This window comes from Exiguobacterium sp. s57, assembly GCF_018617685.1.
In the GTDB taxonomy this organism is placed as follows: domain Bacteria; phylum Bacillota; class Bacilli; order Exiguobacteriales; family Exiguobacteriaceae; genus Exiguobacterium; species Exiguobacterium marinum.
This window is the reverse complement of sequence record NZ_JACSKR010000003.1, coordinates 1-57,313: the sequence shown is the minus strand read 5'-3', so window position 1 is coordinate 57,313 and position 57,313 is coordinate 1. Positions and strand designations below refer to the sequence as shown.

Sequence of the window (57,313 nt, the reverse complement as noted above, 5' to 3'; positions counted from 1 at the left end):
CTCTGCACTCGCTTTGACGACGTCAAATGCATGATCCATCAACTGTTCGAGTTGAGGCGTCGTGACAATCTTCTTCAGCGTATTGGCATCAGGTGTGCCATCTTTTTTATATTTGACTGGGATAACGATTGATTTTTTCGACGATCCCTTCGCAGAGTGGTCCATCACCTCTAAGATTTGTGGATCGTCTATGAGCAATCCTTGCATCTGATATGACTCTAATACCTTTTGACGTGTCTCTTCTTCGGAACTCGCGGGCGGTACGAGTGGTCGATGAACATGGAAATAGAGGGCGGCAGCAGGTGCTACATTCTCTTTCGTCCATGCCTCTGCCTGTTCAATCAATACCTTCAAATAGATGAGCATCTGCATCGCCAGACCGTAGTATATTTCAGCGAAATCAATTTCATGTTTACTCGACTTATAGTCGACGATTCGAACGTAAAGCTGGTCATGGATCATCGCTGTATCGACACGATCGATGCGACCGACTAGTTCACATGTCGCCCCATTTGACAATGTAAATGATACGGGTGGGAACTGACCGCTCCCGAATGCAAGTTCAAACGCTTGTGGGTCAAAGCCATCTCGTTTCGACTGTTCAATTAACACTTCTGCCGTCTTACTGACGACGTCTGTCAATTTTTTCTTCAAATACGCGTATCGGTTCGAACTCATTAAAATGGCGTGCTGAATCTCAGGTGTCACGAGTTCCACCGCCTGCTCGGCTAGGTTCATACACTCATCTGGTGAGACATCCCGCCACTGTTTTCCATCCATTTTCACCGTCTGCGACATATGTTCGATCGTCCGATGATAGAGGTTTCCGATATCCGGTGCTTCGAGTCGATACAATCGCCGCTCTTTCAAACGTAACCCATAACTCGCGAAATGTTTGAACGGACAAGCTTGGAATGTCTCCAGTCGCGAAACACTCGCTCGAATCGATGGCGTGTACAATGATTGTGCGACGTGGTCGTCTAGCGATTTTGGTATATTTTGATAGAACAAGGCGCTCGTCAAAAGTTGCAAGCGTTCACGTCCATCCGGGTGCTTCAACAGCTCGTTATAGACGCCAAACCACATATCTTGAATCGGATAATGACGACTTAAACGCTGAAGCTCCAGTGCCGTGACGGCTGCCGTCTGATTCACGTTCGTCAAGAAAGCGAATTGGTCCTGTGGCCGATGTTCTCCAGCTTCAGCGAAATGTGTTTTAATGACGTTTTGTTGCAGACGCGTTTTCAAATCTGCTATGAAGCGGGCCGGTTGAACGGCCTTACCCGTTCTGTCAACTAGAGCATAGCTAATATAGAGACGTTCACTTGGTACCGTCACCGCTTTATATAAGTAATACGTTTCATCATCGAATAAGTGCTCCGTCGCCTTCCCGGCACGTAGTCCATTCTCATGCATGAAATCTAAGTCATGGTCGGTCAACAGCTTGGACTGTGTCGTGACGAGAGGGATTTGATCTTCATTCGCTCCGAGTAGGAACACAACTTTTTTATCAATCAATCGCCCACGAACATAGTCCGTCACAGTCAATTGGTCAAGCGAAGGTGGGATGAGAGCATAGCGGAGACTATCCAGACCTGTATCCATCATTTGAAGAAACAGGTCTGTAGACAACGTTTCTTCTGGAGCTGCTGCTTCTAACTGTTCAAGTAAATGTAACACCGCGTCCCAAACTTGAGTATGTTCACGTGCCTCGATTAATTGTGCTTCTTCAATCGCCTCATCGCGCCAATGGGTCAGACAGTCCGATACGCCGACACGTTCTAAAAAGGCAAACATGGCGTGCGTATAAGCTTGCATTGTCTTCGCTTGCTTTAATTCTGAAAGCAATGGATCAAATGTATCGATGACTCGTGCTCGGTAACGGTTCAAGTCTGCTTCGACGTCTAGCTCTTCGCTCGTGAGTCGTGCCTCTTCGCCCATACGACGACGCAATTGCCATTCGTCATGCCAGTGATAGTGCTTGATTCCTCGCTCAATCACGAACGCTTCGAGACGATCGACGGACGTACGGCGATGTGTCGGGTCAAGGACGACGAGTTCCGTCTTCAGCGCCCGAAAGACGGGTTCCTCCCGATAGCCGCGTAAAGCAATGTCGATTGCCGCCTTTAACAGCTCGACGAGAGGATGGTCAAGCATCGGTTGCCGTTCATCAAGGAAGTACGGCAGCCCCATCTTTTGTAACGCTTGTGCTGCCAAATCTCCGTATTCCTCGAGAGAACGTGAGACAAGAGCGATGTCTCGGTAACGATATCCTTCTTCACGAGTGAGTCGAATGACTTCCCGAACGGCCGCCTCCACCTCGACGGTCCGGTCGACTGCGGCATGTAGATCAATCCGATTCTCTGAACCAGTGTAAGGTTCTGCAGTCAATTGATCGAATGTAGCCTCCAGATAACGGAGACTCGGATGCGTGTAACGATAGACGGTATCATACAGCTCGTCTCGAGAAGGGATCTGTCGTTCTGTCAACAGTTCTTTGAAACGCATGAGCGTCCGTTGTGTCGGGCCAAACAATGGATCGAGACGATACATCGAAACAGGATCAAGTGTAAGCAACACATCGACATTCACTTTTTCCGCAAGTGCGACAAGGACTGCCAATTCCTGCTCCGAAAATTCATTGAACCCGTCCACATAGACACGTACACCCGTCAAATCCGTTTCCGGCAGGATCTGCAACATGACGTTGAAATAATCTTCCGCATGGAGTGCCTTGCCTTCCGTCATCTTTAAAAATCCTTCGTAAATGATGGAAAGGTCCTGTAACTTCAAAGCACGGTGCTGCGCCTGTTCACTTAACCGCAACAAGTGCTCCGGTTCCACAAGCCCACGCTTCAACATGGAAATCAATTGATTCAATTCTTCGTAAAAGCCGAACTGATTCATCGTACGCCGGAACAAGGTCAATCGTTCCTCGCTCATCTCGACGACCCTCCGCAACAACAAATGAGTTCCGGTTTGATCTAAAAATTGATCTGTCGCGACGCCGGCATCCCGCATCATTAAGAAAGCGAGACGACGCATCGAAAGAACTTGAATACGAGTCGAACCACGAAGATCGTCTACCATTGCCATCTTCTTTTCCATTTCAAACGACATTTGATCCGGCACGATCATATAAATCGTCGGTCCGCTCGGGTTTTGCTTCAGTTCCTGAATGACCTCATCGATCATCTGCTCACTTTTTCCCGTTCCCGATCGACCAACGTGAAAGGTTACTGTCATTTTAGCGAACACTCCTTCCCTTTTTTCTTCATTATGAACCATCTCTCCTCATTTGTAGAGGGAAACCTCCCTTGAACCTTAGTCAAAAAAGTCATAACCTTCATCATTCCCATTTTTTCCCGAAATCGATTAGACTGAACGTATGAGGGGGAATATATGTGAGTGCCTATGAACAATTTGGAGGCGAACGCGGTGTTCAACAACTTGTCGACGCGTTTTATGACCTCGTCTATGCCGACCCGATTTTACTGCCGCTCTTTCCTGAAGACAAAGCCCGGGTCAAACAACATCAATTTGAATTTTTAACACAGCTGCTCGGTGGTCCAAAATTATATTCAGAACGCCGTGGCGGTGGGAATTTAGCTATGATTCATCATGAACATCCGATTTCTGAGACGCACGCCGGTCATTGGCTTGGTTGCATGGAGCAAGCACTCAAGACCGTAGATGCCCCGGAATCGATCAAGCGCCAGCTGTTTCAACGATTGATCATGTCATCTTCGAATGTTGTTCGAGTTTGCTCGCATCATTTTGAGTAGTCACAACTATAAAAAGTGGGTATGATAGGAAAGTAAGTAAAGGAGGTCGTTTCATATGACAGAAGAAGAAAAAAAAGAAGTCGTTTCATCTGAAGAAGAGGAAACGGAAGAAAAAGAAGAAACGGTAGTCCTCGCCGATGCACTAGAAGGAGCAGCCGAAGCAGCAGATGCTGAAGAGGATGAGGACGATGATGAGAAACAGCCGGAAGAGAAGAACATGGACCACATCAAAGGCGTCTTCAACTACGACCACGAAAATGGCCGTGAATATCGTGTCGTCTTTTACAACGATCGCAAAAACTTAGTGTTCCGTGAACTTGGAAACGGCAAAGTTGAATTTGTCGGCCGCTTCTCTGACGATGCATACGATGAAGAGAACGAAGAAGAAATGCGTGAACTCGGGCAACGTGAACTCGAGCGCATCCTCGCTGAACGCTTTAAATAAAAAAATCGCCGAATTTTCGGCGATTTTTTTATTTCTTCTTATTTCGTTTCTTTTTACGAAGCGCATATGCGACACCGGCGATTCCACCGACGACCGCGAGTCCAGCAACGACCGGAACGAGCACACGTTTCGTAGGAATCATCTCTTTCACACGTTCGTATGGCGTCGGTGTGGAGAACTCTAACTGTACGGCAGTGTCTCCGTGTCCGTTCGCTCGAGCGTTACGAGACGCATCCGTCACGACCACGCGTCCCGTCGTCCAACGCCGATTGCCGTATTCGTCCACGTACGGACGACGTACTCGCTTTACATCGCGTACCATTTTTCCACGTGCACGATCGGGTCTAACGACACGCTCACTTGACCATGAGCGGCTCCCAGTCACACTGTACGCTGGTCGTACTTTGCGGCGATTGAGCCAAGTATATGAATCGTTCATCTTCAATTCCCTCCCATACTGTTCAAAACCTCTCTTCTAATTATACCCATACAACATCTCACAAAACATGTGACAAATGGTTCAAAAAAAGATGTGACACCATACGGCATCACATCTTCAAGCTAAATCATTCTGTAAATGGTTTGTCCTTATGACGACGTTTCGCCAAAATCAGGTAGTACGCCGGGACAAGCACCAAGGTTAACACAGTCGAGAATAGAATCCCTGACACGATTCCGATCGCAAGCGGTTTGAAGAGCGGATCGTCACCTAATGCGACAGGTAAAAGGGCGACGACTGCGGTGAGCGCTGTCAAGAGAATCGGACGAATCCGAGCACGTCCTGCTTCGTATACAGCGGTCGTGACCGGTAAGCCTTCACGAATACGCTGTTCGATAAACTCGAACAAGACGACCGCGTTTCGTACAACGATTCCCGCAAGTGATACCATCCCCATCGATGCCATGAAACTGAATGGCGTCTGTGTCACGAACAATCCGACGACCGCTCCAGCAATCGCGAGATAGATGGTGAACAAGACGAGTAATGGTAGTGAGAGTGAGTTGAACTGGAATGCGATAATCAAGTAAATCAAGAACAGGACGACAACAAACAATGTCGCAAGCTCTAAGAAGAACTCATTTTGCGTATCACTCGCTCCGGTCTGGTCAAATGTGATTCCTTCATCGTCTAACCCAGACTTCGCATCTTCCAACACTTGCTCGACATCTTGCTTGAACGCATCCTCGTCCATACCCTCACTCGCATAAATTTGGAGTGTGACCGAACGTTCCCCGTTCTCGCGAGGGATCTGTTGAATTTGTTCCGTTGTCGTCTCCGTCACAAACGTGCTGAGTGGAGCAACAGGTGGACCTGCTTCTGTTTCAACAGGAACTAAAATCTCGTCAAGGGCGAGTGCTTCGCGGTTCGCCTCAGCATCGATGACGATTTTCACGTCACGTTGTTCCACCCCGTCATCGAATGTACCAATCGGAACCCCGTCTGTGACGAGACGAATTTGGTCACTGATTGTTTTGGCCGTCACGCCGGCCTGTGCCATTTCCTCACGATTCAATTCGTATGTGAGTGTTTGGAACGGTTCTTTAATATTATCGAGGACAATCGCCCCATCAATTTCTTCCAAGTCGGCCTTCACTTGGTCACGTGCAGCCACGAGCTGATCAATCGTTTCACTTCGCATCGTGAATTCGACAGGTGCCGACGCAGGAGGTCCTTGCTGTTGCGTGTCTAAGAAGATTTCGGCATCAGGATATTCTTCACGCAACTCGTTCGTATATTGATCAATCAATTCGATAGCATCGATTGAATCATTATCGACACGTACGATGACTTGTCCTGAGTTTTCACCGGACTGATCGAGTCCTCCCGTGAATAGACCAGGAAGTCCACCTCCCGCAAAGATGGATGTCTCGACGACACCTTCCTCCTCTTGGAACCTCGCTTCAATTTCTTCAAGACGTGCTTCTGTTTCTTCTAAAGTCGTTTGTACCGGGAACGTCACACTCGTCACGACTTCTGGACGGTTTGCTGCCGGGAAGAACTCGAACGGCGTGAGTAAAATCAATCCATATAAAGCTGTCGTAATGACAAATCCTACAATCCCAAACGTCCATGGACGTTTCGCTACACTCGGTAAGAGGCGGTCGGCATAGAAATTACTGAGTCGGTTGAGCGGTCCACCGAGCCAACCCGGTTCACGTTTCGACACTTTCACTTCTTTACGGTTCAAGCGATACTGTGCAATCGGCACGAGCGTCAAACTGATGACCATCGATGCTAGAACAGAGAGCGCAAGGACAGTCGGTAAGGCACGAATGAAGTTTCCGTTCGCTCCAGACAGCAAAGTGAGCGGGAGGAATGCGAAAACAACTGCAAGTGTTGACGTGACAATCGAACCCCATACTTCTTTCGTTCCACGGACCGCCCCGACCATCGCAGAATCTCCGCTTCGATATCTCCTTAAAATATTGTCGTTGACGACAATCGCATCATCGACCAAGATCCCCAAGGCGATGATTGCCCCGATAATCGAGATTTGGTTTAAATCAACCCCAGTAAACTGTAATGGAATCAAGGCGATCAAAAATGACAACGGAATTGCCAGACTGACGATAATTGAGCCAGAGAACGTGAGACCAATCGTCGTCACGGCAATGACGGCGATGATGGCGATAATGAATTCACGTGTCAATGAAGAGAAGATTGCATCGACCGCTTTCGCCTGCTCATAATATGGAACGAGATCAAACCCGTCTAAATCACCGAGTCCATCCTCGACCACATCGTTGACACGATCTTGCATCGTCGGAATATCCAACCCTGATTCAATCGGAACTGTAATCGAAACAGCCGGCTTTCCGTCTACAGAAACGAGATCGGTTACACCTTCTGCTGTCTCTTCGACCGTTCCGACATCTTCTAGTAAGACCGCTTCTCCGTTGAATGACCCAACGATCACTTGCTCCATGTCGTTTACATTCGTCAAGTTGTCAATCGCTAGTTGGTAGATGCCTTCATCGGTCGATTGACGACCGAGCGGTGTCGTTTTGTATTCTTCGTTGATGGCCGTCAAGACATCCGGGAAGGCAAGCTGACGTGAACTCAGCTCTTCAGAGTCGAGTGACACAACGTATTCCTGCTCTGGTAACCCCTTGATGGTGACTCCTGTCACGCCATCTGTTCGAAGAAGTTTCGATTCTAATTGTTCGATGTCTGATCGTACATCCTCGAATGATGAACGATCATCTGCTGTCAATAAGTACGATGCGACCGGCAACTGACCGAGCGAGTCATTGACCGTTGGCGCGAGCGCGTTCTCCGGAAGTTTAGGTGTCGCATCCGACAAGGCTTGTCGGACGTTCGCCTGAAACTCTGCTTGGTCGGTCCCGTCCGCATATTCGACCGTGATGTTTGAGAACTCTGAAGCCGAGATCGACGTCACATTCTCTACACCCTCTAGACTACGCAGTTCTTCCTCTAATACACCGGTAACATTTCGTTCAACTGCTTCTGCTGTCGCACCAGGATATGGCGTTTGAACGAGCACGATATTGATTCCCGTTTCTGGGATCTCTCGCTTAGGCAGCTGGAAGAACGTCAGCACACCTACAACGATTGCGACGAGAAGAAACACGATGACCAGTTTCCCTCGCTCAATCATTTTTTCAAAAAACATAAAAACCCCTCGCTTTCGGAAGATGTGCAAATACACATATGATATCTCTTCTTCATCATAGAGGGGTTCTTCATTGAATTCAATCCTTAAGCGTGCTGCAATGTGCTGTCATGGAAACGTTTTTGAAACGCGTACGATAATTCGATTGACCGTTGTTTCTGTCTCGACACCGTATGGTCGGAAACTTGAACTTTAACCGACTCACCCGTCAGAAATTGAATGAGCGTCTGTTTTCCGTCTTTCTTAATTGCCGTCACGTGCTGAAAATTGATCCATGCACAGTCTGGACTTTCCTTTGCAATCGTCGGAAAGAAAACCGCGTCCGCGTGCCAATCCATCACGACAGGTGTCTTTCGATGCGGTCCGAGCACATGTCGAGCTGCTTCAATCCGACCTTGAATGCTCGATCCGTAGTACAAACACGCATGTTCAAGATTGTCGATTGGTGACCCTTTCACTCGCATCACACCTTCAGGTTGATACACAAGTGTCTCCGCTTCTCCAAACTCGTTAAATACAGGAATTAAAGCTCTCGTTTCATTGGTCAATCTACTCATCTTTTCATCCCCCATAACGTATGTAATAACTTACATGTCATTCATACCAGGGTTTTGTCCGTCCCGCAAATCGGCTTTCGTCTATTTCCCATGAAAAAACCAGCCGTTTCTTGGCTGGTTTTGAAAATCAAACGTCAGATTTTAAAAGATGGTTCGGTTTGAGTCTTGGAAAGTAAAATCGTACTGCTGTTCCGTCTCCTGTATTTCGTAGGGAGACCTCCCCTGTGTGAAGTGTCACAATTCGTTGCACGATGAACAAACCTAGCCCGAACTTCCCTTGTTTCCCACGAGAAAATTGATGGAACAAATCCAAGCTCTCATCAACCGGTGGTCCGTCGTTAAAGATGGTGATTTCCACACCGACATCATCTTGATGTAGGTCAATCCGGATGCATGATTCCGCATAGCGGAGTGCATTGTCGAGCACGTTCTCGAACGCAACCCGAATCTGTTCCCCATCGCCAAGCATCTCGCCACCTTCACCATTGATTTCCCAGTCGAGCTGACCTCTTAGCTTAAAGCGCGCGACTAGTAGTTCCAGCAACTTATCGAGATTGATTGGTTCGAGTTTTGTTTCCTGCCCTTTGAAATATTCAAGCTTCGTGACGTATAACAAGTCGACGACTTTCTTTTCGAGTCGAGATGCTTCCTCATCTATAACCTCGGCAGAGCCTTTCAAGTCCCCCGTCGGATAGATGCCGTCCCCAATTGACTGGGCATAACCACGAATGACCATAATTGGCGTTTTTAAATCATGTGATATGTTTTGAAGCAACGCCTGTTGTGCCAGGTCTTGCTCTTTCAATTCTTTCCGCATGGCATCAATCGAATGGGCCAATTGGCCAAGCTCATCTTGACGATCTAACGGGAGAGCCGTCTCCCACTGTCGATTTGAAATCTTCTCAACGGCTCGTTCCATCTCCACAATCGGTTTCGTCAATTGACGTGACATCCATAATGCCGGAATAAGTGATAACAGGCTGATGATGCCAATCAGAATCGATATTCGCCAATATAACGTCGACACCAGCTCCCGACGATAGGCATCCCAGGCGTAGGAGGCCTGATACACAATCGTTCCATCATATTCATTTTGACGAATGATGTAATAGACGTCTTCCCCATCAATCGTCGTCTGATACCGCTCGACTTGTCCACTTTGATTCAACGCTTCCTGGTACATGCGGTTCGTCAATTCAAGCGGCGCCGACCCATAGATGATTCGTCCGTTCGGGAGAAAAATCAATTGGTTGACCGAACGGGATTCCTGTTGCCGTCGGTCGTACTCGATCGGGTTTTGGGGATAGTTCTCTAACTCGTTCGTATTGCCTAAATAGTAGTCCACATCTCGTAACGTCTCATATACCTGTTCATCGATAAACTGAGTGATAGATGAGCGGATCGTAATCAAAATCATGAGCGCAAGCGTCACGATAATGAGTAAGATGAGCACCCAAATCTTCCACATGAGTCGCTTCGGCTTGAGCGCGTCCATCATGGTCTAACGAGACGGTAACCGATACCGTAAAGTGTTTCGAGCTCGAGACGATGTAATTTCTTCCGGACACGGCGCACCAAGTCATCGACGACGCGGTCTGAACCAAAATAGTCATTCCCCCAAACCCCTTCTAAAATCTGTTCCCGTGACAAGGCCGAACCGGGATATTCTAAGAATAAAAGAAGTAAGTCAAACTCTTTTGACGTCAAATCAATCTCCTCGTCTCCGTGCTTGATAAGGCGTTTATCCGGATAGATTGTATATTCTCCGTATTCGATATGCTCGTTCGATTTCGAACCGTAGACACGGTCAATCAATTTTTTGACACGAATGACGAGTTCCCTCGGGAGGAACGGTTTGGCGATGTAGTCATCCGAACCCATCTCGAGTCCGATGATTTTGTCGATATCCTCGTCGCGTGCCGAGATGAAAATCGTCGGCGTATTCGCATTGACAGCTTTGATTTGTTTCAACAATTGGAACCCGTCCAAGTCCGGCAACATGATATCGAGCACCCACAAATCCGGTTGGTCCGGAATCGCTTCTTGTGCAGATATCCCGTCCGCAAACGAGCGCACGTTGTATCCTTCCTGTTCTAAATACGTGACGAGCATTTTATTTAAGTTTGCTTCATCGTCGACTAAGTAGATTGTATACATTCAAGTCACCTCAACACGTTTTTTCTCATCATATCAAACAATTGTCGTGAAATGATGGGAAAGAAATGAAGTCAAAGAAAAAAGAAGGCAACGGAATCGCACCTTCTTCACCGTACTGAATTCGTTCGTAACTGTTGCGTCAAAAATGCTGCGCCCCCACTAATCAACGCCAATACTCCACTGATCATGATCATTTCCATGATATCCGCCTCCCGTTGATACCGATTCTCATTATCAACTTAAATATAGCATACATCTTATCCGTTGAATACCACAAAAAAAGTCCCGATTTCACTCGGGACTTACCATGATTATGCTTTTACGTCATATCCTTGTTCTTCGACTGCTTCCACCATCGCTTCAAGTGAAACAGAGTCTTGGTGAATCACATCGACCCGATGCTCTTGGAGCGATACCGTCGCTGATTCGACACCGTTCAATTCATTCAATGCTCCCTCCACTGCCGCTTTGCAGTGATTACATGTCATTCCTTCTACTGTTAAAGTTGTTTCTTTCATGATGATCCTCCTTGAGTTTTTAATCTTAATGCGTTCAAGACGACAGATACCGAACTGAACGCCATCGCTGCACCGGCAATCCATGGGGCAAGTAATCCAGCTGCCGCAACCGGTATGCCAAGACTATTATAGGCGAGGGCCCAAAACAGATTTTGACGAATGTTTTTCATCGTCAAGCGGCTCATATTCATCGCCCGACTCACGCCTTCAATGTCTTGCCCTACAATTGTAACATCCGCCGCCTCGAGAGCGACATCTGTGCCACTTCCGAATGCGATGCCGACGTCTGCCACCGCAAGGGCAGGGGCATCGTTCATGCCATCCCCTACCATAGCCACACGACCGGATTGCTTCAATTGTTCGATCTGATCTGCCTTCTCGACAGGAAGTACTTCGGCGATGACTTGACGATTCGGTATGCCGAGTTCGTCGGCAATCGCATATGCGACTTCTTTCCGGTCTCCGGTCAAAACATACACCTTGCGGGTTTGACTGAGTGCCTGCACAACATCACGACTTTTCGGCTTCAATTGATCTTGTAGTCCGAACGCCGCGACAATTCCGCTCTCATCCGCGACATAGACCGGGGTCATCGCCCGCATCGACCAATCCGGCAATTTGTATCCGAGTTCCTCCATCATTCGGACAGACCCGATGGTGAGTTCTATCCCATCAACGACCGCTTTGACACCTCGTCCGGCTAACTCTTCCACTTTCGTCACGACACCATCGCCTGCTTCACGACCAATCGCAGCTGCCAAAGGATGCGTCGATTGCCGTTCTGCCATCACTGCCCGTTTGAGGACCGCTTCGTCTCCGAATGTTTCGACCACTTCCGGCGTTCCGTTCGTCAATGTCCCAGTCTTATCAAATACAACGATATTCGCTTCATTTAGCGATTCAAGTTGCCCTCCACCTTTAAACAAGACACCTTGTTCCGCCGCTCGTCCCGTCCCGACCATGATGGATGTCGGCGTCGCCAAACCGAGCGCACACGGACACGCAATGACGAGTACAGCAATCGACGCCCGAATCGCCGTATCGATATCGTTCAAGAGAAACGCCCATACTACGAACGTGACGACACTGATTGCTACAACGACTGGCACAAACACACCGGAGATGCGGTCGGCCTGCCGTTGAATCGGTGCCTTGTCGGTTTGCGCCTGCTCGACGACGCGTACAATTTGAGCGAGCATCGTTTCTTTACCGACACGTTCCGCCCGCATGAGAATGCGATGGGACTGATTAATCGTCCCGCCGACGACTTCGGCGTCGACCGTCTTCTCCGCTGGAATCGATTCTCCTGTCAACATCGATTCATCAATAACTGTCTCTCCATCAATGATTCGTCCATCGACCGGAATTTTCTCTCCCGGACGCACGACGAGAACGTCTCCTACTTTGACGAGTTCAACGGCAACAGACCGTTCTTCACCATCGACAAAGAGGATCGCCTCTTTCGCCTGAAGCGATAAGAGTGATTTCAACGCATCGGTCGTCTTCTCTTTCGCCCGTCCTTCTAACCACTTCCCAAGTAAGACAAGCGTGATGAGGACTGCACTTGTTTCAAAATAAAGATGTGGATTCATCGGGTGTACAATCATTTCAAAGATGGAATAAAAGTATGCGGCAGACGTCCCCGTCGCGACGAGCACGTCCATGTTCGCCGATCCGCTCTTCAAACTCTTATACGCACCTTGATAAAACTGTGCGCCAATCCAAAACTGGACAGGTGTCGCAAGGGCGAATTGCCACCAGGGACTCATCAACCAGTCGGCTTGGAACCCGAGACCCGGGATATGAGTCAACATCACCAATAGAAGTGGTGCCGACAACAGCGCAGAGATGATGACCTTACGTTGTAAAGGACGTAAATCATGCGGGGGCGCCATCTCGACTTTCGGTTCAGCACCGTATCCAATCTTCTCGATTCGAGCAATCAGCTCTTCTTCCGTAATCCCTTCATCGACACGAATCGTGGCTGTTTCAAGCGGAAGGTTGACCGTCGCTTCGACTCCGTCCATCTTATTCAACACTTTTTCAATTCGAGCCGAACACGCCGCACAAGTCATACCTTGTATGGATAGCTCAACGGTTTTCATGAAATCCCTCCTTATTTTTTGATGCGGCTGACAATCGTCATCAATTCATCAATGTAAGGTTCCATGTTTTCCGTCTCGCTTGCGTGAACCAAACACTTGCGCATGTGACGCTCTAACAGTTGCATCTCGACTTGCTTGAGAGCGGCTTGAATAGCGGATGTCTGTGTCAAAATGTCGACACAGTAACGATCGCTCTCCACCATTTTTTGAATTCCCCGGACTTGTCCTTCAATTCGTTTTAGACGTTTCCCGAGTGCCTCACGTTCAGCGTCATCACGCGGAACGAGTGGTTGGTCATGCAAAAATTCATCCATGTTGATCACCTCACCACCAATATACCCCTACCCCGTAATAGTGTCAAATGAGAAGATAAGAAAAGAGCGAACTAGGTCGCTCTTCTCTACTCAACTATTTTGAAACGCTTCGCTCTTTAAGACGGTACGTAAAATCTTGCCGGTCGTATTTCGCGGAAGTTCTTCAATGATTTCGAGGTAAGTCGGTTGTTTGTATTTCGCCAATTTTGTTTGGGTGTAAGCACGAATATCTTCTTTCGTCACTCCTTCATGTTTCGTGACGACAAACGCCTTCACCGCTTCCCCTTGCTCGGCATCCGGCACACCAATCACTGCCGCTTCAACGATATCAGGATGTTGATACAACACTTCTTCTACCTCTCGAGGGTATACGTTATAGCCTCCGACGATGACCATATCCTTTTTACGGTCGACGATATAGAAGTAACCATCCTCATCACGTCGCGCTAAGTCTCCCGTATAGAGCCAACCATCTCGGAGCGTCATCATCGTCTCTTCCGGCAGTTTATAATATCCTTTCATGACGTTTGGTCCTCGTACAACCAATTCTCCGACTTCACCGACGCCGACTTCTTCCCCAAGCTCGTCGACGACTTTGTTTTCCACATGAACGATGGAAGGTCCAATCGATCCAGCTTTTCGTTCACCGTGGAGCGGATTGAAGCATGTGACCGGTGACGCCTCTGACAGACCATACCCTTCTAGAATCTTACACTCGAACATCTGCTCAAATGATTCGAGCAATTGAACCGGTAAACTCGCTCCACCTGAAACGAAAACGCGGACATGTTTTAGAGCAGAGGTGTAAGCTGGTACCTTCATTGCTGTCTGCAGCAAGAAATTATACATTGTTGGTACGCCAGCAAATAATGTCACACGGTGCTTTGGTACTAAGTCGAATACGTCTTGTGGCGAGAACTTCGGTAAGATGACAATCGTCGCACCACGAAGAAGCGGCGCGTTGACGATAACTGTCAAACAGAAGACATGGAACATCGGCAATGCCGCTAACGCTTTATCTTCAGGCGTGATGTCCAAGTACTCTCCAATGGAATGCGCATTCGAGAACAAATTTCGATGAGTCAAAAGAGCCCCTTTCGGCTTTCCGGTCGTTCCACTCGTATAGAGAATGACAGCGACCTCCTCTTCATCCACTTCGACGAATGTTCCTTCCGATGCAGCAAACGATTCCGCAAATGGGATAAATTCAATCTCACCTTCACGTTTCAATGCCGGAACGTCGGCATATGGCACCGAGATGACAATCTTCAATTCAGGCAACTTCGAGAGTGTCGCTTCTGCCTGTGCGACGAGCGGCGACAACCCAACGATTCCTTTTACGTCCCCATCGAGCAAAATGTAAGCCATCTCATCCGGCGTGTATGTAGGGTTGATCGGAATGACGACCCCTCCACGTGACAACACGGCGAAGTACGTAATCAAGAACGCAGGGCTATTGCCGAGGACGAGAGCGACATGATCCCCTTGTCCGATTCCTTTTTGTTCAAGTGTCGACGCCATCGCCTTGACTTGCCCATAAAACTGTCCGTAACTCACCGTGTCTTCCCCAAACACATACGCCGCTTTCTGCGGGTGAGCGGCCACTACATCTTGTAGTGACTTGACTAAGTTTGCCATGGTAATCCCCCTTTAAATGAATGATGATTCACTTTTGAGCCATAAAAAAGAGCACGTTGTCCGCGCTCTTTTCAATTACTTCTATTGTACATGAAATGTTTCAATAAGAAAACGCTTCCAAAAAGTTCGTCTGCAAATGAAACATACCGGCACGACTTTGGATATGAACGAGCGCTTGTAGTGCCTCATCGTCCATCAGTAAATCATCAATCAACTTATGATACATCTGCTTTTTGGGTTCACTCGTAGCCGTAATCAAAAGAATGGCTTTTGCATGAATCTTTTCTCCGGTGATCGTCTTTACTTCGCACGGGTTCATTAGGTGAAGGAGTGAAATGCCGTCTCGTTTTGAAATGGAGAGAGGCACGTCAATGACAGCTACCGGAATCGCGACATCGCTCACCCCGGAAGGAATAATCGTCTCCTGATCGAGAATCACCCGTGTAAATGAAGAATCGACCATATCTTTTCGTTCTAACTCTAGACCTACCGCCTTGACAGCTCGTTCAAATGTCGCTTGCTCCGTCACCCACATACGACTCGCATCCATCCATTCACTAAGCATCCGATACATGCATACTCCTCCTATTTTGATTAGCCTTTACGAAAACGCTTGCACAAATTATGATACGCCTTCTCCCGTCGAGGCGCAATCCGTTCGACCAACGTTCACGAAACTGCCAAAAAAGGACGAGCTCCGTAGAGATCGCCCTGTCATCTTAACTAATCAAATCAACCAATTCCTCGAGCTCGACATTTCCAAAGTAATGTTTTAAATCGAGCGTCATTAACTGTTCACGGATGGCAGCACGTTCGAAACGAGTCCCAACGAGCGCTTGCTCGACGTCTTGGATGTCACCGACACCGAAGAAGTCACCATAAATCTTCGCTTCTGTGATCGTCCCTTTGTTCACGTTCAAGCGGACGTCGATCGTCCCGATCGGGAAACGGCGTTTTGACTCGACGTCGAACTTCGGAGATTTCCCAAAGTTCCAGTCCCAGTTCGCATAGCGCTCTTTCGAGATATCATGAACAATTTCCCAGTCCTCATCACGTAGAACGTAACGCTCCGGCTGCTCTCCATCATAAATCGAATGGAGTAACGCCTCGACGAAGTGTTGCATCTCCATCTCGCGCTCTAAAAATTCAGTGATGTTCGCGACACGACTGCGAACAGACTTGATTCCTTTTGAGCGCATCTTTTCTTCAGAGACGTTAAGTGAGTTGACGACTTCTTCAATGTTCGAATTGAACATGAGCGTCCCATGACTGAACATGCGTCCACGCGTCGTAAATTGGGCGTTTCCGCTGATTTTACGCTCGCCGACCTGAATATCGTTACGACCCGTCAGCTCTGCCTCGACACCTAGGTTACGTAACGCATCAACGATGGGTTGTGTAAACTTCTTATAGTTATTGAACGAGTTGCCATCGTCTTTTGTGATGAAGCTGAAGTTCAAGTTTCCTTCATCGTGATAGACGGCACCCCCACCAGAGAGACGTCGAACGACATCGATGCCGTTCTCTTCGATATACTTCAAGTTGATTTCTTCCGATGTGTTTTGGTTTTTCCCAATGATAATCGAGGGTCCATTGATGTAGAACAGGAAATAATCTTCATGATCTACGTTCAAGTGTTTTAAGATATACTCTTCAACCGCCAAGTTAAGCTTCGGATCGCGGATATCTGGATTAAAAATAAATTTCACAGTCTATTTCCTCCTAGTCAGGTGTTCGCTACTCGTATTATACGAAACAAGACGACGCCTCGCCAAATCTTTTAGCTCCACTCACCTGTCATGACTCGTTTCAAAGCGTTGGCCACCCCGTATTCATTGTGCCGTTCTGTGACGTGATCACTGATGGCAATCAGTTCTTCATGGCTGTTACCCATCGCAATCGCTTTGCCGGCAACTTTAAACATCGGTACATCGTTCAAGTTGTCACCGATGACGACGACTTCAGATAGGTCGATGCCGTAATGTTCAGCGAGCTTCGATACACCGTTACCTTTATCCGCACCGTGTGCCATCACTTCGATGTTGTCATTGCCCGAAGACGTGACATACACACCTCCGACTTGAGCTTCGATTTCTTTCCACAGAGCTGACATTTTCTCAAAATGGCTCGAGAACGCAATGAACTTATAGACACGTCCCGCTTCTTTACGAATAAAGTTCTCGATGTCGTCAACAATCTTCACATCTTCATTGACGTAATAGCGGTTTTTGAAGAATTCGTACATCTCGAGCGAGCGGTCGTCACCATTCGCTTTCAAGTTCTTCATCGACGCCTCAATCAAGTCACCACGGCTCGCAACAAGCCCAGCTTCCGTGTACATCTCGTAAAAAACGTCCGCATATTTGTCATCTTGATGAAGAACATCAATGACTTGAAGTGCCTCTTCAATCGTTAAATCGATTTCATGAAGGACCTCTCCCGAAGTGTCGAGCACGCGTCCCCCATTCGATGACACGATCGGACAAGATAATCCGACCTCGTCTAAAATCTGTTTCGCATTCACATAATTGCGCCCCGTCGCAATCGCAAACCGAATCCCCGCTGCTTCTGCCTCACGAACGATTTCAGCCGTTTCCTTCGCGATAGTGGTGTGGTTGTGCAAAATCGTACCGTCCATGTCTGATACAAAAAGTTTATACGTTGCCATCTTCCATCACTCCTTTTTCTCTTTCGCTTCTAACTATAACAAAAAGAGAGGGATTCGGAACAATCCGAACCCTCCCTTCATCAAATCTCAATTTTTTCGCCCAATGCCTTCACTTGTTCTCTTACACTCTTCACACAGTCCGGCATTCCGATTCCATCATAGGCGATTCCAGCGAGAATGACCCCTGGATACACACGGCCCATCTCGGCACGCAGCGCCTTGACACGGTCAGCGTGAAAGACCGCATAAGGGGGCAAACCATCACGGAGTCGACTGACAACCGTCTGAACCGGTTCACGATGAATGCGCATGAGACCTTGAAGGTCGTGTAGTGCCGTCTCGATAATGTCCTCATCAGACGCTTCGACGATTTCATCTGCTCCGGGGCGACCTAAAAAGACGCGGAGGACGTGATATCCTTCAGGTACGGCGTGTGGCCATTTCTGGTCGATGAACGTACACGCTGTAATCGTTACATCCGCTTCCTGACTCGCGACAAATCCGGTTCCGACAAATGGAAGCTCGATGTCTTCTTCTTTGAAGACTAAAGAACAGGTCGCTGTCGCATGTGGCTTCATATCTGCCAAAAAGTCACTATCGACTTTCGGGAGGAATTGACGAATGAGACGGGGCGGCACCGTCAACACGAGATGATTCGTATCGATATCACCACGCGTTGTAAACAATCGATATCCTTCTTCACGCTCGGACACTTGTTCGACGGAGCAATTAAAAATGATCTCGGTCCGCTCCAATCGTTCAGCGAGTCGATCTGTGAGCGATTTTAGCCCCCGCTGCAATGAGGCGAACTGACCGACTTTCTTCGCACCAACTTCAGCTACCCGCTGTTCAGGACGTAAATGCCGCATCCCTTCGTATAAGTTCCCGTATTTCTGTTCTCCTTCGATGAACTGTGGGAACGTCGACATCGCACTCATTTGATCGATATCTCCAGCATAGATACCAGAGAGTAACGGTTCAATCAATCGGTCGACGATCGGGTCTCCGACTCGTTCACGAAGGTAGAGGCCGAGCGAGACGTCCGAATATGGTGTCTCTATTTTGGGTGGTGACAGCAACATCCGCTTCAAGTCCTCGTGCTCTTCTTCCGAGAGCAACGTCGTCTCACGAAACGCGTTGACGTCTAGCGGAATCCCCATTACCGTCTGTTTCGGGATTGGATGGAGTCCGTCATGGTGAAGAACGTAAGCCTGTCCGACACCGTTTCGAACGAGTTCATCCCCTAAGCCGACGTCTTCAATTAATTCCGTCATCGCAGTCTTTCGAAAGACGTACGAATCCGGTCCACGTTCAACCGCAAATTCTCCTGTTTCATACGTATCAATCTTTCCGCCGAGGCGATCTGTCGCCTCGAGCAACGTGATGGTCACGTCTTCTGGCAAATAACGCTCCGCATAAAAAGCGGCGGTGAGACCTGTGATCCCACCACCGACAATCGTGAATTTACGCATGATGCACAATCACGCTTTCCATTCGATCCGCGATGGCTTCGATGAAGCTTCGCTCTGCATTTGGCATAGCTGGACGTGCGTAGTGAACACCGAGGCGGTCACAGACAACTTTACACTCGACGTCGTTATCGAATAATACTTCGAGATGGTCTGCAACAAAACCAACCGGCGTATAGACGAACGCCTCATAGCCATATTTTTCATGAAGTTCAGCCGTCAGATCCTGTACGTCAGGTCCAATCCACGGATCCGGCGTGTTCCCTTCTGATTGCCAACCAATCTCGTAATGCGGGACGCCTGTTTCAATGGCAATTTTATCAGCCGTTTCTTTCAATTGATCCGGATACGGGTCGCCTCCAGCCAAAATCTTCTCAGGGAGACTATGCGCTGAAACGATGAGACATGTCTTTTCAGCCGGTACAGGCAATGACGCATACGTATCGTTAATCGCACTCGCCCACCATTTGATAAACTTCGGCTCATCATACCACGACTCTACCGAACGAATGTCGATGCCATACTTCGCGGCTTCTTCATGAGCACGTCCGTTGTATGATTTGACGCTATATGACGAGTAATGAGGTGCTAAGACGACCGATACCGCCTCTTTGATGCCATCGTTCGCCATTTGCGCGACCGCGTCTTCTACGAACGGTTCGATATGCTTCAATCCGATATACAGTTTGAACTCGATTTCACCTACATGACGCTCATTCAAGATGTCACGAAGCGTCTCCGCTTGATCGATTGTGATTTTCGCGAGTGGAGATACGCCACCAATCGCCTCGTAGCGTTCCGTCAAATCTTGGAGTGCCTCCGGTGACGGCTTGCGTCCATAACGAATATGCGTGTAATAACGTTCAATATCTTCCGGTTTGTACGGTGTGCCGTACGCCATGACAAGTAGTCCTACTGTTTTCATGATTCGTTGCCTCCCATTTTTTCGCGTGAGTAGTCGTGAATGAATGCCGTCAATTTGACGAGAACAGCCGGATCGACTTCAGGGAACACCCCATGTCCCAGGTTGAAGACGTAACCAGGTTGTTTCATTCCTTCATCTAAAATTTCCTTAACCTTCTCTTCGATGACCGGCCATGGAGCTAACAAGAACGACGGGTCTAAGTTTCCTTGAACGGCTTTCGTAATCCCACGTTCCCGTGCTTCCTTTACCGACAAACGCCAGTCAAGACCGACCACATCTAGTGGAAGGTCATGCCATTCTTCGATTTGATGGCTCGCTCCGACACCGTGCATGATGAGCGGAATATCGAGTGAACGCAGTTCCTTGAAAATTCGCTCCGTCGTCGGTTTGATGTAACGCGCATAATCTTTACGACTAAGCGTGCCGACCCACGAATCAAACAATTGAAACGCCTGAATGCCAGCATCAGCTTGCGCCTTCGCATACGTGATGACCATATCACCGAGTTTCTCCATCAACGCATTCCATACATCCGGTTCTGCATACATGAGCGCTTTCGTGCGATGATAGTTACGGGATGGGCCCCCTTCGATCATGTAGCTCGCCAATGTGAACGGTGCACCTGAAAAGCCGATTAGTGGGACTTCTAGACGTTCCCGCAATAAACGGATTGTATCAAAGACGTATGAGATATCATCTGGGTTTAACGGTTTAAGTCGTTCCACATCCTCCATCGTACGATATGGATTATCGATGACCGGTCCGATTCCGCTCTTAATTTCGACATCAACTCCCATCGATGGAAGTGGTGTCATGATGTCTTTATATAGGATGGCCGCGTCGACTCCGAGTTGTTTCACCGGAAGTTCCGTGACATATGCACAAAGTTCAGGATCATGTGTGATCTCGAAAAGTGACCTCGTCTTTTTAATCTCTCGATATTCCGGTTGATAGCGTCCAGCTTGGCGCATATACCATACAGGTACATAGTTCGTCGCCTCTCCTTTAAACGCTTTTAAAATTGTATCGTTCATACGTCGCGTCATTCCCCTCTAAATTTCTCCTACACTCTTTATTCTCTTGTTTGTGAACTCAAAAACATTATACAGAAATTAATTAGAATTATGCTAATGTGAAGCATTTTCATTGTGTTTTCTTTGTGTCATTTTTTTGTCGGAAATGTTCGAAAGGCTGAATTCAATTGACCTCGAATCATATCATCGCGCTGTTTCGTCGACAATCGACGTTCGCGCTCTTTAATATCCTGAATTCGCCACCCATCCTCCAATTTGGTCGCCACTTCAATCAAACGCTCCACGTCATGGAAAGAATATTTACGTGACCCACCTTTCGTCCGTTCAGGCAAGACGAGACCTTTTTCTTCATAGTAGCGGACTTGACGCTCCGAAAGCCCCGTCAAATCTGTCACGACGCCCATTCCGATGACCTTCTTCGATTTGTAGTCCATTCTCTCCCGCCCTCCCTATTTAAAAAAACTATGTCAGATAATCTGACAAATTGCAATCCAACGTCGTTTTTTCATTTTACACTGAAGTCAACTTTTGGAAAGCACCTAAGAAAAAGGAGGGCATGAACATGGAAGACATTCTCTATTATATGGACACGCTGTATGTACTCATCGCTGCATTGCTCGTATTGACGATGCAATTAGGTTTCGGATTACTCGAGACCGGGACGCTCCGAGCCAAGAACGCCGGTCACGTCGCGGTCAAACAAATAATCAGCCTCTCTGTGGCGGCACTCGCTTTTTGGGCGGTCGGGTTCGGCCTCTCGTTCGGAGATGGAACGACTTGGTTCGGGACAGAAGGTTTCTTCTTGAGTGGATCGTTCTCAAGCCTCGATTGGGCGAACGTTTCAATCGACATCAAATTCTTATTCCAGTTATCATTTGTTGCAGTCTCACTCGCCATCGCTTGGGGTGGATTTGCGGAACGGGCTAAGCTGTCTGCCTACGTTCTCTTCGGTATCTTCTTCGTTGCTATCCTCTATCCAATCGTCGCACGCTCAGTATGGGCTGGCGGTATGCTTGGATCAATGGGTATGCAAGACTTCGCGGGTTCAGCGGTCGTTCACCTTCAAGGTGGGATGGCGGCGCTCATGGCTACCATCATCTTAAAACCACGTCGTAAGACGGAATCACTCGCTGGTCATAACCACGTCTTAACCGTTGTTGGCGGTCTCGTTCTTTGGCTTTGCTGGTTCGGATTCAACGCCGGCTCGACGATGTCGGTCGCTGACGGATTCTTCGGATACGTTGCATTGACGACGATGCTCGCCACAGCAGCTGGTGCGCTCGGTGCCCTTGCCATCGTCATGCTCCATCGGAAAACGGCAGATATCCCGTCAATCGTCAACGGGGTTCTCGGTGCACTCGTCGCCATCACGGCGGCATGTGCGTTCGTCGAACCGTGGGCGGCCGTCGTCATTGGTGCACTCGCATCCATTGCGACATACGGAACGAGCATCTTGATGGCGAAATATGTGGATGACCCACTCTGCGCCTTCTCTGTACACGGAGTGGCTGGGATCATCGGAACACTCGCACTTGGCTTCTTCGCTTCTCCCCGACTTGTCGAAATTACGGGTATCGGTTCTGCCGGACTGTTCTATGGTGGCGGATTGACACAACTCGGCGTACAGACACTCGGTGTGTTAATCGCCATGGTCATCGCCGGTGGCGGCAGTTATGCTTTCTTGAAACTACTCGACGTCACAATCGGTCTCCGTGTCACGGAAGAACAAGAAGATGTCGGTCTCGATATCGCAGAACATGGTGTGTCAGCATACGGTGAAGTCGAAGAGTCGACTGAGAAACCGGGACGCCTTCCGAAAATTCTCGGTTCAAGCGTATCGGTCATGTCTCCTAAAAAATAATCTAATCATGCGAGAAGGACACCCGAAAAGGATGTCCTTCTTTTTTTATGTCAAACGGCTCAAGTAATAGCGAATGACCACAATCGATAAGATAAACCCAATCGCCGCGTCCCATGTCGCACCAAAAGCGATGGACACAAGTACGAGAACGATTGCCTGGACGATAAGCAACCGCATCGCCCACCATGAATACCCTTCGATCCGCTCGTCACGAGTAATTGGTAGCCAGGAGACTATTGAAACCGCCTCTAACCGCTTAAATAAAGGAACGAGCTGTAATGCCGTTAGTCCCACAAAGAGTGGCGTGACAAAGCCCACATACCACCCTCCTGACATCCACATGACAATGAGCGCTACTGCTGTCAAACGAAGAATCAAATCGAGCGAATCGTTTGACCGAATAATACGAAGGCCGTACACATAACGTGATGCGTCCACGTGCTGGAGTACTCGCCGTTCTAACAATTTCGTCAACAGTCTACGCTCCCGGACTTCTTCTCTCAAGGTCGGTAAGTCGACGAACCAACTGATCACCCGTTCAAATTGCGCCCGACTCTTCTCTTCAAGAGTCAACCAATGGAGAAGAGGAATCCGCTCATGTCGCTTAACGTGTAATAGAATGAACGGAGCAAAAGCCGGAATCCACGCCCACTGTGTCCAATCGACAAGAAGACAGACACCGCTCACGAGCGCAAACAGCAAGATCATCCATTCGCGAATCCCCTCTACTCTAGCCAAACGTCCCGCAGCTGACAGCAAAACCATCGTCACGACGAATGATAGCACTTCCATACTCGAATAATTTTCCGTTCGCACGAGAAGTGGTAACAAAATGAGCAAGACGAGCAATGCACGCAGCACGGCGAATGCGACATTAAACAGACGAACGCCAATCATATAGGATCGAATATCACCCAGCTCCGGTAGTAAGAACACTTGATCTGCATCTTGGATGAATGTTCGTGGACGATGACCGAGCGGGATAATCAACAGGATCGCCGCAGCAATCCATGCACCCGGGAACGTCCCATCGATTCGTTCTAAAAAATTGTTATAGACGAACGCCCCGTAAATCAAGGTGAAGTAGAGCGTGAACAGTAGCCCCCCGTTCGCGACATAGCGACTATACTTGACGACCTCTTCCATCCAATTTCCTAGTCTTGAAGTAAATCGATTCATGACGACTGTTCCTCCGAAGCAATCGCCTCGACATATATGTCATCAAGCGTCGCATCCGGTGATAATCGGTACACTTCACGTAATTCCGCGGCCGTGCCGGTTGCGATGACGACACCTTGATGAAGGAAGATGAATCGATCACAATGCCGTTCTGCCGTTTCAAGAATGTGGGTCGACATCAAAATCGCGCAGTCTTCTTTATACTCATCAAATAATTGGAGCAACTGTCGAATCGCCAATGGATCAAGACCAACAAACGGTTCATCAACGATCAAGAGCGGAGTCTTTGTCACGAGAGCACATAAAATCATTGCTTTTTGACGCATCCCTTTCGAAAAGACCGATGGGAACCATGCGAGTTGCTTTTCCATTCGCATCTCTTTCGCCAAACGGTTTGTACGCATAGTCAAATCCTTAGAATCGACATCATACGCTTTTCCCATTAACTCGATATGTTCTTGTAATGTCAATGTCTCATATAAAATCGGCGTCTCCGGTATGTAACTTACTTTTTTACGATACTTTTTTTCTGAAGACTGTAATGTCTCACCATCAATTTCTATTTGTCCGGATAGTGGTGACAAGAGCCCCAAAATGTGTTTGATTGTTGTTGATTTCCCAGCGCCATTTAGCCCTATCAACCCAACGAGCTCTCCTTTTTTCACTTCAAACGAAACGTCATGCAATACTTGTTTACCGAGATATCCGCCGTTCAACCGATCGACGTGCAGCATGAAAACCACACCTTTCATTTTCAACTTTTTTTTGTGCTATATGTTTTAAATGTTGTCACATGGGAATAATCACAACTGTAAGGCATTTTAAAATAAAACATCAATACTTCCATTGTTCCACAAAATCGTTGTAAAGAACAATGGGCAAAAAGAGGAAGGAGAATGGTTTATGGGGTTTATTCTTTATTTAATTATCGGGGGTATCATCGGTTGGTTAGCAGGATTGATTTTAGGTAAGGACGTACCAGGTGGAATCATTGGTAACATCATCGCGGGGATCATCGGTGCATGGTTAGGTGGACTTATCTTTGGTGACTTCGGACCAACAGTTGCGGATATCGCAATTATCCCAGCGCTTATTGGTGCGATTATCTTAATCTTGATCGTATCATTCGTTATGAAATCAATGCGTAAAAAATAAGATTATGTATCGGAGGGGCTTCCATTATGGAATGCCCCTCTTTTTTTATTCAATCAGTAAATACATCGCGTCATTCTTTTCGACAAACTGCTTCTCGGTCTCAAGGCCAAAGAATGTAAAGAACGATTCGAAGAACGATTGACCGTAATCCCACTCTGTACCGAGTTGGTGCTCTAGTTTCTCTTTCGGTTCACCAAGTAAGGCAATCAAATCATCCGGCCGCTTATCGAGATCGACCACAATCGACTGTACGTCCCCGTCATCATATGTGACCGTCAACTGTTCATAATCCCATTTCTCCTCACGCTTTCCAGTTGGTTCGCTAAGTGTTTCTAAGACCTTCTTCTCCGATTGTCCAATCAAGGAATCAATCGTTTCTAACGAATGTCCCGTTTGTGCTTCCACTTCGATTTCAATCAGCTCAGCCCGTTTTAAATCGAACTGTCCCGCAATCGATTCGTTCGATTCCGGCATAAGTGCATAATCAATGGATGCAGACGAAGTCAATTGAATTGTCTCAGTTTCGGATACCGTCTCACCGTTCGCGACGGCGACCGCCTTCACATCATAACTTCCTGGCATCTTTTCAAACGTTAGCAACCCGCCTGCTTCATCGATTCGTCCCACGCGCTGACCGTCAATCCAAATATTCGTCAACTGTAAGTCCGAAGTCACATCGATTCGTTGCGGGAGAAGCTCGATTCGATAGTCAGAAAAGCCGTATCGTCCTTCACCCGTGTCGATTAAACGAAACAAACCTTCCGATTCCGTACTAGACGTTCGATCCGAGCGATCTTTCGCAACCTCTGCGATGGCATCGCCTCGAATTGATTTTTCATCATTTAACCAACGCATAAATCGCAACGCTTCCGCTCGTGTTAGTGGTTCTCCTTGATATTCCATCTTTTCTTCAAAAAAAGCACGGTCTTGTTCTAATAAGGCCTCTTTGAAAGCAACGTGAATTTTATCTTGTTCCGCCGCCGGCTTGTATGCGTATAAATAGAAAACAATAGCTCCAACTATAATGATCAAACTAAATAATAAAAGAAGAACTCTCGGGTTGCTCTCTTTCTTTTTGCTTCTCGTATACGACATTCACTCGTCTCCTTTCATATACTTCTATTATAGAAGGAATCGATTCCCCATCCAATCATTCTTGCGCCCGAAATTCCATGGTATGATGAAGCAGAAATGACTTTTAGAATGGAGGAATGAAGATGCATACCGATCCAACCTGTATCTTTTGTAAAATCGCTCAGCAAGAAATCCCGTCGTATCGGGTGTATGAAGATGAGGCTGTCGTCGCTTTTCTCGACCTCTCACAAGTGACAAAAGGTCACACGCTCGTCATCCCGAAACATCATACGAAAAACATTTACGAATTGCCTGAAGATGTCGCGGCGGATGTATTTAAACGAATCCCAACAATCGCTAATGCGATTCAGCGCGAGACGGGTGCAATCGGAATGAACGTCTTATCGAACGCAGAAGAAATAGCCGGGCAAACGGTGTATCACTTCCATATTCATTTAATTCCGCGTTTTGGACATGAGGACGGATTTGGTGCGAAATGGATTACGCAAAACGACGCCTTCACATCTGAAGAACTCTCCACCCTTGCATCGAGTATCCATGCCCACGTATAAGACAGACAGAGACCCGTCGATGACGGGTCTCCTTTATGATTGATTGATAGAATCACGACGGCGCTTCTGCTCTTCTTCCAATTGCGCTCGCTCGACCTGAAGCTTAATCGCCACTTCATAAAGTTGTTGACGCTTTTTGACAGATGTCGCTTGTTCAAATTCTTTTCGTAATTCAGTTAGACGGGTATCTATTTCAAGGATACGTTTTTCTCGAATGGATTCTTCACGATCCTGTTCTGATTGTTTCGATGCTTCATATCCCGCCTCTAGTGTGTTCATAATCGATTCGGCCCAAGTGTCATCTCCCAGTCGCTTAGCGGCGAGATATAGGTCAAGCATATCATCTACCCAACGCTTTGCTTTCTCCACTGAGGATCACCTTCCTTTACCTGTATTTTAAAATAAAATGATTTTTCGGTCAAAAATGAATGTTCTGAAAAATTTTATTTGCGATATAGGTTTTTAATCACTCTTTTTTGGTAAAATAATATGAAAAGAATGTAATTCTGATGAACCGTGCTTGAGGAGGGGAATGAATTGTCGAGTCGCCAACGTCGAGATTGGATTGCTTTCGGCTTTGTTTTAGCATTTTTAGGGGTCGCCACGTTTAAGAAACTAGCGCGAGGAACCGCAAATGACGCCGCTGCGCAACAACATCGAGCATCCACAATCACTACGCTAAAAGAACAATTTGGAAATGTTGCGAAACATGCATCACATGTTGCCGCTGCAAGTAAGCTACAAGGAAAAGAATTGACTGATCAAGTGAAAGTCGAAGTCGAACGCTATCAACAAGACATTCAGCCTTCAGTCGATCGCATCCAAGAGAACCTTCAGGAGCTCTCGAACTTACAGTCTGCTATGACTGAAAAAAATGTCGATCAGACACAGTGAGTGTTTGGAGACATCGTCCGTCGATTATAATTGATTTTTTTATCCGGAAAGGATGGATCGAGATGGAACACGAAAAAGAATTCACTGGCCCTGAGGCCATGCTCTATAGCCACAAAATTATTCAATTGAGTAAGGCTTTATGGAAAACCGTCGAAAAAGACTGGCAAAATTGGATTAAACCGTTCGACTTGAACATTAACGAACATCATATCTTATGGATTGCCCACGCTTTAGGCGGTGCATCGATCTCTGAAATTGCAAAATATGGCGTCATGCACGTCTCGACTGCTTTCAACTTCTCGAAGAAGTTAGAGGACCGTGGATTACTTACGTTTTCTAAAAAAGAGACGGACAAACGAAATACGTATGTCCAGTTGACACCTAAAGGCGAAGCATTGTTACTCGAGACGATTCATGCGTTTGACCCAGAAGGTAACGGTGTCTTCCGCGCTTCCCTTCCCTTGCAAGAACTTTATGGCAAGTTCCCCGATTTAACAGACATGACGGCCATCGTTCGTCGCTTGTATGGGGACAACTTCATGGATATCTTTGCAGAAACATCAAAAATGATTACAGAAGAGGCAGGCAGACGCCCTGATGATGAGGATGATCATCTCACTCAAGAAGCCTAACCTGCCGATAGAGTGGCTCTGTGACGTCTAATTCGATTCCTTGACGGACGCATGCCTCAAGAATCGTTTTCACATCGAGCCTCGCATCTAACATACCTGCAAAATGAACGAGCAACGGCTCTATGGACGTAAATCCATAGCGCACTTGCTCGTTTTGTCGCGCTCGAATTTCATCAAGCAATTGATAAAATGACTCCACTTCCTGTTTCGTCAAGTTTGCTCGAATCACTTCATATTCAAACGGACGGTTCGTCCAATCGACAATCTCGAGTAAGATCTTCATCTGATACGCTAAATGCTCGACCTTCTCTTCTAGTGACACTGCCCTCACCCCATCATTTCACATTCTATTACATCATTATACGACAGGATTGTGTGCTATGATACTGTACAGACAAGAGAACAGCTGTCATGATTAGGAAAATGTGATATAGTCGGACTTAGAAACTTTAAGAATTATTAGGGGTGGAATACATGTCAAACGGAATGACGAATGAACCAAAAAAGCAAGATAAAAAATTCTCAACGGGCGCTCTCGTTGGTGCATCTGCAATCGCACTCATCATCGGTGCTGGCGGTACGTACGCGGCAACGAACGCGGGCGGCGGAGAATCAGATAATTCAGCAGTCGTCACATATAAAGGCGGCGAGGTCACTCGCGGTGAAATCGCGGATATGAGCTATGACCGGATGGTGCCACAACTCGCATTCCAAGAGACGATGAATGCACTTCTTGAAAAAGAATACGGTGACCAAGTCGACCAAGAAAAAGTAGACGAAGAATTCAGCAAGACAGAAGAACAATTCAACTCAGAAGAAGAATTCGAACAAGCGATTCAACAAGCCGGCATGAGTGGTACGGAAGAGTTCAAAGAAGCGCTTCGCGGGCAGATGCTTGTTGACGCAGCAAAATCTGAGCTTGTCGACGTGACCGATGAAGACATCGAAGCACAGTTCGCAAAAGAGAACGTAGAAGTGGAAGCTAGTCACATTCTCGTTGAATCAGAAGAAGAAGCACAAGACATCATCAAAGAGTTGAACGACGGTGCGGACTTCGCAGAACTCGCGAAAGAGAAATCAACGGATACAGGTTCTGGCGAAAAAGGTGGAGAGCTCGGTTACTTCTCTGCCGGTGCGATGGTACCTGAATTCGAAGAATACGCGTTTAAAGAAGATGTGGTCGGAAAAGTTTCTGAACCAGTCCAATCGCAATTCGGTTTCCACGTCATCAAAGTGACAGACCGTAAAGAGAAAGACTTGAAACTCGAAGACGAGAAAGACCGCATTCGTGAAGAATTAGCAGCTGAAAAATCAGCTTCGGTCGACGCGAACAAAATTTACGCAGAGTTGATTGAAAAATATAACGTTGACGTAAAAGATTCAAAAGCAGAGCAACAATTTGACGCTGTCAAAGAAGCGATTAAAAACGCAGACGAATCTTCTGAAGAATCGACTGAACAATAAGTTTAAAGGGCACTCCAACGTTGGAGTGCCCTTATTTGTGCACAGATGCCGTATTATAATTTCGGACGATAAAATGCTCGATTATCGAGAGCCATGACACGTTCCGTGAACGCACCCGGTTCGACGCCTTCATATGCTTTTTCGAACATGTTCATGCGCGCATCGATGTTGTCGATGAAGAACAACATCTCCGCCTCAGGAAGTTGAGGCGTATTCGCAGAACCCCACTCCGGTTTACCGTGATGACTTAAGACGAGATGTTGCAACAACGTCGTCACTTCTCGGTCTGTCCCAAGTTCACGTGACACGACTTCAAGCTCCGATGCCATGAGTGACAAGTGACCGAGCAACTTCCCTTCGAGCGTGTACTCTGGTGTGATGGCATCCGATAGTTCAATGACTTTCGCCAAGTCATGCAAAATCACACCCGCAATCAAAAGGTCCCGGTTCAAGGATGGATACAATTCACACATCGTATCCGCGAGCTTCAACATCGACATCACATGAAATGCCAGTCCCGAATAGACCGCATGATGATGTCGAACGGCAGCCGGATATGTGAAATATGCCTCTTCGTGACGATTGACGACTTCCTCGACAAGACGGCGAATCTCATCGTGTTGAAGTGAGGTGATGAATCCACGGATCGTTGTCTCAAGCTCCGACTTCGGAATCGGTGCCGAGCGTACGTACGGCGCGATGTCCACTTCCTGCTCGATGATTGAAATTTGCTTTAGTTTCAACTGCGTGCGCCCGCGATAATCCATCACTTCACCTGACGCATGGACGATTTTTTTTGTCGCATACTTTTCAGTATCCGCACTATCCCATAACTTCGTCTCGATTTCGCCACTCTCGTCGCATAGGATTAATGTTAAATAAGGCTTTCCGTTCCCGGCAAGTCCTTTATAGGATTGTTTGATCATGACATATTGGTCTAGCGTGTCGCCCACTTTGAGTTGACCGATTTTTGTCGTCAATGAAAGCACCTCTCTCTTGTTCAGTACCTTCATCTTATCGAAAGTTTGCGACAGATGCCAACATTCCTGACAATTTGGGAATACTATCAATGTAGCGAATTGGAGGAATGGATGATGGAGTGGGATTGGTATACACGACCTGAGGACTATATTTATGTAGATCAACGATATGTTCAAGCTTATACGTATTGGCTCGAACAACTGACGACCGCAAACGTCACCAAAATTTTGGTCGAGGACGGTTTTATGTATGGTTCACTCACGCTCGACTATGAACAGTTAGAACGAGAACCGCAAAAAATTGGACATTACTTCATCGGACCCGATTTTTTATGGACGATCGGTTTTGATGATCTTCATCACGAGTCGATTCTCGCTAAACAATGTGACTCTCCGATTGAGGCTTTTTACGAGTTACTTGCCGAGCGGATGAACAACTATTTTCACGGCATCGATGAATTTGAAGAACGGTTGTTGACCGCTCAACGTGAAATGACGGGACAGGTCCCTGCTACGTTCATGAATGAGATTTTTGGTCTTCGCAGTGAGATCGAACGGTGGTCGGACACCGTCACCCCTTACAAAGAACTCGTCATGGCAGGACGTGAGGCATTTTTAAGTAAAGATTTACAGCAGTTGAAATCATACCAACTTGCTGATTATCGAGTCAGTCGCTTGCTGACGTTGATCAATCATTATCAAGAAGACGTGATAGCGATGACAGACCTCGCCTCCACACTCTCGAACTTCCGAGGAAATGAGATCATGAAGGCCCTCACCGTCTTCACAGCGCTGACGACCCCAGTCGTTGCGTTCGGTGCCGTTTGGGGGATGAACTTTAAACATATGCCTGAACTGGAATGGCCGCTCGGGTATGGATTCGCCTGGATCATGATTCTTCTCTTCACGCTCATCATCCAAATGTGGTTGAAACGGAAGAATTGGATTGGGTCGTTGTTACAGTTTCCGAATCAGACGACTTCGACGAAACACCGAACAAAACAAAATGCTAAAAAAACGAACAAAAGTTCGTTATAATGATAGAAAAGTGTTTTGCCCAGGAAAGGTGATGTTATGGAACGACTCATCATTCATGTGGACATGGACGCATTTTACGCCTCTGTCGAACAGCGTGATCGTCCCAATTTACGAGGGAAGCCCGTCATCGTCGGAGGCCCACCTCACAGCCGTGGGGTCGTCGCGACATGTTCCTATGAGGCGAGGAAATATGGCGTACACAGCGCGATGTCATCACGTCGCGCTTTTGCCTTGTGCCCGCATGCGACGTTTGTCAAACCAAGGTTTCAAGCATATCGCGAAGTCAGCGCGCAAGTAATGGAGATTTTTAAGTCAGTTACACCGCTCGTCGAACCGCTCTCGCTCGATGAGGCTTATCTCGACGTGACAGAGAATGCGTTATTGAGCTCATCCGGACCCTTTATCGCCCGGTATATTTTAGGTGAAATCAAACGGCGTACCGGCCTTACTGCATCCGCCGGGGTCGCGCCTTCAAAATTCGTTGCTAAAATCGCTTCGGGATTTGAGAAGCCCAACGGTCTCACTGTCGTCCCGACACATGAAGTGGCAGATTTTCTCGCTCCCCTTTCTATTGAAGCGATGCACGGGGTCGGAAAAGTGACCGCACAAACGCTTTATAAGAGCGGATATCACACAATTGGTGATTTGCAAACAACTCGCCCGGAACAATTGAAAGCCATTTTCGGACATGATCGTGGACAACAATTATATGAACTGGCACACGGACGAGACACACGCCCCGTCGTCGCCAAACGGGAACGTAAGTCGATTGGGTCGGAGACGACGTTCGCCATTGATATCGATGACCCGGAAGAAGTGTTCGAACGGGTCATTCCTGAAATGGAGGACGTATTGCGTCAGCTCGATCGTCGCGAGCTGAGCTGTCAAACGGTCACCATTAAATTAAAGACGAGCGAGTTTCAGGCTCGGAGTCATCAAATCAAATTAAACCATCCGACTCATGACCACGACGAGATTCGACGATTGGCCCGACGTCTCTTCGATGAGATGAACGTCATCGAGCCCGTCCGTTTGATCGGACTGACCGTATCCGACTTGATTCCCCGAACTGAATCGACACGGCAACTGACATTCGATGAATTGACAAAACCTTCTCTTGAAGAATGAATAACCATTCATTAAAATAAAGAAAAGGGGGTCATGTGAATGGAAACATACACGGTGACAGGTTTCGAAAATGACGGCACGCTCGTATTGAATGAAATGTTTGAAGCGAGTGACGATCAATCCGCCAAAATAAAAGGACTCGACATGCTTCGCGCTGCCGGGCACGAGCATAAAGGGGCACGCATCGTGCACCAAGGGCAGCTCATCTATTTCGAACGGTGCAAATTACCAGGAAAATTGAAAGGCACGGCATCCTAATAAAAGTAGACCGAGGTTATTTTTCTCGGTCTACTTTTTTATTCGCTGTATTTCTCGTCCCATGCTTCCTGCCATTCTTGAATATCAGGATGAATGTCCTCTAGCGTTTCTCCGCTCAGGCTATATCCGTTCCCCAAGCCTGATCCGTCGGTTACAGGGAAAGATGTCCCTCCGATCACCTTCCCATCCACGACCATCACCGACACTCCAGTCAGGCCGGTGGGAGATTGCTCACTTATCGGATGATCTTTCACCGTAAAGTTTTCATAGTATATGATCTTGCCTACGTATTCATCCGGTGACACGGATTGTAGTCCCCACGTGTTACGTGCACGATCTTCTTTCAACTCATCTAAGGTTAAGGTGCTCGTATGCTCTCCTTCGAAAGAGACGATTGGATACTGTTGTTCCTCGATATACTGTTCGGCCACCCGTCCGTTCTCCGTCATCTCGGGTTCAGGTTCCACTTCTTCCCCGCATGCAACGAGAAATAGACAGAGGATGAGCATCGTCCATTTTTTCATGATCATCATTCCCTTCCTTCAGCCACTCTCTGATTATTCTTTTCGTCCCTTCTCAACTCCTGCTCAAAATGGAAATAAGAAAAGAATCATGAGTATACCGAAGAATGCAGTCAGTAGTTGCAGTGGCACACCGACTTTTATGAAATCTACGAATCGATACCCCCCCACACTAAACACCATCGCATTTGTCGGAGACCCGAACGGGGTCATAAAAGCAAGTGACGCCGAAATGGCGACGGCGATGACGAACGGGATCGGACTAACCGCCATCGATTCCGCAAGTGCGATAGCAAGTGGTATAAACAAGATAGCGGTCGCTGTGTTCGAGATGATTTGACTAAGTAGGATTGTCGCAATAAAAAGAACAACGAGCACCCAGCCAGGTCCATATCCGGCAAAAGAACTCTCTATCCATTCAACTAACCATGCCATGACTCCCGCGTGCTCAAGCGCAGTCCCTACCGGTATCATAGCTGCAATCAAGACGAGTGATGACCATTGAATCGATTGATATGCGACATCCATATGACGCACGGCCCCACTCAAAATCATTGCAAGTGCCGCTAACCAAACCGCAACGGTCGGGTCGACCCACTCGAATACAAACAGTACCACCATCATAAGCAAGATGATGCCTGCTGCAAGCTGATGATGACTGGATACGGTTCGATTGGCCACATCGGTCACCCGTTCATTCGAGAGCAATAGATGTGTGTCTTGTTCAATTCGTTCAAGGTCATCCCACTCTCCTTGCACCATCAATAAGTCACCTTGTTTTAGCGGGGTATCTTTCAATCGCACTTGCGCAATTTCTTCTTGTGGACGGATCAGTTGTAAGACGTTGACATGGAACTCACTCCGTAATCGACTCTCGCCGATGCATTTCCCCACGAGTTGACTCGATGCTGGAATCGTGAACAGCACGACGCCCCCTGCTTTATCATTTACAGCTCTTGCTTCAACCTTTTTATAAGGGATTTGTTCCTGATGTGAGAGGGAACGAACTTGCTGTTCGTCCCCACTAACGAGTAAACTTCCTGCGCGTATCACGGTGTCGGCGCGTGCTGTTTCATAGTGTTGACGTATCCCTTGAATACGTTCTTTTAGAACAAGAATCCCATTATGTGACCACTTCAAGTCACTCAACCGCTTCCCAATTAAAGGGTGGGATTTCTCAATCGATATGACATACACGCTCGGACTTGGTGGTTCTTTTGTTTCTTCTTTAGCCCACTCATTCGAGCTACCTTGATCGAGTAAACGATTTCCGAACAGACGGAAATAAACCAATCCCACGACCATGACGACCAAGCCAATCGGAAGCAGCGAAAAGAAACCGATCGGGACTTCCGCAAGACCACGTAACGATTCTGCTGCAACTAGATTTGGTGGTGTACCAATCAATGTCATCGTTCCACCAATACTTGAGAAGAAGGCGAGCGGCATGAGATATGTTTTGGCAGATCTTTTGATTTGGCGCGCCATCGCCATGACGACTGGAATGAGCAATGCGACCGTACCTGTGTTTGACATGACGCTTGAAAGGAACGTGACGGTCAACATGAATAAATAGAATAGTCTCGTCTCGCTCCCGTTGGCATATGGAATCAATAAAGAAGCCAGTCGTTCTGCCAAGCCAGAATGAAACAATCCCGCACCGACCACGAATAGTCCGGCAATCATCAACACAACCGAATTTGAGAATCCGGATACCGCCTCACTCGGAGTCAATTGATTTGTTAAGACGAGACAGAGAAGTCCAATCACAGCAACCAAATCTGCCCGTAGCCATCCCATTATGAAAAAGAGAATCATCCCTAAAAGTATAAGGACAGTCACCATGACAGTTCACCCTTTCCCCATTATCACATCTTCATTATAATCCAGTTTATGAAAGCGCTTACTTAATAGGTGTGACAATCTCATCAACAAAAAAACGGATAGCCCGAAAGCTACCCGTTCATCATTGTCTTATTGAACTTCATTTTCATTCACCATCGGAGCGTAAAGCTCTTCAAGTGGTTTCATGATGACTTTCGTTACTTCTGTAACGAGCTGGTGCATGCGTTGCTCTTCTTGCATGAGCTCCATGATCAATTCGTTCTGTTGAACGCTCATCATTTTCGTTTGCGCATCCATCATTTCCTGCTCAGAGATTTCCTCTCCTTGCATTTGCTTTTGTTGAAGCGTCATTTGGATGTTACGGAAGTCAGCGAACAACTGGTTCGCTTCCGCATCCGCATTGACACGATCGTATAAAGAAGAGAGTGTTGTGAACTCTTCAGAATCGCGAAGTGCTTTCTCCAATTGGTAAGCTTGGTCGTACAAGTTTGTTTGTGACATGTAACGTCCTCCTAAATACTATTAGGGTTTCGCCATCACAAGATGGCAATCAACCCTTGAATCAACCCAATCATACCACCTAATAGCGCGCCAAGCCATGTTATTGCCCGAAACTCCCGTTTGGAAATGGATAATACAATTTCTTCTAGGTAAGACGTATCGAGAGATTGAACTTGTTCCTGAACAATTTTGTCAATCTTTAATCGATCCATAATCGTCTCCAATTGATTCGTGAAGCGCTCAATGACAAGCGTCACGCCTTGTGGGACGATTTCGTCGACGACACGGGATTCAACAGACTCCGTATATGTCGATACAGGGCGATCCAACAATTGCGCTATTGGTAAGCGTGAGACTACCTGTTGCACAATGCCATCGATGAGTCGTTTTTCTAATCGTTCGTCCATTAGCGTATCGACTGATTTTTCACTAAAACGCTCAAATTCGCGCGTAATCATCGTCGTCATTCCGTCACGCGTTGACTGACCTCTTAAAATATTGACGATTTCAGGTCGAACCATTTCGACAAAGTTCATGTTTTGAATGAATCCTGCGATAAATCCGAGTCGACGTTGAACAAACGAATCAACCATATGTCGAAGCTGTGCCTCACCTTCCGGAGAATAGAAATATTCTTCCGATTTAACAAGAAGCGCATCAACAATTTCAGGAATGACCGCCCGTACGCGGTCCATACCTTCTTCCCCAAGTAACTCGAACAACTTTCGTTCTTTTACTTCAGCCATGACGCTCGTTAACTCGTCACGTAACTTGTCATCCGCTAACGTGAGGATGCGTGCCTCCGCGTTCGGGTAGAGGGGTTCTACGAGTTCTCGAACCGTTTTATCCGAGCGCAACATCGCTTGAACTTCTTGCTGAGCAAATTGGGTGATGTGTGTCGTCACTTGATCATCTAGCAATCGCTTTCGCATACCTTCTGGTGTCAACAAGTGTTTGACGACGGTCTTTCCTAAACTGGATGCTAATTCATCCCGTCGCTTCGGAATCAGTCCCGGAGTAAATGGAATCCGGAACGAACCAATATATTTCGGTTCATGTGGTCGGAATAACATTTTAATGGCGAGGAAGTTCGTCACACCCCCAATCGTTGCTCCAATCACAATCATGAGTAAAATCTTCAATATCCCGTCCAAACTGCAAGCCTCCAATCTGAAATATGATACATTGTTGTTGAGGTGATAGTATTGAATACGTTTGATCGTATTAAATCGATATTTCCGGCCGCTGTCCATCGGTCGGAAGATGCATCTGGTGACCATGACTGGTTCGAGACGCAAAACGGTACCGTATTTGGATTACCAACGTTCGAATTAACCGAACGTGAACAGCAACTTCTACGCATGTGGGCGACTCCCATTCTTCAGTCAGACCCTCATCAGCGAAAGTGGCAAGAGCGTTTGCAGGATGATACGTTTCGCTTTGAACAACCGTTTCGGCTGATTACCCTTTCGCTTCAAGAAACAGAAGAGGAATCACTCGATTCATTCATCAGCATTGTACACGACTTCATGCCGCATGCTGAAATGATAATGATGACCCAAAAACATCTCGAACTCATCGAGCAAGACACGTTTGCCGATCTCCAAGAATTTGAGGACGTATTGCGTGCCATTGCGAGCGATTGCTTTATAGAAGCTTATGCCGTGTATAGCGAACGCCCACAAGGCAACCTAGCCCACGTGTATCGTCAACATCAAATACTCATACCATACGCGCGTCTCTCTACTAAAACTTACCCTGCTAGTCAATTATTATACCATTATTTACTACAAGAGCAGGATTCAAAAGAACGGATTCGCCGAATTGCACCATTGCTTGAACCGCTCGACCTGTCAACGATTGAATTGCTCGAATCATTGTTCAGCCACTCGTTGAATGTCTCACATACGGCCAAAGCGCTGTTCATGCATCGAAACACGCTGAACTATCGACTCGATCGCTTGTTCGAGACGACCGGTTATGACGCTCGAAAGTTCTATGACGCTAGTCTCCTTCAACTATTGGTCACGTTGCACAAATCCGACTGACGGTTTTTGTGCAACTTGTCTATATTCAATGCAAGCGGTTTCATCATATAATCATTCTTGTAAGCGCTATTATAAACAAACAGATTCTTTAGGAGGCTAACGACATGGCAGAAATTCGTTTAGAACATATTGAAAAAATTTACGATGGTGGCGTCAAAGCCGTCAGCGATTTTAACTTACACATTAAAGACCGTGAATTCATTGTATTTGTCGGACCGTCTGGTTGCGGAAAATCGACGACACTTCGTATGATCGCAGGTCTTGAAGAGATTTCGAACGGTGACTTCATCATTGATGGGAAACGAATGAACGATGTCGCTCCTAAAGATCGTGATATCGCCATGGTCTTCCAAAACTATGCACTCTATCCACACATGAGTGTCTTTGACAACATGGCATTCGGGTTGAAACTCCGTAAGTTCCCGAAAGATGAGATTGATCGTCGCGTCAAAGACGCTGCACGTATTCTCGGCTTGGAGGAATACCTCGAGCGTAAACCAAAAGCACTCTCAGGTGGACAACGTCAACGTGTGGCCATCGGACGTGCCATCGTTCGTGATGCGAAAGTCTTCTTAATGGACGAACCACTCTCGAACTTGGATGCAAAACTTCGTGTACAAATGCGTAAAGAGATCATCCAACTTCACAACCGTTTGGACACAACTACGATTTATGTTACCCATGACCAAACTGAAGCGATGACACTCGCAACACGTATTGTCATCTTGAAAGACGGCCTTATCCAACAAGTCGGCTCACCAAAAGAAGTTTACGATTACCCGGACAACATCTTCGTCGCCGGTTTCATCGGTTCCCCTTCAATGAACTTCTTCCGCGGTACACTCGCAGAAGGCAAATTCATCACGAACGGGGAAGAAGTCAACGTACCAGAAGGAAAAATGAAGACCCTTCGTGACCGTGGTTATGTTGGTAAAGAGCTTGTCCTCGGAATTCGTCCAGAATCAATCCATGATGAGCCAATCTACATCGACTCGCCAACAACGCATACGTTCAAAGCACACATCGATGTCGCTGAGCTCATGGGCTCAGAATCATACCTCTATGCGGAACTCGGTGGACACCAGTTCACAGCACGTGTCGACGGTCGCTCAAACATCCACATGGGTGACGATGTTGAACTCGCCCTCGATATGACAAAAGCACACTTCTTCGACGGAGAAACAGAACAAGTCATCCGTTAAGCCATACAAAAACCCTCGATTCGTTTGAATCGAGGGTTTTTTATCATCGAATCGCGTAACGCTGTTCGAGTTTATGTTGCCCAGCTTGAATCATGGTCGACAAAATCCAATAGATGGAAGCCGAGAACAAGAGTAACGGCATGACCAGATAGGTTGTGGCCGCAATCTGGTCAGACACGTACGTCAACTCCTGAACCGCAATGACCGTACCAAGCGATGTCGACTTGATAATGTCGATGACCGAGTTCGAGACAGGCGGGATGGCACGAGAGAGCGCTTGCGGGAAAATGATGTCTTTGAAACGCTTCATTTTCGGAATGCCGAGCGCGACACTCGCTTCCACTTGTCCTTTGTCGACAGAGTTAATTGCCGCCCGAAATGCTTCTGAGATATAGGCCGCAAAGTGAAACCCTAATCCGAAGATGAGCGCCTGCATCCCACTGAGTTGCACGAACCCAGTGAGACCGACATACAAAATCAACAACTGGAGCAACAGCGGTGTTCCACGGAAGAACGAGATATATGTCCGTGTTAACAATCGTACAATTTTAATTGGACTACTATGAAGTAAAGCGATGATCAGACCGAGCGCCAAGGCGAGAAGAATCGACAGGACACTGGCGATCAACGTGAGCTGGATGGCTTCAAGATAGACCGAGCGGTTATCTATGACGGTCGTGATCAGTTCATTCATTGACTGATATCCTCACCGAAGTATTTCTCACCGATTTCTTTCATTGTGCCATCTTCTTTCATTTCCGCGAGTGCATCATTCAACTTCTTAAGAACATCGCTATCCTGACGTGCCATGAATCCAGCTTCACTTGTATTGAAGATGTCACCGACTGCTTTGACGTCATAACCTGTCTTTTCAAGTTCTGTCAAAATAAAGAGACGGTCATTAAGTGCCGCTTCCAAGCGACCGACTTCGAGGTCTTGAAGTACTTGGTTTGCCCCTTTGTAGTATTTCACTTCAGCTCCTGCTTCTTCAGCCATTTGGGCATAAGCAGAACCTTGTGTCGAGCCGACTAGTTTGCCATCAAGGTCGTCAATTCCTTGAATATCATTGTTGTCCGAAGCGACGATGACTTGTGCACCCGACACGGCATACGGATCAGTAAATGCATATTTCTCTTCACGCTCAGGTGTGATGCTCATTTGGTTGGCAATCATATCAATGCGTTCTGCATCGAGAGCCGGGACGAGTCCCTTAAAGTCCATTGCCTCGTATTCAACTTTATAACCGGCACGTTCTGCCGCCTCATTCAAGACATCGATATCATATCCCATCAATTCACCTTTGTCTTTATATGTGAAGGGTGGATAAGTCGCCTCTGTCCCGACAGTAATGACCGCTTCGTCCGCTCCACTTCCTGTTTCATTGCCACAAGCTGCGAGAAGCCCTACTGAAGCTCCAAGTGCCAATACTGTAGTTAACGTTTTTTTCATGATGATTCCGCCTTTCTTATAATCCTTATATGATTACACGGTTTTAAACAATAACCTCATCATACTGGCGGAGTGTCTTCATGTCAAACAAAAAACATCACCCTATTTCTAGAGTGATGTTCGGTATCAATCAATCGCTTTCGCCTGTTGCATGACGTCCGCTTCAATCGCTTCACGTTTTGCAGTCGTTTTGTCGGCACGATCCGCATGTACACTGAAGTAGAACTTGATTTTCGGCTCTGTTCCAGACGGACGAAGGCAGAACCATGACCCGTCCGCAAAGATGAATTTTAAGACGTTCGATGATGGCAATTCGATGCCTTCAGACTTACCGGTCTGCAAGTCAGTCGCCACTTGCTTCTTATAGTCTTCGAAGCGAACGACCTCGTATCCCCCTACTTCTTTTGGCGGATTGGCACGGAACGCTTCCATCATCCGTCCGATTTGTTCGAGACCAGCCTTTCCTTTCAACGTCATCGACTGTAACGATTCTTCATAGAACCCATACTTCTCGTAAATCGACTGCAACGCATCATAAAGCGTGCGACCATGTTGTTTATGATAAGCCGCCATCTCCGCTGCGAGTAAACAAGCCTGAACGGCATCCTTATCACGGCAGAAATCCCCAATCAAGTAGCCATAGCTTTCTTCATAGCCGAACAGGAACTCATATTCTCCAGACTCTTCATACTGTTTAATTTTCTCACCGATGAATTTGAATCCGGTCAGCGTGTTTTCAAGATGCACGCCGTATGCTTTCGCAATGGCGGCACCAAGTTCGGACGTGACAATCGTCTTCGCGACGAACCCGTTCGATGGAAGCGTCCCCGTTTCACTCTTCTGTGAGAGGATATATTCCATCAACAGCGCACCTGTCTGGTTTCCCGTCAAGACGAACCAATCACCATCTTGTCCGCGCACGGTCAAGCCGACACGGTCGGCATCAGGATCGGTCGCCATCAGTAAATCAGCACTGACACGATCCCCGTATTCCATTGCTAATTTAAACGCCGCCTTTTCTTCCGGGTTCGGATAACTGACTGTTGGGAACGCGCCATCTGGCTCTGCTTGTTCTTCTACAATCGTCACATGGTCAAATCCATACGCCTTCAACCCTTCCATGACTGGACGGCGCCCTGTCCCGTGAAGCGGCGAATAGACGATTTGAAGGGAACTGTCCTGTACGTCACGATGAATACGGATTGACTGGAGCGCCTCCATATACGCTTCATCGACTGATCGGTCGACTGTGACGAGCAAACCCGTCTGACGAAGCGTTGCCTCATCTTTGATTTCAATCGTCAGCTCATCTTCAATCGCATTGACGTAACTGACAAGTTCATCCGCTTCCACCGGTGGAAGCTGTCCACCGTCTGCCCCATATACTTTGAACCCGTTATACTCAGGGGGATTGTGGCTAGCTGTGATGACGATCCCGCCGAATGCATCAAGATGACGTACCGCAAATGAGAGCTCAGGTGTGGCGCGCAAACTTGGGAACAAGTACGTTTTGATGCCGTTTGACGCGAGCGTCCGCGCCGCCTCTAACGCGAACTCCGGAGAAAAATGACGCGAGTCATGGGCGATGACGACGCCGTGACGCTTCGCCTCTTCTCCTGAGGATGAGATAAAGTCAGCAAACCCTTGAGACGCTTTTCGAATGGTATACATGTTCATTCGATTTGCACCCGGTCCAATTTCTCCCCGCATCCCGCCTGTCCCGAACTCCAGCGTCTTATAAAATGCGTCTTCTAACGTTGACTCATCTTTTGCGAGTTCTTCAAGTTCCGCACGCAAATGCGGTTCAAGTCCATCAAATTGACTCCAACGTTCATATGTTTGTTGCCATGTCATGGTTTATTCCCCTTTCACCTTAAAAAAATCAATCGAAGTACTCGCCAATTGCTTCCATCTTGTATACGATGAGAGTAATGAAACCTCGAGGTGATATTAATGTTTCCAACAATGCGTGCCCAAGAATTAAAACAAATCGTGCATACGAACTCGATTCGTTTCATCGATTGCCGATATTCGTTAAACGACGCGTCCTATGGTAAATACGTTTATGGACAGGGACATCTTCCGAACGCAGTCTTTCTCGACTTGATGGAAGACTTGTCTGGTCCACTCGGTGAACATGGTGGACGTCATCCGCTCCCTTCAAAAGAGGCATGGACGTCAACGCTTCGTCGCATCGGCTTGAAAAAAGATGATCTTGTCGTTATTTATGATGACGGTTTTCCGTATGCAGCCCGTGCATGGTGGCTCTTTAAATGGGCCGGTCACGAGCGGGTCGTCGTCCTAGAAGGCGGAATCCAGTCGGGAATCACCTATTGCGGTGATACCACGACGGAAATTCCACACTATAAGTCGAGTGACTATACGCCGGACTTCCAAGACGACATGATTGCCACACTCGAAGAAGTAAGAGCCGCCACAAACGGTAAACTTTACGATTCTAGATCAGAAGATCGCTATAACGGCGTACACGAACCGATAGACCAAAAAGCAGGACACATTCCGAACGCATTGCTTTGCTCATATGCAGAAGCTATTACAGAGCTCGGCACATTAGAAGACTTTCACGATTTGAAAGAACTTTACAAAGATGTTCTTCCTGTCGAGAACCCAATCTTTTATTGTGGGAGCGGTGTGACCGCCTGTGTCAATATTTTAGCGCTACATGCTCTCGGTAAGGACGATGTCCGGCTCTATCCAGGATCATATTCCGATTGGGTCAGCTATCCAGAAAACGAGGTCCACCCGTAACGGGTGGATCGTTTTTTTATTTCACGCTCGTCGGTTTGATATTCCAAACTGCGTTTGCATACTCCGTGATGGTTCGGTCACTTGAGAAGATGCCCGATTTCGCCGTATTGACAATTGAGCTCTCTGCCCAACGCGCACGATCACGGAACATCTCGTCGACACGTCGCTGTGCTCGCATGTAAGAGATAAAGTCTTTTAAGACTAAGAAATCATCGTTGTAGACGAGAAGTGAATCGAAGATGGACTGGAATTGATATTCGCCTACCTTATCGAATGTCCCACTGACGAGACCATCGACGACATCCTTGATTTCTTGGTGTGCGTGATACATCTCCGCTGCATGATACCCTCCGAACTTTTTATAGTTCATGACTTCTTGTGGAGATAATCCGAAAATGAAGATGTGATCATCGCTGACGGCATCACGAATCTCAATATTGGCTCCGTCTAACGTTCCAATCGTTAAAGCACCATTCATCATGAACTTCATGTTGCCGGTACCCGATGCCTCATAGCTTGCAGTCGAAATTTGTTCACTCAAGTCAGATCCCGGGAAAATCCGTTCAGCCATTGAAACACGATAGTTTTCAAGGAAGATGACTTTGATGAATTGACTTGCTCGCTTATCCTTGTTGATTAATGTCGCAAGCGCATTGATGTAACGAATAATTTCTTTCGCATAATGATATCCTGGTGCCGCCTTTGCGCCAAAGATAAACGTTCGGGGAACCATCGTGAACGTCGGATCTGCTTGAATCTTCAAGTAGAGCGCATGGATATGAAGCGCGTTTAGCAACTGCCGCTTATAGGCGTGTAGACGCTTGACTTGCACATCAAAAATCGAATGCGGATCAACCGTTTCTCCGGTCTCCGATTGAATGTAAGCTGCCAAATCGAATTTATTTTGTTGCTTCACATCCATCACTTTTTCTTGAAAACTCTTATCTTTTGAGAAATCCATCAGCTTTTCCAAATCATTTGGATGCTCAATCCACGAAGGACCGATTGCTTCTGTGATAACCTCAGATAATCGTGGATTCGATTTTAAGAGCCAGCGACGATGGGTAATCCCGTTCGTCTTGTTGTTAAATCGCAGTGGGAAAATCTCATATAAGTAACGCATCTCACGCTGTTTCAAAATATCGGTATGGATTTGTGCAACCCCGTTCGTCGAATGAGAGCCGACGACGGCCAAGTTGGCCATATTGATATGCTCATTCGATACGATTGCGATTTCACCCATATGTGATTCGAGATGGGGATAGTTGACGAGGACGTCACGACAGAAACGTCGATTGATTTCTTCGATGATCTGATAGACACGTGGCAATAGCCGCTGGTACATCTCAACCGGCCATTTTTCAAGTGCTTCTGCGAGTAACGTGTGGTTCGTAAACGACATGACGCTCTTCGTGATTCGCCACGCTTCATCCCATCCGTATCCATGCTCATCCATCAAAATTCGCATTAATTCAGGGATTGCAACAACCGGGTGCGTATCATTGATGTGAATCGCATAATGATCGCCCAATTGTTTGAGAGATTTATTACCTTTTAAGTACGAAGCAAGCATCGACTGGATTCCTGCCGACACGAAGAAATACTGTTGTTTCAAACGAAGTACTTTTCCTTCATAAGTCGTATCATCCGGATATAAGAATTCCGAAATGGTCGCAATCGACTGTTTATGTTTTAACAAGTCTTTATACGTCCCTTTTGTCTTCTCTAAATATGCCTCATCATCAAGTGGTGATTCAGCGTTCCAAAGACGCAACGTATTCACAACGTCATTCTGATAACCGATGACTGGCATATCGTAGGGGACCGCTTTGACAACTTCATCCGGATGGTGGACGACACGCAATCGGTCTCCGATTTGCTTCATCTCGATCCATCCACCGAAGTTAATGTCGACCGCCTTATCCTGACGTCTCGTTTCCCACATGTTTCCATCACGGAGCCAATTGTCCGGTAGCTCGACCTGATATCCATCCACAATCTTCTGTTTGAAGAGACCATAGCGATATCGAATCCCGTTCCCGTGCCCGGGTAAACTGAGTGCGGCCAATGAATCAAGGAAGCAAGCTGCTAAACGACCGAGCCCCCCGTTCCCGAGACCAGGTTCCGGTTCCAACTCTGAGATATCGGTAAAATCGTATCCGAGATCCTCAAGCCCTTCTTTGACGAGTTCTAATACGTCTAGGCTTAACAAGTTATTGTACAGGAAACGGCCTAATAAAAATTCAAGTGAGAAGTAGATGACTTGCTTACTATGCTTTTCTTCTTGACGGTCTCGCGTATGGATCCATTTCGGCATGGCCTGTTCGCGTACCATCGTTGCCAATGTTTGATACACTTCCTGCTCTGTCCCATCCTCAATCGACTTTCCATTCAATGCGATAAATCGTTCTTTAAATGCGCCGACAAAGCTCTGTTTATCTGTGAACATAAATCAAATTAGCTCCTTCCAATCATGCGAATAAATGATATAACTCACGATATTGCTTGGCGGATTGTTTCCAGCTGTAGTCCGCGGTCATCGCCTGATGGACGAGGGCATCCCAATTTTCTTTCTCGGAATAGACACGAATCGAGTATTCGATTGTCGCCAACATCTCATGGGCATTATAATTCATGAACCCAAATCCGGTCCCTTCTTGCGTGAACTCGTTATACGGCTTCACCGTATCCCGCAGTCCGCCCGTCTCACGTACGATGGGCAATGTGCCGTATCGCATGGAAATCAGTTGACTGAGTCCACAAGGTTCGAAACGTGACGGCATTAAAAAAGCATCCGCCCCAGCATAAATCAAGTGCGCGAGTTCGATATCAAAACCGATATATGAACCGACCGTTCCCGGATGTGCTGCCGTCATCTCGTGAATGATTCCCTCATATTCCGGTTGTCCCGAACCAAGAAATGCGAATTGACAAGGCAATTGACCGAGTTCTTCACGGACAGCGTTTATTAAATCGAGTCCTTTTTGGTCAACGAGTCGGCTGACAAAACCGATTAGCATGACATCGTCTCGTACCTCAAGACCGAGACGCTCTTGTAACGCTCGTTTGTTAGCGACTTTTCCTTTTTTATACGTATCCAAATCATACGTCTGTGCAATACGAGCATCCGTACTCGGGTCATTCGTCGACAAATCAATGCCGTTTAAAATTCCTCGTACATCGACAGCGCGATGACGCAGGGCTCCATCTAATCCTTCACCGTAATATGGCTCCATAATTTCATCGCGATAAGATGGACTGACTGTTGTGATTTGATCTGAGTGGACGATTCCTGCTTTCATGTAATTGACGAGACCGTTATGCTGAATACCTTCAGCCGTAAAATGTTCAGGACCGAACTGTAGTAGCTCTCCCAAAATCTCTTCAGGGAAGACTCCTTGATATTGCAAGTTATGGATTGTGTAGACGGTACGAATATGTTGATACGCTTCAATATGTTGATAATGGATTCGTAAAAATGCTGGTAAAATCCCTGTCTGCCAATCATGACAATGAAGGACATCGGGCACATCTTCTATCTTTCCAATCATCTCGAGTACAGCTCGCGAGAAGAACGCGAATCGCTCTGCATCGTCAAAGTGTCCGTATAAAACACCATCACGTTTAAAGTAATACTCGCTATCAATGAAATAATAGTTGATGCCATCCCGCTCTAATTTTAAGACCGCACCAAACTGCTTGCGCCAACCGACCGGAACGATTAGGTCGAATAAATACTCCATCTCGTCCACATACTCTTCAGCAATCGATCCATACTTCGGCATGACGACGCTAACCTCTTCTCCTAAATCCGCCACCGCTTGAGGGAGGGAACCGACGACGTCGGCTAGCCCCCCCGTCTTCATGAACGGTGCCGCTTCTGAAGCAACGTACCAAATTTTCATAAAATCCTCCTCACACCACTGTCCGTTTTGCGATGACAATCGGTTCGTCGATTGTACCTCGAATGACCTGTCCTCGTTTTACGACCACTTCTTTATCAAGGATCGCATTTTCGACAACAGCCCCTTCTTCAATGATTGACTTCGACGAAATGATAGAATTCTTGACGCGAGCATGCTTACTTACTTGAACACCACGGAAGAGAATACTGTTTTGAACTTCCCCATGAATTTTACATCCGTTCGCCACGAGTGCTTCATTCACTTTCGAACCTTTCAAGTAACGAGTAGGTGGTTCGTGCTTGATTTTCGTATAAATGTGCGGGAAATCGTAAATAATCCCTTCTCCACGGAGCAATCGCATACTTTCATTATAGTAAGAAAGTACAGAATGAATGACTTGCATTTTCCCGACATAATGATAACCGTGAACGTGTAAACGGTGGAGTTGTGGACGAATGACGCCATCTAATAAATCATATTCACCTTTAGACGTCGCTTCGTCAACGAGCCGCATGAAGAGATTCTTTGACATAATAATTGTCTCTGTATATGAATACTCATCATCTGGTGAAAATCCTCGTTCTGACACGCCGACGACACGATCGTTCTCACCGAGACGAATCGGGCGACAGTAACCACATTTCTGCTCATGTGTTGTATAAGCAAGTGTGATATCCGCACCAATCGATTTGTGATGTTCGAGCATGTCGTTATAGTCAATCGTCGTCAGCACGTTCGACCCTGTAATAACTACATACGGTTGCTTGCTGCGAATGAAATGTTCACGGTGTATCGAAAAGTTTGCCAAATCCCCAAGATACGCTCCCCCATCTGGCTTCAATGCCGGTGGAAAGATGTGTAGCCCTCCTTGTGAACGGTCCAAATCCCATTCTTTCCCCGAACCTAGATGATCCATCAAAGAGCTATAATTATCTAACGTGAAAATCCCGACTTGACTGATGTTTTGTGTAATCATATTCGTCAACGTAAAATCAATCAGTCGATAGCGACCTGAGAATGGGACCGCCGCCATATTACGATGTCCAGTAAATTCTGGAAACAATCCTTGTTCCGTCCCTAAGTTAATGACCCCTAATAAATCGTTCGTCAACAGTAACGCCTCCTTGCGTGTCTCTTTACTTGTTTCAAACTCGTTGTTTGAAGACGGTTCCGCTTTCGATGTTTTCATGTGGTTCAATAACAACGATATCACCACCTGGCTCACCGACTGTCGCACCATCTTCAATGACTGCACAGCTCGCGACAATGGCTCTGTGAATTGTTACATCCTTCCCAATTCTAGCCCCCGGCATAATCACGGAGTCTTTGACGAGTGAGCCTTCTTCGACACGGACGTCATAAAATAGAACCGAGTGTTGCACTTCCCCTTCGATATGACACCCTTCATTGATCACAGACTGTTCTACACATGCATCTTTTCCAATATACTGAGGCGTCTGATTCGGGTTGACGGAATAGATCTTCCAGTCCGGGTCGTACAAATCAAATGGAGGGTCTTCCTCTAAGAGGTCCATGTTTGCTTCCCAAAGTGATTGAATCGTTCCAACATCTTTCCAGTAGCCTTTGAACTTGTAGGCGAAGACGTCAAGCCCTTGGAGAAGCGTATTTGGAATGATGTTCTTCCCGAAGTCAAAGCTTGACGTCTCATCTTCAGCATCTTTAATTAAATGCTCTCGTAAGACTTTCCAGTTGAAGATGTAGATGCCCATCGATGCCAAGTTACTCTTTGGGTCTTCAGGCTTTTCATCAAACTCATTGATTCGAAGGTCATCCGCTGTGTTTAAAATACCGAATCGTGATGCTTCGTCCCATGGTACTTCCATGACAGAGATGGTCACATCGGCTTGTTTTTCTTTATGGGCCTCGAGCATCTTCTCGTAGTCCATTTTGTAAATGTGATCTCCTGATAAGATCAAGACGTAATCCGGATCGTAAGCGTCGATGTAGCTCAAGTTACGATAGATCGCATTAGCTGTTCCTTCATACCAATTTTTCCCCGACTGTGCTTGATAAGGTGGAAGAATCGCTAATCCTCCATTGCGACGATCTAAGTCCCATGCTGTCCCGATTCCTAAGTAACGATTCAATTCAAGTGGCTCGTATTGCGTCAATACCCCGACTGTTGTGATTCCTGAGTTCGTGCAGTTTGACAATGGGAAATCGATAATTCGGTACTTTCCGCCGAAATTCACGGCTGGTTTCGCCGTTTTTCGCGTGAGAGGCCCTAATCGTTTTCCTTCTCCTCCCGCAAGGAGCATCGCAACCATTTCTTGCTTCATAAATAATAAGCCTCCTCAAAATCGTAATATACAACCTCTTTTACCCTTTTTCGCTCTTTCCTAAAGTATTCCTTCTCGAATTATTATATGATAACGTTTACATTTTTTATTTTTTTATAAAATTGACGATATAATGAATAGAAAGAGGTGATCGGATGAGAGCTTGGATTGGAACTTTATTTTTCGCTGGACTTTTAGCGACTTCCTTAACACTCACAAACGCATTGAAAGAAGAGATTGATAAAACTGAAGAGATTTTATCGTGGGGAGAAGAACTGGTGTCGGTGCAACCACTCTCGTCGAAACATGCCATCACACTCGCATACAATGGTGGGGAACAACAAATTTATTTGGCTGGCCGTAGAAATGATGTAACTCCAAAGGCGTTGCCTAAACACATTCAAGAAGCCATCATGACTATTGAAGACCGTAAATTCAATGCTCATCCCGGTTATGATTTGAGCGGAATCGCCCGTGCGTTTATCAATAACGCGAACGAGACATCCGTTCAAGGTGGGAGCACGATCACACAACAGCTCGCACGAAACGTCTACCTCACACATGAGCGAACATATGAACGAAAAGTGAAGGAATTGTTAATCGCGCAAGCGCTTGAAAAAAACTATAGCAAAAAAGAAATTTTAACAGCCTATAGCAATGTCATATTCTTTGGACATAACGTATATGGGATTCAATCTGCGGCTGATACATACTTTTCAAGGCCGCTCGCTGATTTGAATTGGAATCAACTGGCCTATCTGTTGACGGTACCGAATAATCCGTCCCTTTACGACCCGCTCAATCCTACAGAAGCCTATTTTGAACGGAAGGACCGGATTTTGACACAATTGTTTGAAGCAAGTATCCTCTCAAAGAGTGCCTACGACCAATATCATGGTATAAAACTACAAGCTTCGTACCGTAATCAAACGATTCAATACCCGGACTATATGGATACAGCCGTCCGCGAGGCGATTCAATTGGTACGTACGCGCTATGACTTGGACGATACCGAAGCAAGAGATTATTTATCTACCCATGAAGCAACGATTGAGACTTACTTATCGACAGGGAAACAGAAACAAGCAAAACGGGTGATGAGTCAACTTCCTCCCGGGCTGAACGGAGGCTATACGGAACTGACACCTCAAGGGCGAATCGTGGCAATGGTCGATTCAGAAATGACACAAGTCGGTGAGTTCAACCGGGCGACACAGGCGTATCGCCAACCAGGATCAGCCATTAAACCAATTCTCGTGTTCGCACCATTTATCGAAGACACTGGTGCGACGCTTAACACAGTACTCGATGGACGACCGACCTGTTACGGTTCGTATTGTCCCGGGAATAGCCACGACCGCGTGTTAGGTGATGTCTTGTTAAAGGACGCGGTCGCCTACTCGTATAACACACCTGCTCTCGCCGCCTTCTCAGCGATTGATCAAGAGAGGGCGTATAAGACGGCAGACATGATGTTCAGTCAATGGGATGAACAGGATGAGAACTTAGCTAGCGCTCTTGGTGGACTCACACAAGGAGTCTCTCCGAGAGAACTGGCAGCCGCCTACACACCGTTCTTAAACAAAGGTGTCTATACATCAGGACATACGATCAAACAAATCAAATTCAAGTCCGGGGAGCCGACATTGACGCCAATTTTGACCGAAGAGGCCATTTGGTCTACGGATACCATGGACGTGATGAAGAAAGCATTATCGACCGTCACCACGTACGGGACGGGACGCTATGCGAATCGAGTGAAAGGCGACTACGATTATCTCGGGGGCAAGACGGGAACGACAAACGACAATAAAGACATGTGGTACGTCGGACTGACCGACCGCACCATCACCGCCATTTGGCTCGGTGCCGACACACCTCGTCCGTTCCCAGAACTCGCCAACCGTGCGTATCCAGCGATTGTTTGGACGGAGTCGCATTAAAAAGGAGTCAGCCGCTGAAAAGTGGGCTGACTCCTTTTGTTCTATTTCCGACGTTCAATCTGAAGTCGATATGCTCCCCAATGCTCCTTCAACTCGTCGTGATCGATGAGTTTCCATGGGTTGAAACGAACTTGACCGTGCTTGTTGAAATATAGGTTTTGTCGAACACAGTAGCTGGCGTGAACAAGTTGCTCTTGGTCGTTCCAAAACGTCAGGACGTCATTCGACCTTGGCGCATCATCCTTCACGGTTTCGTACCCACTTCGCTTTAGTGTCTGAAGGAATGTCTCCGGATGAACCCATTGGTGAACGATTTGTTCGTTTCCTGTGACCGCAAACAACGTCGCTGCGAGACAGTTACTTCCCTCCTGGATTGGAAACCGATTTGCATAGTCCGCAAGATACGAGGCAATCGAGTCATCACAGGGTTCCCCTTCCCAACGATCCCACTCCTTCGCATAGTTGAGCAGAAGAGAATGACGCATCTCGATGTCGAGCGCATTCCAATTTTGCGGATGCAAGACGATGACATGCGTGCCGTCCTTCTCTACAATCGCCTCATTCGATAGACGTTTCATCTGCTCGTCCGATATCGGCAAAACAAGACCACGATGGGTCGTCACTTGAAATTCCAATAAACGTGTTTTGACGTGCTCCTGTAACTCCTTCAAAAAGCCAGAGAACGCATGGACGACATGGGTCACGTCCTGCCCCATCTGCCACGTCACATACGGATTCGTAATTCCAGGTCTTCGGTAAATAGGATGAGTGACAAATTCTTGTCTCGAGATAATAAGACAGGATACCGGTAAGTCATCGAGGAACGAGGAATCAATCCAATACAATGTTTCCTCAGGTACGAATGAATGACACCATGCTTCCATCACATCAAAGGTCGGTTCAAAGCATTCTTTCATAAGATGATATCTCCGACAGAATTAAACAAGCGAAGGACCGACCAACCTAACCCACTGATCAACGTCGCCCACATAACGGCCTGCATGAGCAATAAGCCGATGGCACGTGGGACAGACATCGATTGGCTTACTTGCCAGACATAGTAAAAGAGATACATCAAGAGCGTTCCTACGAGGACGGCGATGACGGCGAGTAACGTGTTCAAAAAGAGAAAGCTGATTCCAGACCCGATGAGGAAGATGATGGCCCCAGGTTTGAGCCGATGAAGTGACGTCCCATTCGTCTCCCGCGCAAAAAAGGCGAAACCGAGTTGATTGAACGTATCAGCAACCAACTTGAATGCGCTAAACAACATAAAGAAAATCGTGAAGAATACGACGAGCACAAGCACTTTTGTCTCTTGCACGGATAACAGTTCGATGATTTCACTATATACGCCAATTTGATTCAGCCATTGGATCACGTACTCGGATGTCGCGATCGCAAGTGACATGGAAAACAAAATAATTCCGATGAGTGGGGCATAGCTCAGTAAGTACACATTCGTTTTCATGTTCCTTCTCCAATTTCACAGTAATTTCTTATATTCAGTGCAATTCTACTAACAAGTATATTATACTATTCATAGTTATGGAGAATAAAAGGGGGATTTTTGGATGGGCCTATTATTGATGGTTGGAATCAGCGTCGTCTTCCTCTCAGCAATTTTGACAGCTGGATATAACCGTAAACCTGAGGGTAACGAATAAGAGCCAGGATTCTTACGAATCCGGCTCTTTTTTATTTCAACCCTGCATATCCTTGTTGGCGAAGGGCTTCATATACAATGATGGCCGCCGTATTCGATACATTTAACGAACGGACGAGATTCGATTGCGGCAGGCGGATGCAGCGATCTAAATTGTTCTCGATGACTTCCATCGGCAAGCCTTTCGTTTCACGACCAAAGACGAAGAAGTAGTCACCCTCTACATCAGAAACGTCTAAATCACTCGGATATTGTTCCCCGTACTTCGTGATATAAAAGAACTGACCATCCGGATGCTTCTCCCACAGTTCTTCTAACGAGTCGTGATAACGGACATCGACAAATTGCCAATAGTCGAGACCTGCGCGCTTTAGCATCTTATCGTCCGTCGAGAAGCCGAGCGGACGAATCAGATGAAGGACCGAGTTCGTCGCCGCACACGTACGTGAGACGTTCCCCGTATTTGCTGGTATTTCTGGTTGAAACATTACGACATGAATCGCCATGATTGATTTCCCTCACTTTTTCATTTCAAATTCTAGAAGACGTTGTTTCTCGGACAACCCTCCCGCAAAACCGACAAGCTTTCCACTGCTTCCGATAACGCGGTGACATGGAAAGAGAATCGGCAATGGATTCCGATTGAGTGCTTGACCGACGGCGCGAACGGCTTTCGGTCGCCCAATTTGCTCGGCAATTTGTTTATATGTTCGTGTCTCGCCATACGGAATGGTCAATAAAGCATCCCATACGTCCTGTTGAAATGGTGTACCGTTCATTTCAACGTAGGCACGATCTGCTTCTTGAAACCCTGTCTGCTCGACTCGCAACAGGAGATCTCGCAACCATTCAGGTGCTTCTTCTTTCGGTTCATGCGTCGTGAACTCAAGAGCCGTCAGCTTGCCTGCTGCGTTTAATTCATACGCTAACGGTCCCCATTTAGACGACACGATCTTCATGTGCCCACTCCTCTCGATAGATGCGAATCTCTTCATGTACCATGTCAGACGCTTCATTCTGTTCAATCTCTTCAAACATCGAATCGGCATCCGGTCCGAGAATCGCACCGATCGCCCACACCGCCGTCGCGCGCATATCCTCGCGTTCATCCTGTTTGATGAATTCCCGTAAGATTGGAATCGCAGAAGGTTCCCGGTAATGCGCGAGTGCTAAAATCGCATTCCGTTGAATCGGTTTCTTCCCACGCCATGAGCCCGACAAATGTCCGAACTTTAGTTTGAACTCCCGGTTGCTTAATGCCAAAAGCGGCTCTAAGAGCGGTTTGACAATCTCAGCTTCCGGCAACAATTCTTCATGGTGGCGCCAGTCTTTTTTACGATTGTACGGACAGACTTGCTGACACGTGTCGCACCCATACAGGCGACCGCCAAGTTTCGACCGAAACTCCCTCGGCATCAACGTCTTCATCTGCGTGAGATAAGCGATACAGCGCTTCGCATCGAGGACGCCCGGCTCAACAAGAGCCGTCGTCGGACAGGCCGTCATGCATTTATCGCAATCTCCACATCCATCTTCAATCGCTTCATCCGGCGGTAAGTATACATCTAAAATCATTTCCCCCAAATAAAGATAGGATCCTTTCTCAGGAGAGATGATAGAACAGTTTTTCCCACTAAACCCAATTCCCGCACGTTCTGCGACAGCACGGTCGACGAGCTCACCCGTGTCGACCATTGAGCGCGTCCGAACGCCCGGAACCAGTTCTTCGATATACGCTTGGAGTTTGGCCAATCGATCGCCGACCGCCCGATGGTAATCGAGTCCCCACGAAGCACGAGCAAACAATCCTCGTCTCTCGCCGGCGACACTACGGGGCGCATCCTTTAATTTACTTGGATAGGCGATGGCGATCGCAATGATTGATTGAGCTTCTTCAAGCAGGAGTTCAGGATTTGTGCGTTTCTCTAAATCCGGTTCTTCGAATCCTGAGGCAAATCCCTTCTCTTGTTGCCGAATAAGTCGTTGTTTCATGACGATGAACGGATCAGCTGTGGTCACTTTCAACTCGTCAATGCCGATAGTCTCGGCGTACTCGAGCATTTGTTGTTTTAATGTGTACGGGTCCATTCCGTTCACCTCCTTTATATATTTTCGCATACAAAAAATCTCTCCGCCACTCGGCAGAGAGATATGAAGCGGGTGAAGAGAATCGAACTCTCGTCATCAGCTTGGAAGGCTGAGGTTTTACCATTAAACTACACCCGCAGAAAGTACCGGTGGTCGGAGTCGAACCGACACTCCAGAGGAACACGATTTTGAGTCGTGCGCGTCTACCAATTCCGCCACACCGGCATATTATGTTGGAGGCGCCAGTCGGAATCGAACCGACGATAGAGGAGTTGCAGTCCTCTGCCTTACCACTTGGCTATGGCGCCAAAAGTCATTGGAGCGGAAGACGGGATTCGAACCCGCGACCCCGACCTTGGCAAGGTCGTATTCTACCACTGAACTACTTCCGCAAAATGGCTGGGCTGGAAGGGATCGAACCTACGCATGTCGGAATCAAAATCCGATGCCTTACCACTTGGCTACAGCCCAATAATAATGGGGCGACTGAAGGGAATTGAACCCTCGAATGCCGGAATCACAATCCGGTGCGTTAACCACTTCGCCACAATCGCCATGATGAAATTAAAACAGGGGCAGCAGGAATCGAACCCGCGCTGACGGTTTTGGAGACCGTAGTTCTACCGCTAAACTATGCCCCTAAGTGGTGGGGGGGGGCGGATTCGAACCGCCGAACCCGAGGGAGCGGATTTACAGTCCGCCGCGTTTAGCCACTTCGCTACCCCCCCACATATATGGTGGCTTTGGACGGAATCGAACCGCCGACACAAGGATTTTCAGTCCTTTGCTCTACCAACTGAGCTACAAAGCCATATGTAGTATGATTGATTTAAAAATAAAAATGGCGGTCTCGACGGGATTCGAACCCGCGATCTTCTGCGTGACAGGCAGACATGTTAACCCCTACACCACGAGACCGGAAAATAATTGCGGGGGCTGGATTTGAACCAACGACCTTCGGGTTATGAGCCCGACGAGCTACCAGACTGCTCCACCCCGCGACGATATAAAATTAGATGGTGACCCGTACGGGATTCGAACCCGTGTTACCGCCGTGAAAGGGCGGTGTCTTAACCGCTTGACCAACGGGCCATTACATATTTGAAAAACTGGCGGAGAGCAAGGGATTCGAACCCTTGAGACGGTTTTGCCGCCTACACGAATTCCAATCGTGCTCCTTCGGCCACTCGGACAGCTCTCCAAAAGAGAAAGTGGCTCCGCAAGTAGGATTTGAACCTACGACCTACCGGTTAACAGCCGGTTGCTCTACCACTGAGCTATTGCGGAACGATTTTGCCTGGCAACGTCCTATCCTCACAGGGGGAGATCCCCCAACTACTTTCGGCGCTGAGACGCTTAACTTCCGTGTTCGGCATGGGAACGGGTGTGGCCGTCTCGCTATCGCCACCAGACAAGTATTATATTAACATTATTTATCGATAATGTCAACATATTTTAGAGAGATTGTTCTCTCAAAACTGAGGATTCATCAACACAAACCATAGACTAGATCAAAGCCTCGACCGATTAGTATCATTCAGCTCCACGTGTCACCACGCTTCCACCCATGACCTATCTACCTCATCGTCTC

Annotated in this window: 54 protein-coding genes, 14 tRNA genes and 2 rRNA genes (1 of these 70 cut by a window edge); 15 read left to right on the top strand and 55 right to left on the bottom strand. The window is 47.2% G+C overall.

Going from position 1 to position 57,313, the window contains the following annotated elements; translation table 11 throughout:
• A protein-coding gene (gene addB / locus KNO98_RS08735) for a helicase-exonuclease AddAB subunit AddB (RefSeq protein WP_214700512.1) crosses the window boundary here: on the bottom strand, positions 1-3,246 show its 5' portion. The gene continues 192 nt to the left of window position 1, outside the view; 3,246 of the gene's 3,438 nt are visible here — the first part of the coding sequence; it begins with the start codon at positions 3,244-3,246; its stop codon lies off the left edge, out of view.
• A 158-nt stretch (positions 3,247-3,404) separates the two neighbouring features.
• Between addB and KNO98_RS08730 the strand changes: the two genes are divergently transcribed.
• Both KNO98_RS08730 and KNO98_RS08725 read left to right on the top strand, forming a co-directional pair.
• Complete coding sequence (locus KNO98_RS08730; RefSeq protein WP_214700510.1) at positions 3,405-3,785, top strand: truncated hemoglobin; 381 nt, start codon at positions 3,405-3,407, stop codon at positions 3,783-3,785.
• Positions 3,786-3,840: 55 nt separating this feature from the next.
• A complete protein-coding gene (locus KNO98_RS08725; RefSeq protein ID WP_026826652.1) occupies positions 3,841-4,230 on the top strand; it encodes a hypothetical protein in 390 nt (129 codons plus the stop codon).
• A 28-nt stretch (positions 4,231-4,258) separates the two neighbouring features.
• Here the strand turns inward: KNO98_RS08725 and KNO98_RS08720 are convergent, their stop codons facing one another.
• From KNO98_RS08720 to KNO98_RS08645, 16 genes are all read right to left on the bottom strand, one after another.
• A complete protein-coding gene (locus tag KNO98_RS08720; RefSeq protein ID WP_026826653.1) occupies positions 4,259-4,669 on the bottom strand; it encodes a hypothetical protein in 411 nt (136 codons plus the stop codon).
• Between the two features lie 127 nt (positions 4,670-4,796).
• Positions 4,797-7,865: an efflux RND transporter permease subunit gene (locus tag KNO98_RS08715; protein ID WP_214700509.1), complete on the bottom strand. Its 3,069-nt coding sequence runs from the start codon at positions 7,863-7,865 to the stop codon at positions 4,797-4,799.
• 86 nt (positions 7,866-7,951) lie between these two features.
• Positions 7,952-8,422, bottom strand: coding sequence for a competence protein ComK (locus KNO98_RS08710; protein WP_026826655.1), 471 nt, complete (start codon positions 8,420-8,422; stop codon positions 7,952-7,954).
• Between the two features lie 127 nt (positions 8,423-8,549).
• On the bottom strand, positions 8,550-9,890 hold the full coding sequence (locus KNO98_RS08705; protein WP_251129557.1) for a sensor histidine kinase: 1,341 nt from the start codon (positions 9,888-9,890) through the stop codon (positions 8,550-8,552).
• A gap of 26 nt (positions 9,891-9,916) precedes the next feature.
• Complete coding sequence (locus KNO98_RS08700) at positions 9,917-10,579, bottom strand: response regulator transcription factor (protein ID WP_026826657.1); 663 nt, start codon at positions 10,577-10,579, stop codon at positions 9,917-9,919.
• Positions 10,580-10,890: 311 nt separating this feature from the next.
• Entirely contained in the window at positions 10,891-11,097 is a 207-nt protein-coding gene (gene copZ, locus KNO98_RS08695; protein ID WP_015880952.1) for a copper chaperone CopZ, read from the bottom strand.
• A complete protein-coding gene (locus KNO98_RS08690) occupies positions 11,094-13,202 on the bottom strand; it encodes a heavy metal translocating P-type ATPase (RefSeq protein ID WP_214700507.1) in 2,109 nt (702 codons plus the stop codon). Before KNO98_RS08690 ends, copZ begins: the two co-directional genes overlap by 4 nt.
• 11 nt (positions 13,203-13,213) lie before the next feature.
• Positions 13,214-13,516, bottom strand: a complete 303-nt coding sequence (locus KNO98_RS08685; RefSeq protein ID WP_026826659.1) for a metal-sensitive transcriptional regulator — start codon at positions 13,514-13,516, stop codon at positions 13,214-13,216.
• Positions 13,517-13,606: 90 nt separating this feature from the next.
• Positions 13,607-15,154, bottom strand: a complete 1,548-nt coding sequence (locus KNO98_RS08680) for a long-chain-fatty-acid--CoA ligase (protein ID WP_214700506.1) — start codon at positions 15,152-15,154, stop codon at positions 13,607-13,609.
• 100 nt (positions 15,155-15,254) lie between these two features.
• Positions 15,255-15,728, bottom strand: a complete 474-nt coding sequence (locus KNO98_RS08675) for a PTS sugar transporter subunit IIA (protein ID WP_214700505.1) — start codon at positions 15,726-15,728, stop codon at positions 15,255-15,257.
• Positions 15,729-15,873: 145 nt separating this feature from the next.
• On the bottom strand, positions 15,874-16,863 hold the full coding sequence (gene lplA / locus KNO98_RS08670; protein ID WP_026826662.1) for a lipoate--protein ligase: 990 nt from the start codon (positions 16,861-16,863) through the stop codon (positions 15,874-15,876).
• Between the two features lie 71 nt (positions 16,864-16,934).
• On the bottom strand, positions 16,935-17,822 hold the full coding sequence (locus KNO98_RS08665) for an HAD family hydrolase (protein WP_214700504.1): 888 nt from the start codon (positions 17,820-17,822) through the stop codon (positions 16,935-16,937).
• 80 nt (positions 17,823-17,902) lie between these two features.
• Positions 17,903-19,294, bottom strand: coding sequence for a protoporphyrinogen oxidase (hemG, locus tag KNO98_RS08660; RefSeq protein ID WP_214700503.1), 1,392 nt, complete (start codon positions 19,292-19,294; stop codon positions 17,903-17,905).
• On the bottom strand, positions 19,287-20,216 hold the full coding sequence (gene hemH, locus KNO98_RS08655; protein WP_214700501.1) for a ferrochelatase: 930 nt from the start codon (positions 20,214-20,216) through the stop codon (positions 19,287-19,289). The genes hemG and hemH overlap by 8 nt, the downstream gene beginning before the upstream one ends.
• Entirely contained in the window at positions 20,213-21,262 is a 1,050-nt protein-coding gene (hemE, locus tag KNO98_RS08650; protein WP_214700499.1) for a uroporphyrinogen decarboxylase, read from the bottom strand. Before hemE ends, hemH begins: the two co-directional genes overlap by 4 nt.
• Before the next feature lie 116 nt (positions 21,263-21,378).
• Positions 21,379-21,684: a MerR family transcriptional regulator gene (locus KNO98_RS08645; RefSeq protein ID WP_026826667.1), complete on the bottom strand. Its 306-nt coding sequence runs from the start codon at positions 21,682-21,684 to the stop codon at positions 21,379-21,381.
• A 122-nt stretch (positions 21,685-21,806) separates the two neighbouring features.
• Here KNO98_RS08645 and KNO98_RS08640 point away from each other — a divergent pair, with 122 nt between their 5' ends.
• A complete protein-coding gene (locus KNO98_RS08640; RefSeq protein WP_235181861.1) occupies positions 21,807-23,111 on the top strand; it encodes an ammonium transporter in 1,305 nt (434 codons plus the stop codon).
• A gap of 45 nt (positions 23,112-23,156) precedes the next feature.
• Here the strand turns inward: KNO98_RS08640 and KNO98_RS08635 are convergent, their stop codons facing one another.
• Complete coding sequence (locus tag KNO98_RS08635) at positions 23,157-24,290, bottom strand: ABC transporter permease (protein ID WP_214700497.1); 1,134 nt, start codon at positions 24,288-24,290, stop codon at positions 23,157-23,159.
• A complete protein-coding gene (locus KNO98_RS08630; protein WP_026826669.1) occupies positions 24,287-25,024 on the bottom strand; it encodes an ABC transporter ATP-binding protein in 738 nt (245 codons plus the stop codon). The genes KNO98_RS08635 and KNO98_RS08630 overlap by 4 nt, the downstream gene beginning before the upstream one ends.
• Positions 25,025-25,193: 169 nt before the next feature.
• On the opposite strand from KNO98_RS08630, the gene KNO98_RS08625 reads away from it, so the two are divergent.
• Positions 25,194-25,445: a GlsB/YeaQ/YmgE family stress response membrane protein gene (locus KNO98_RS08625; RefSeq protein ID WP_026826670.1), complete on the top strand. Its 252-nt coding sequence runs from the start codon at positions 25,194-25,196 to the stop codon at positions 25,443-25,445.
• 45 nt (positions 25,446-25,490) lie between these two features.
• Here KNO98_RS08625 and KNO98_RS08620 read toward each other — a convergent pair whose 3' ends face one another.
• Entirely contained in the window at positions 25,491-26,540 is a 1,050-nt protein-coding gene (locus KNO98_RS08620) for a hypothetical protein (protein WP_214700496.1), read from the bottom strand.
• A gap of 122 nt (positions 26,541-26,662) precedes the next feature.
• Between KNO98_RS08620 and KNO98_RS08615 the strand changes: the two genes are divergently transcribed.
• Positions 26,663-27,091, top strand: coding sequence for an HIT family protein (locus KNO98_RS08615; RefSeq protein ID WP_214700494.1), 429 nt, complete (start codon positions 26,663-26,665; stop codon positions 27,089-27,091).
• A gap of 33 nt (positions 27,092-27,124) precedes the next feature.
• Here the strand turns inward: KNO98_RS08615 and KNO98_RS08610 are convergent, their stop codons facing one another.
• Positions 27,125-27,460, bottom strand: a complete 336-nt coding sequence (locus KNO98_RS08610) for a hypothetical protein (protein WP_026826673.1) — start codon at positions 27,458-27,460, stop codon at positions 27,125-27,127.
• A 168-nt stretch (positions 27,461-27,628) separates the two neighbouring features.
• Between KNO98_RS08610 and KNO98_RS08605 the strand changes: the two genes are divergently transcribed.
• Both KNO98_RS08605 and KNO98_RS08600 read left to right on the top strand, forming a co-directional pair.
• Positions 27,629-27,985, top strand: a complete 357-nt coding sequence (locus KNO98_RS08605; protein WP_214700493.1) for a hypothetical protein — start codon at positions 27,629-27,631, stop codon at positions 27,983-27,985.
• 62 nt (positions 27,986-28,047) lie between these two features.
• Positions 28,048-28,617, top strand: a complete 570-nt coding sequence (locus KNO98_RS08600) for an HTH-type transcriptional regulator Hpr (RefSeq protein WP_026826675.1) — start codon at positions 28,048-28,050, stop codon at positions 28,615-28,617.
• Here the strand turns inward: KNO98_RS08600 and KNO98_RS08595 are convergent.
• Complete coding sequence (locus tag KNO98_RS08595) at positions 28,601-28,939, bottom strand: DUF1878 family protein (RefSeq protein ID WP_235181862.1); 339 nt, start codon at positions 28,937-28,939, stop codon at positions 28,601-28,603. The two genes, KNO98_RS08600 and KNO98_RS08595, sit on opposite strands and share 17 nt — an antisense overlap.
• A gap of 152 nt (positions 28,940-29,091) precedes the next feature.
• Here KNO98_RS08595 and KNO98_RS08590 point away from each other — a divergent pair, with 152 nt between their 5' ends.
• The gene (locus tag KNO98_RS08590) at positions 29,092-30,081 is read left to right on the top strand and encodes a peptidylprolyl isomerase (RefSeq protein WP_214700492.1); all 990 of its coding nucleotides are present in this window, start codon (positions 29,092-29,094) and stop codon (positions 30,079-30,081) included.
• 53 nt (positions 30,082-30,134) lie between these two features.
• Here the strand turns inward: KNO98_RS08590 and KNO98_RS08585 are convergent, their stop codons facing one another.
• The gene (locus KNO98_RS08585) at positions 30,135-31,094 is read right to left on the bottom strand and encodes an HD domain-containing protein (protein ID WP_214700491.1); all 960 of its coding nucleotides are present in this window, start codon (positions 31,092-31,094) and stop codon (positions 30,135-30,137) included.
• Positions 31,095-31,175: 81 nt separating this feature from the next.
• On the opposite strand from KNO98_RS08585, the gene KNO98_RS08580 reads away from it, so the two are divergent.
• The 3 genes from KNO98_RS08580 to KNO98_RS08570 are packed head-to-tail and all read left to right on the top strand — an operon-like array spanning position 31,176 to position 33,485.
• A complete protein-coding gene (locus KNO98_RS08580) occupies positions 31,176-32,099 on the top strand; it encodes a CorA family divalent cation transporter (protein ID WP_214700490.1) in 924 nt (307 codons plus the stop codon).
• Positions 32,100-32,135: 36 nt separating this feature from the next.
• The gene (gene dinB, locus KNO98_RS08575; protein WP_214700489.1) at positions 32,136-33,227 is read left to right on the top strand and encodes a DNA polymerase IV; all 1,092 of its coding nucleotides are present in this window, start codon (positions 32,136-32,138) and stop codon (positions 33,225-33,227) included.
• 39 nt (positions 33,228-33,266) lie between these two features.
• Positions 33,267-33,485, top strand: coding sequence for a YhzD family protein (locus tag KNO98_RS08570; RefSeq protein ID WP_026826680.1), 219 nt, complete (start codon positions 33,267-33,269; stop codon positions 33,483-33,485).
• Positions 33,486-33,523: 38 nt separating this feature from the next.
• Here the strand turns inward: KNO98_RS08570 and KNO98_RS08565 are convergent, their stop codons facing one another.
• From KNO98_RS08565 to KNO98_RS08550, 4 genes are all read right to left on the bottom strand, one after another.
• Positions 33,524-34,009: a hypothetical protein gene (locus tag KNO98_RS08565; protein ID WP_214700487.1), complete on the bottom strand. Its 486-nt coding sequence runs from the start codon at positions 34,007-34,009 to the stop codon at positions 33,524-33,526.
• Positions 34,010-34,072: 63 nt separating this feature from the next.
• Complete coding sequence (locus KNO98_RS08560) at positions 34,073-35,851, bottom strand: SLC13 family permease (protein WP_214700485.1); 1,779 nt, start codon at positions 35,849-35,851, stop codon at positions 34,073-34,075.
• A 129-nt stretch (positions 35,852-35,980) separates the two neighbouring features.
• Complete coding sequence (locus tag KNO98_RS08555; RefSeq protein ID WP_026826683.1) at positions 35,981-36,352, bottom strand: YlbF family regulator; 372 nt, start codon at positions 36,350-36,352, stop codon at positions 35,981-35,983.
• A 35-nt stretch (positions 36,353-36,387) separates the two neighbouring features.
• Entirely contained in the window at positions 36,388-37,479 is a 1,092-nt protein-coding gene (locus tag KNO98_RS08550) for a DUF445 domain-containing protein (protein ID WP_051546028.1), read from the bottom strand.
• A 69-nt stretch (positions 37,480-37,548) separates the two neighbouring features.
• Here KNO98_RS08550 and KNO98_RS08545 point away from each other — a divergent pair, with 69 nt between their 5' ends.
• Both KNO98_RS08545 and KNO98_RS08540 read left to right on the top strand, forming a co-directional pair.
• A complete protein-coding gene (locus KNO98_RS08545; RefSeq protein ID WP_353047766.1) occupies positions 37,549-38,400 on the top strand; it encodes a PucR family transcriptional regulator in 852 nt (283 codons plus the stop codon).
• A gap of 104 nt (positions 38,401-38,504) precedes the next feature.
• Positions 38,505-39,602 (top strand): ABC transporter ATP-binding protein, encoded by a 1,098-nt coding sequence (locus tag KNO98_RS08540; protein ID WP_214700482.1) that lies wholly within the window; start codon positions 38,505-38,507, stop codon positions 39,600-39,602.
• A gap of 43 nt (positions 39,603-39,645) precedes the next feature.
• Here KNO98_RS08540 and KNO98_RS08535 read toward each other — a convergent pair whose 3' ends face one another.
• The 3 genes from KNO98_RS08535 to KNO98_RS08525 form a co-directional block, all read right to left on the bottom strand.
• A complete protein-coding gene (locus tag KNO98_RS08535; protein ID WP_026826687.1) occupies positions 39,646-40,296 on the bottom strand; it encodes an amino acid ABC transporter permease in 651 nt (216 codons plus the stop codon).
• On the bottom strand, positions 40,293-41,051 hold the full coding sequence (locus tag KNO98_RS08530) for a transporter substrate-binding domain-containing protein (RefSeq protein ID WP_214700480.1): 759 nt from the start codon (positions 41,049-41,051) through the stop codon (positions 40,293-40,295). The genes KNO98_RS08535 and KNO98_RS08530 overlap by 4 nt, the downstream gene beginning before the upstream one ends.
• Before the next feature lie 126 nt (positions 41,052-41,177).
• Entirely contained in the window at positions 41,178-42,905 is a 1,728-nt protein-coding gene (locus tag KNO98_RS08525) for a phospho-sugar mutase (protein ID WP_214700479.1), read from the bottom strand.
• A 99-nt stretch (positions 42,906-43,004) separates the two neighbouring features.
• Here KNO98_RS08525 and KNO98_RS08520 point away from each other — a divergent pair, with 99 nt between their 5' ends.
• Positions 43,005-43,820: a sulfurtransferase gene (locus tag KNO98_RS08520; protein WP_034771210.1), complete on the top strand. Its 816-nt coding sequence runs from the start codon at positions 43,005-43,007 to the stop codon at positions 43,818-43,820.
• Between the two features lie 16 nt (positions 43,821-43,836).
• Here KNO98_RS08520 and KNO98_RS08515 read toward each other — a convergent pair whose 3' ends face one another.
• The 4 genes from KNO98_RS08515 to KNO98_RS08500 are packed head-to-tail and all read right to left on the bottom strand — an operon-like array spanning position 43,837 to position 50,025.
• Complete coding sequence (locus KNO98_RS08515; RefSeq protein WP_214700478.1) at positions 43,837-46,269, bottom strand: glycogen/starch/alpha-glucan phosphorylase; 2,433 nt, start codon at positions 46,267-46,269, stop codon at positions 43,837-43,839.
• Between the two features lie 22 nt (positions 46,270-46,291).
• Complete coding sequence (gene glgA, locus KNO98_RS08510) at positions 46,292-47,725, bottom strand: glycogen synthase GlgA (RefSeq protein ID WP_214700477.1); 1,434 nt, start codon at positions 47,723-47,725, stop codon at positions 46,292-46,294.
• A gap of 10 nt (positions 47,726-47,735) precedes the next feature.
• Positions 47,736-48,929, bottom strand: a complete 1,194-nt coding sequence (glgD, locus tag KNO98_RS08505) for a glucose-1-phosphate adenylyltransferase subunit GlgD (RefSeq protein ID WP_251129556.1) — start codon at positions 48,927-48,929, stop codon at positions 47,736-47,738.
• Positions 48,871-50,025 carry a glucose-1-phosphate adenylyltransferase gene (locus KNO98_RS08500; protein ID WP_214700476.1) on the bottom strand — a complete coding sequence of 385 codons (1,155 nt, stop codon included), beginning with the start codon at positions 50,023-50,025 and terminating at the stop codon, positions 48,871-48,873. Before KNO98_RS08500 ends, glgD begins: the two co-directional genes overlap by 59 nt.
• 155 nt (positions 50,026-50,180) lie before the next feature.
• On the opposite strand from KNO98_RS08500, the gene KNO98_RS08495 reads away from it, so the two are divergent.
• Positions 50,181-51,968 (top strand): transglycosylase domain-containing protein, encoded by a 1,788-nt coding sequence (locus KNO98_RS08495; RefSeq protein ID WP_214700475.1) that lies wholly within the window; start codon positions 50,181-50,183, stop codon positions 51,966-51,968.
• Between the two features lie 41 nt (positions 51,969-52,009).
• Here KNO98_RS08495 and KNO98_RS08490 read toward each other — a convergent pair whose 3' ends face one another.
• From KNO98_RS08490 to KNO98_RS08390, 21 genes are all read right to left on the bottom strand, one after another.
• Positions 52,010-52,885: a hypothetical protein gene (locus KNO98_RS08490; protein WP_214700473.1), complete on the bottom strand. Its 876-nt coding sequence runs from the start codon at positions 52,883-52,885 to the stop codon at positions 52,010-52,012.
• Positions 52,882-53,439, bottom strand: coding sequence for a DUF5366 family protein (locus KNO98_RS08485; protein ID WP_015880910.1), 558 nt, complete (start codon positions 53,437-53,439; stop codon positions 52,882-52,884). The genes KNO98_RS08490 and KNO98_RS08485 overlap by 4 nt, the downstream gene beginning before the upstream one ends.
• Before the next feature lie 227 nt (positions 53,440-53,666).
• Complete coding sequence (gene trmL / locus KNO98_RS08480; protein WP_026826698.1) at positions 53,667-54,140, bottom strand: tRNA (uridine(34)/cytosine(34)/5-carboxymethylaminomethyluridine(34)-2'-O)-methyltransferase TrmL; 474 nt, start codon at positions 54,138-54,140, stop codon at positions 53,667-53,669.
• Positions 54,141-54,152: 12 nt separating this feature from the next.
• A complete protein-coding gene (locus KNO98_RS08475) occupies positions 54,153-54,593 on the bottom strand; it encodes a methylated-DNA--[protein]-cysteine S-methyltransferase (protein WP_214700471.1) in 441 nt (146 codons plus the stop codon).
• Positions 54,574-55,722 (bottom strand): tRNA epoxyqueuosine(34) reductase QueG, encoded by a 1,149-nt coding sequence (gene queG / locus KNO98_RS08470; RefSeq protein WP_214700470.1) that lies wholly within the window; start codon positions 55,720-55,722, stop codon positions 54,574-54,576. Before queG ends, KNO98_RS08475 begins: the two co-directional genes overlap by 20 nt.
• A 67-nt stretch (positions 55,723-55,789) precedes the next feature.
• Positions 55,790-55,860, bottom strand: a tRNA-Gly gene (locus KNO98_RS08465).
• 6 nt (positions 55,861-55,866) lie between these two features.
• A tRNA-Leu gene (locus KNO98_RS08460) sits at positions 55,867-55,947 on the bottom strand.
• 9 nt (positions 55,948-55,956) lie between these two features.
• A tRNA-Cys gene (locus KNO98_RS08455) sits at positions 55,957-56,030 on the bottom strand.
• Between the two features lie 9 nt (positions 56,031-56,039).
• Positions 56,040-56,114: transfer RNA gene (locus KNO98_RS08450), tRNA-Gly, on the bottom strand.
• Between the two features lie 4 nt (positions 56,115-56,118).
• Positions 56,119-56,193 (bottom strand) — tRNA-Gln (locus KNO98_RS08445).
• A 7-nt stretch (positions 56,194-56,200) separates the two neighbouring features.
• A tRNA-His gene (locus KNO98_RS08440) sits at positions 56,201-56,276 on the bottom strand.
• Between the two features lie 16 nt (positions 56,277-56,292).
• A tRNA-Trp gene (locus KNO98_RS08435) sits at positions 56,293-56,363 on the bottom strand.
• Positions 56,364-56,366: 3 nt separating this feature from the next.
• Positions 56,367-56,450: transfer RNA gene (locus KNO98_RS08430), tRNA-Tyr, on the bottom strand.
• 7 nt (positions 56,451-56,457) lie between these two features.
• A tRNA-Phe gene (locus KNO98_RS08425) sits at positions 56,458-56,533 on the bottom strand.
• Positions 56,534-56,564: 31 nt separating this feature from the next.
• A tRNA-Asp gene (locus tag KNO98_RS08420) sits at positions 56,565-56,640 on the bottom strand.
• 9 nt (positions 56,641-56,649) lie between these two features.
• Positions 56,650-56,723 (bottom strand) — tRNA-Met (locus KNO98_RS08415).
• A gap of 16 nt (positions 56,724-56,739) precedes the next feature.
• Positions 56,740-56,814 (bottom strand) — tRNA-Glu (locus tag KNO98_RS08410).
• An 18-nt stretch (positions 56,815-56,832) separates the two neighbouring features.
• Positions 56,833-56,923, bottom strand: a tRNA-Ser gene (locus tag KNO98_RS08405).
• A gap of 11 nt (positions 56,924-56,934) precedes the next feature.
• Positions 56,935-57,009, bottom strand: a tRNA-Asn gene (locus KNO98_RS08400).
• An 8-nt stretch (positions 57,010-57,017) separates the two neighbouring features.
• A 5S ribosomal RNA gene (gene rrf / locus KNO98_RS08395) occupies positions 57,018-57,134 on the bottom strand.
• 95 nt (positions 57,135-57,229) lie between these two features.
• Positions 57,230-57,313 (bottom strand): 23S ribosomal RNA (locus KNO98_RS08390); the annotation flags it as partial.

Coding starts and splice junctions, on each gene's coding strand:
- KNO98_RS08725 (WP_026826652.1), top strand. CDS start 3,841: ATGACAGAAGAAGAAAAAAAAGAAGTCGTTTCATCTGAAGAAGAGGAA.
- KNO98_RS08720 (WP_026826653.1), bottom strand. CDS start 4,669: ATGAACGATTCATATACTTGGCTCAATCGCCGCAAAGTACGACCAGCG.
- KNO98_RS08715 (WP_214700509.1), bottom strand. CDS start 7,865: ATGTTTTTTGAAAAAATGATTGAGCGAGGGAAACTGGTCATCGTGTTT.
- KNO98_RS08710 (WP_026826655.1), bottom strand. CDS start 8,422: ATGAGTAGATTGACCAATGAAACGAGAGCTTTAATTCCTGTATTTAAC.
- KNO98_RS08705 (WP_251129557.1), bottom strand. CDS start 9,890: ATGTGGAAGATTTGGGTGCTCATCTTACTCATTATCGTGACGCTTGCG.
- KNO98_RS08700 (WP_026826657.1), bottom strand. CDS start 10,579: ATGTATACAATCTACTTAGTCGACGATGAAGCAAACTTAAATAAAATG.
- copZ (WP_015880952.1), bottom strand. CDS start 11,097: ATGAAAGAAACAACTTTAACAGTAGAAGGAATGACATGTAATCACTGC.
- KNO98_RS08690 (WP_214700507.1), bottom strand. CDS start 13,202: ATGAAAACCGTTGAGCTATCCATACAAGGTATGACTTGTGCGGCGTGT.
- KNO98_RS08685 (WP_026826659.1), bottom strand. CDS start 13,516: ATGGATGAATTTTTGCATGACCAACCACTCGTTCCGCGTGATGACGCT.
- KNO98_RS08680 (WP_214700506.1), bottom strand. CDS start 15,154: ATGGCAAACTTAGTCAAGTCACTACAAGATGTAGTGGCCGCTCACCCG.
- KNO98_RS08675 (WP_214700505.1), bottom strand. CDS start 15,728: ATGTATCGGATGCTTAGTGAATGGATGGATGCGAGTCGTATGTGGGTG.
- KNO98_RS08665 (WP_214700504.1), bottom strand. CDS start 17,822: ATGGCAACGTATAAACTTTTTGTATCAGACATGGACGGTACGATTTTG.
- hemG (WP_214700503.1), bottom strand. CDS start 19,294: ATGCGTAAATTCACGATTGTCGGTGGTGGGATCACAGGTCTCACCGCC.
- hemH (WP_214700501.1), bottom strand. CDS start 20,216: ATGAAAACAGTAGGACTACTTGTCATGGCGTACGGCACACCGTACAAA.
- hemE (WP_214700499.1), bottom strand. CDS start 21,262: ATGACGCGACGTATGAACGATACAATTTTAAAAGCGTTTAAAGGAGAG.
- KNO98_RS08645 (WP_026826667.1), bottom strand. CDS start 21,684: ATGGACTACAAATCGAAGAAGGTCATCGGAATGGGCGTCGTGACAGAT.
- KNO98_RS08640 (WP_235181861.1), top strand. CDS start 21,807: ATGAACATGGAAGACATTCTCTATTATATGGACACGCTGTATGTACTC.
- KNO98_RS08635 (WP_214700497.1), bottom strand. CDS start 24,290: ATGAATCGATTTACTTCAAGACTAGGAAATTGGATGGAAGAGGTCGTC.
- KNO98_RS08630 (WP_026826669.1), bottom strand. CDS start 25,024: ATGCTGCACGTCGATCGGTTGAACGGCGGATATCTCGGTAAACAAGTA.
- KNO98_RS08625 (WP_026826670.1), top strand. CDS start 25,194: ATGGGGTTTATTCTTTATTTAATTATCGGGGGTATCATCGGTTGGTTA.
- KNO98_RS08620 (WP_214700496.1), bottom strand. CDS start 26,540: ATGTCGTATACGAGAAGCAAAAAGAAAGAGAGCAACCCGAGAGTTCTT.
- KNO98_RS08615 (WP_214700494.1), top strand. CDS start 26,663: ATGCATACCGATCCAACCTGTATCTTTTGTAAAATCGCTCAGCAAGAA.
- KNO98_RS08600 (WP_026826675.1), top strand. CDS start 28,048: ATGGAACACGAAAAAGAATTCACTGGCCCTGAGGCCATGCTCTATAGC.
- KNO98_RS08590 (WP_214700492.1), top strand. CDS start 29,092: ATGTCAAACGGAATGACGAATGAACCAAAAAAGCAAGATAAAAAATTC.
- KNO98_RS08585 (WP_214700491.1), bottom strand. CDS start 31,094: ATGAAGGTACTGAACAAGAGAGAGGTGCTTTCATTGACGACAAAAATC.
- KNO98_RS08580 (WP_214700490.1), top strand. CDS start 31,176: ATGGAGTGGGATTGGTATACACGACCTGAGGACTATATTTATGTAGAT.
- dinB (WP_214700489.1), top strand. CDS start 32,136: ATGGAACGACTCATCATTCATGTGGACATGGACGCATTTTACGCCTCT.
- KNO98_RS08570 (WP_026826680.1), top strand. CDS start 33,267: ATGGAAACATACACGGTGACAGGTTTCGAAAATGACGGCACGCTCGTA.
- KNO98_RS08565 (WP_214700487.1), bottom strand. CDS start 34,009: ATGAAAAAATGGACGATGCTCATCCTCTGTCTATTTCTCGTTGCATGC.
- KNO98_RS08560 (WP_214700485.1), bottom strand. CDS start 35,851: ATGGTGACTGTCCTTATACTTTTAGGGATGATTCTCTTTTTCATAATG.
- KNO98_RS08555 (WP_026826683.1), bottom strand. CDS start 36,352: ATGTCACAAACAAACTTGTACGACCAAGCTTACCAATTGGAGAAAGCA.
- KNO98_RS08550 (WP_051546028.1), bottom strand. CDS start 37,479: ATGATTGTGATTGGAGCAACGATTGGGGGTGTGACGAACTTCCTCGCC.
- KNO98_RS08540 (WP_214700482.1), top strand. CDS start 38,505: ATGGCAGAAATTCGTTTAGAACATATTGAAAAAATTTACGATGGTGGC.
- KNO98_RS08535 (WP_026826687.1), bottom strand. CDS start 40,296: ATGAATGAACTGATCACGACCGTCATAGATAACCGCTCGGTCTATCTT.
- KNO98_RS08530 (WP_214700480.1), bottom strand. CDS start 41,051: ATGAAAAAAACGTTAACTACAGTATTGGCACTTGGAGCTTCAGTAGGG.
- KNO98_RS08525 (WP_214700479.1), bottom strand. CDS start 42,905: ATGACATGGCAACAAACATATGAACGTTGGAGTCAATTTGATGGACTT.
- KNO98_RS08520 (WP_034771210.1), top strand. CDS start 43,005: ATGTTTCCAACAATGCGTGCCCAAGAATTAAAACAAATCGTGCATACG.
- KNO98_RS08515 (WP_214700478.1), bottom strand. CDS start 46,269: ATGTTCACAGATAAACAGAGCTTTGTCGGCGCATTTAAAGAACGATTT.
- glgA (WP_214700477.1), bottom strand. CDS start 47,725: ATGAAAATTTGGTACGTTGCTTCAGAAGCGGCACCGTTCATGAAGACG.
- KNO98_RS08500 (WP_214700476.1), bottom strand. CDS start 50,025: ATGAAGCAAGAAATGGTTGCGATGCTCCTTGCGGGAGGAGAAGGAAAA.
- KNO98_RS08495 (WP_214700475.1), top strand. CDS start 50,181: ATGAGAGCTTGGATTGGAACTTTATTTTTCGCTGGACTTTTAGCGACT.
- KNO98_RS08490 (WP_214700473.1), bottom strand. CDS start 52,885: ATGAAAGAATGCTTTGAACCGACCTTTGATGTGATGGAAGCATGGTGT.
- KNO98_RS08485 (WP_015880910.1), bottom strand. CDS start 53,439: ATGAAAACGAATGTGTACTTACTGAGCTATGCCCCACTCATCGGAATT.
- trmL (WP_026826698.1), bottom strand. CDS start 54,140: ATGGCGATTCATGTCGTAATGTTTCAACCAGAAATACCAGCAAATACG.
- KNO98_RS08475 (WP_214700471.1), bottom strand. CDS start 54,593: ATGAAGATCGTGTCGTCTAAATGGGGACCGTTAGCGTATGAATTAAAC.
- queG (WP_214700470.1), bottom strand. CDS start 55,722: ATGGACCCGTACACATTAAAACAACAAATGCTCGAGTACGCCGAGACT.